Origin of the sequence: Hallella mizrahii, assembly GCF_009695775.1 — a bacterium.
Lineage (GTDB): Bacteria > Bacteroidota > Bacteroidia > Bacteroidales > Bacteroidaceae > Prevotella > Prevotella mizrahii.
Map to the genome: position 1 here is coordinate 1 of NZ_VUNG01000002.1, position 57,671 is coordinate 57,671.

Below are 57,671 nucleotides of genomic sequence, written 5' to 3' on the forward strand. Positions count from 1 at the left end.
ACGTTCGTCGATCATCATAGTTGGGACGCATATAACGAAAGCTCCGACTTGGAACTCCACACTCGTATGTTTGAGCAGCGCTTCGGTTGCCTTCCGGCGACCATCCTCGCTGACATGATATATATGAGCAGGAATAACAGGGAATACTTGAAAGTCAATGAGATAAAGACTTACAGCAAGCCTCTCGGCAGGCCTCCTAAAGAGCCAAGGCCATCCGAATATTACGACAATATGGCCAAGGCCATTGGGGACAGAAACGAAGTCGAATGCTCCTTCGGCACCGGCAAGAGAATCTACAGAGCCGACAACATACGAGCCAAGCTTCCCAATACAGCAGAATGCTGGACGGGAATGTGCTATTTCGTCAAGAACGTGATGAAGTTCCTTAGGGAACTTTGTCTTTGTCTCTTTGAGAAATTCGATTTCTGGCTTCATTTTCTTCTGTGTGGGTATAAGCGGGGCTTTGAATTTTTTAGACCCGTGTGGAGCGAAATATTAATTCAGTGAACACTAATTATTATTCGCTCAAAGCAAAACATATCGTTGGGCAGGACGAAACTCCCAACTCCTAATTCCTAACTCCTAACTCCCACATACGCAACAACGCAACACGCAACAACGCAACATAAGGTCGTTTCTGACCATCAACGGCAAATGTGGCCGAAAACGAGACTATAGAGTAAAAATATATTGTAATACTATATATTATATTATTATTTAATATATTAAATATTAGTATTTTATGTTATTTGTTTGTTTATCTTTTAATTTTACAAATTCTCTTATTCCGACATGCGATAGCTATAAATGTTGCGTTGTTGCGTTGTTGCGTTTGGGGGAGGAAAAGAAAAGGGCGGAGAGTTGGAGAGTTCAGAAAAGGTTGTATATTTGCAGGCTGAAAGAATGAATGCTGATGAAACATTTTTGTGCCACACCGTAACACCGTAACACCGTAACACCGTAACAAAAGGCCGATTCCGACATGCGGCTTGGGAAATGGCTGAAAATGAGACTATAGAGTAAAAATATATTATATTATTACATATTATTATATTAATTATATTATTAATAATCAACATTTTATATAGTTCTTAACTTTTTCCGTTTCTTTTTACATTATCTTACTTTCCGACATCGGATAGCTATAAACGTTACGGTGTTACGGCGTTACGGTGTTACGTTGAGTGGCAGAAAGCCCCTACCCTTCTTTTCCCACCCTAAAGAGAAGATACAGAGAGGAAGAAGAAGATATGTTGTGCACAAATACCTACGAAATGTGCAGGTTGCAGGCTGTTTTTATGTATTTCGTTTGGTCAAGAAGTAAAAAATTAGTAATTTTGCCCCCGTTGTTTCGGAAACATTACAAATTTAGTTATAAATATGAAATTGAACATTGTAGTACTTGCCAAGCAAGTGCCAGACACAAGAAACGTGGGCAAGGATGCCATGACCGCAGAAGGAACGGTCAACCGCGCCGCCCTGCCCGCCATCTTCAATCCTGAAGACTTGAACGCCCTGGAGCAGGCTCTCCGCATCAAGGATCTTGACCCGGAGAACGTCAAGGTGGGCATCGTCACTATGGGTCCTCCACGTGCCGGAGAGATCATCCGCCAGGGACTCTACCGCGGCGCCGACTGCGGGTGGCTGCTCACTGACCGCAAGAGTGCGGGTGCCGATACTCTCGCCACCTCTTATTTCCTGTCCAAGGCCATTGAGAAGATCGACAAGGAAGTCGGACACGTCGACATCGTGCTCGGCGGTCGGCAGGCCATCGACGGCGACACAGCCCAGGTGGGTCCCCAGGTGGCCCAGAAGCTCGGCCTCAACCAGGTGACCTACGCCGAGGAAGTGCTCAAGATCGAGGACGGCAAGGCTACAATCCGCCGCCATATCGACGGTGGCGTTGAGACTGTGGTGGCTCCGCTGCCCGTGGTGATCACCGTCAACGGCTCCGCCGCCCCCGCACGCCCCTGCAACGCCAAGCGCGTGATGAAATACAAATACGCTACCTGCCCCATGGAGCGCAAGGGCGACGAGCCCTGGAGCGACCTCTACGAGACACGCCCCTACCTGACACTCGGACAGTGGAGCATCGCCGACTGCGGTGCCGACTACGAGCAGTGCGGACTCGCCGGCTCACCCACCAAGGTAAGTGCCGTGAAGAGCATCGTTTTCCAGGCTAAGGAGAGCCAGACCCTCACCAGCTCCGACGCAGACATCGAGGGACTCGTGAAAGAATTGTTGGACAAAAACATTATTGGCTAATCAGAATATGAACAACGTATTTGTATATTGCGAAGTAGAGGGCACCACCGTACAGGAGGTCTCTCAGGAACTTCTTACCAAAGGTCGTAAATTGGCCAATCAGTTAGGTGTCGACCTTGAGGCCGTCGTGGCCGGCACCGGCATCAAGGGCAAGGTCGAAGACCAGCTGCTGCCTTATGGCGTGGACAAGCTCTATGTGTTCGATGGTGAGGGACTCTTCCCCTACACCTCGGCTCCCCATACCGACATCGTGGTGAAGCTCTTCCAGGAGCAGAAGCCACAGATCGCCCTCATGGGTGCTACCGTCATCGGCCGTGACCTCGGTCCCCGTGTGTCGGCAGCCCTGACCTCCGGACTGACTGCCGACTGCACCCAGCTGGAGATCGGTGACTACGACGACAAGAAGAGCGGCAAGCACTACACCGGTATGCTCCACGCCATCCGCCCCGCTTTCGGCGGAAACATCGTGGCCACCATTGTCAACCCCGACCATCGTCCACAGATGGCTACCGTGCGCTCCGGCGTGATGCAGAAGGCGCTCTATGAGGGCAAAGCCAAGGGCGAGGTGGTCTATCCCGATCCCAAGGACTACGTCTCTCCCACCTCATACGCCGTGCAGGTCATCGACCGCCACGTAGAGGCTGCCAAGAATAATCTCAAGAGCGCTCCGATCGTCGTGGCCGGCGGCTACGGCATGGGCTCAAAGGAAGGCTTCGACATGCTCTTTGAACTCGCTAAGGAACTCCACGGAGAGGTAGGTGCCAGTCGCGCCGCCGTCGATGCCGGATGGGTAGACCACGACCGGCAGATCGGTCAGACCGGTGTCACCGTACATCCAAAGGTTTACATCGCCTGCGGCATCTCCGGTCAGATCCAGCACATCGCCGGCATGCAGGACGCCGGCATCATCATCTCGGTCAACAGCGATCCCGATGCCCCCATCAACGCCATCGCTGACTATGTCATCACCGGCACGGTGGAAGAGGTGGTTCCCAAACTCATTAAGTATTACAAGCAGAACACCAAGTAATCATGGTAGACGTAAAGAAATTAGAATATTACCTCAACAATCCTCTCATGAAGAGAATCGTTGAGCTGAAAGAAAGAAACTTCGCCGACAAAGACCAGTTCGAGGACGCTCCCGTCAACTACGACGACGCCATCGAGAACTATAAGCGCATCCTGGCCATCACCGACGACGTGGCAAAGACCATCATCGAGCCCAACTCGGAAAGCGTGGACCAGGAAGGACCACACCTCGAAAACAACCGCATGGTCTATGCCAGCAAGACTTACGAAAACCTTGACGCTACCCGCAAGGCTGGCCTGTGGGGCATCTCCATGCCGCGCCGCTTCGGTGGTCTGAACCTGCCCATCACGGTCTTCTCCATGCTCTCTGAGATGGTGTCTGCCGCAGACTCCGGCTTCCAAAACGTGTGGAGCCTGCAGAGCTGCATCGACACGCTCTATGAGTTTGGTACTCCTGAGCAGCAGGCTAAGTACATCCCACGTATCTGCCAAGGCGAGACCATGTCCATGGACCTCACCGAGCCCGACGCCGGTTCTGACCTGCAGCGTGTCATGCTCAAGGCTACACAAGATGCCGACGGCACATGGCGCCTCAACGGTGTGAAGCGCTTCATCACTAACGGCGACTCCGACATCCACTTGGTGCTGGCCCGCTCCGAAGAAGGCACACGCGACGGACGCGGCCTGTCGATGTTTATCTACGACAAACGCGACGGCGGCGTGGACGTGCGCCACATCGAGAATAAGCTCGGCATCCACGGTTCTCCTACCTGCGAGCTCGTCTACAAGAATGCCAAGGCTGAGCTCTGCGGCGACCGCAAGCTGGGTCTGATCAAATATGTGATGAGCCTGATGAACGGTGCCCGACTGGGTATTGCCGCACAGAGCGTCGGACTCGAGCAGGAAGCCTACGACCAGGCACTGGCATACGCCAAGGAGCGCGCACAGTTCGGCAAGAAGATCATCACCTTCCCCGCCGTCTACGACATGCTCTCGCGCATGAAAGCCAAAATCGACGCTTCACGCGCCGTGCTCTATCAGACAGCACGCTACGTCGACATCTACAAGACCCTTGAGGATATCTCGCGCGAGCGTAAGCTCACTCCCGAAGAGCGCAAGGAGATGAAGAAATACAGCCGCCTGGCCGATGCCTTCACACCGCTGGGCAAGGGTATGACATCGGAATATGCCAACCAAAACGCCTACGACTGCGTCAGCGTCCACGGTGGTTCCGGATTCATCATGGAGTACAAGGCTCAGCGCCTGCTGCGTGACGCCCGCATCTTCTCCATCTATGAGGGTACTACTCAGCTGCAGGTGGTCGCCGCCGTGCGCTACATCACCAACGGCACCTATCTCGGCATCATGCGCGAGATGCTCGCCGAGGATGTCTGCAACTGCATGAAACCGCTCCGTGACCGTGTGGCCAAGCTCGTGGACCTCTACGAAGAGGCTGTCGAGAAGGTCAAGGCCGACGAGAACCAGGATGAGCACGACTTCCTCGCACGCCGCATGTACAACATGACCGGCGACATCATCCTCTCGCTGCTGCTCCTGCGCGACGCCACCAACGTGCCCGAGGAGTTTGCCAAGAGTGCCAACGTCTACGTACGCATGGCCGAAGAGGAGTGCGTGGGCAGCCATGCCTACATCATGAACTTCAAAGCTGATGACCTGAGCAACTTCGTGGCTGAGTAATCAGCATGAACCAAGCAGTTTTGTGGTTGAGTCTTTTTCGTATGGCTTGAGCAACTATAAGGTTGAGCCATTGGCCCGACCACAAATCTATATAATCATGTCCGCCGCATGGCCGCTGCATCCAGTGCACAGCCATGCGGCGGTTTTGTTTTTGTGGATTCACAGATAACTTTGCCCGCCTTTACCCAAACATGATACTACTTTTATCTGATAAAACATCGAAAAGTCGCTCTCTTTCAAATATTATGTGTAACTTTGCGGCATATTTATGAGCTTATGAAATCACTACGAGAGATATACCGCATCGGCAAAGGACCCTCTTCGAGCCACACCATGGGTCCGCAGAAAGCAGCACAACTCTATCTGAAACAGCACCCTGAGGCAGAGGCCTTCCGAGTGACGCTCTTCGGCTCGCTCGCCGCCACAGGCAAAGGCCACATGACCGACGTAGCCATCAAGGAGGTGCTCGAAGCGCAGGGCGTGGTGGAGATCATCTGGAAGCCCGACGTCTTCCTCCCCTTTCATCCCAATGCCATGAAATTTGAAGTGCTCGACACTCAGGAGCCGCAAAAGTCATCTGACGACGGCCGTGCCTCATCGCCTTGGATCGTCTATTCCATCGGCGGCGGAGCACTGTCAGAGGGCGACCACCCCACCGGCATCCTTCCCGACTCACCGAATATCTATCCACTCACCCATCTGGTCGACATCCAGCACTGGTGCGACGACACGGGACGCGCCTACTGGGAATATGTCAAAGAGTGGGAAGACGACAGCATCTGGGACTATCTCCATGAAGTATGGGAGGCCATGAAAGCAGCCGTGGAGCGCGGCATCAAACACGACGGACGACTGCCCGGACCACTGAACCTGCAACGCAAGGCTCCTACCTATTATGTCAAGGCACAGGGCTATAAGCAGAGCTTGCAGACGCGGGCGCTGGTCTACGCCTACGCACTGGCCGCCAGCGAGGAAAACGCCAGCGGCGGCACCATTGTCACAGCTCCCACCTGCGGCGCCTGCGGCGTCATCCCCGGCGTGCTCTACCATCTGTGGCAAGGCCACGACTTTTCCGAGAACCGCATCCTCCACGCCCTCGCCACAGCCGGACTGGTGGGAAACATCGTCAAGGAAAATGCAAGCATCTCCGGTGCCGACGTGGGCTGCCAGGGCGAGGTCGGCGTAGCCTGCGCCATGGCCTCGGCAGCTGCCTGCCAGCTCTTTGGCGGCAGTCCCGCACAAATAGAGTATGCCGCCGAAATGGGATTGGAACATCACCTGGGCATGACCTGCGATCCCGTTTGCGGACTGGTGCAGATCCCCTGCATCGAGCGCAACGCCTTCGCCGCCACACGCGCCCTCGACGCCAACCTCTACGCCTCGTTCAGCGACGGCAAGCACCGCGTCAGCTTCGACAAGGTGGTGGAAGCCATGCGGCAAACCGGACACGACCTGCCCTCCCTCTACAAAGAGACCTCGGAAGGAGGACTGGCTAAACTCAGTATCAACAACAATTCCGACAAAGCCCTATGAGAAAGACCGTTTACTTGATCATCCCCCTCTTCGCACTGCCGCTGATGACCGTCTCCTGCCGCATGGCTCCCAAGGAAGAACTCGGCGACACCGTGGCTGCTAAGGTCTTCGAGCCCATCGACACCGCCGCGCTACACCGCAAACAAGCCGCAGAAATGAAAAACATAAAAGACAGTGCCGACATCTTCTATGTCGGACCTGCCACAGATCGGGGAAAACTGCAGCTCATCAGCTATCCCAGCCGACGAGACACCATCTCGATAGGACGCACACGACACATCAAGAGATCCGGGACAACAGATCAGGGACACGTTGTACGTATCGCGCTGTGGACAAAGGGAAAAGATACGCTCGTGTCGAAAATTGAAGAATATTACCCCACAGTGAAAAACAAAAATAGCAACAAAAAATAACAACAAAAAAAACTAAGCGGACCACGCCCTGACGACCACCGCAAATGCTCAGATTTCGAAAAATCAGGCCTCAAAAACAAAAAAATTGACCTTTTTCTTTTGAGTCTCACAATTATTGCTTATATTTGTAGACTAAAAAAGTAAATGGATGACGTGGCTTGTATTTTTCTTTGAGCTTCTGACCGTATGCCTGTTCTCAGCGGGAGGCCTCCTGCTCGTTCACTTCTTGGAACACAGAAGTGAAAGGGGCAGGCTGAAACCCGACCATGCGCAGGAGCAAAACAAGAAACGCCTCGACAAAGCACTCAAAGCACTCAACACACAAGCCGTGTGGGAGAAAGACCACGACGACATCGTTGCCCACTTCGACTACCAGAGCGGACACTTCCGAGTGAGATTGGAAAAAAACTCGTTCTACACCCGCCTCTTCTACTTCTACTTCTTTGACGCGCCGATCAGCTATCTCGAAACCGTGCGCAGCCTGTGCAATCAATGCAACCTCAACGCTGAAAGTTGCCGCATCGTCTATACCATCAACGAAAAAACGGGGAAAACAGACCTGCATATCGTCGATACGCTCACCCTACACGATGACGACGCCACCTACAACCTGCGCAAAGAACTTAGCAGCATGTTCTATTGGCAGGCACTATTTATACAGCATTTCAGTGAACTCAAACCCTCCGCCAAACATACCAACAACCACGACGTGGAAAAGCAGGCCACAGAATGGCATCATGAGCTCTTTCTCATACGAGAGCAGGAGATGATGCACCAAAGCGAAGGACCTAACTGGCACGAGCATAAAAACGACCTCTTCAGCCTCAGACACCTGCTCTCCACACTGCTCGGACTCTACGACCTGAAACCCCTCAGACTGGAAATCTGCCGCGGCGACAACGTAGAGCACCACGACAATGCCGACGAGATCCTCGACTACCCCATCCAGCAGACTATCATCAAAGAGGATAAAGTCGTATGCCACACCGCTATGATGCGCCTCAACTTCATCAACCCCACAGAACCCGACATACCCCAGCAGATGATCATCGACGTGGAGGATGAAGGAATGTCGGCCGACACCATCTACTATCGCGCCACACTATGCCGCATCCCCAACGCATTGAGACCCGAGCTCACCATGAGCAGCAACGATCACACAAAAAACGTGACAAGCCTTCTCTTGGGCTATGATCTCCATGAGAAAAGCAATGTACAGGAAAAATTCAACTATATCTGGAAAGAGGCAATGGCCAAACAGCAGAAAGGCAGCACCGACAAACTCAGCAACGACGAGAAACTGCTCCTTTCCCTGCAAACCCCACAACTCCGACAGCTCTACTTCGAAAGCAAAGACCTCATCAATGAGAAACGATACTACGAAGCCATCCGGAAAATACAGCCCGTCTACAATGCCATGGCAGAAGATTATGTAAATATGGCCAATGAGCAAATTGAAAACTTCTACGAAGTCTGCTATACCCTCGGATGTTGCTATACGTGTCTGGGACGATACAAAGAGGCGATGTACTATCTGCAGCCACTGCTCAAAACACGCCGCATCACCTACACCGAGATGTATGTCAACTGCTTGGTCAACGCTCATGACTACCGTGCTCTGGGCTATATCGACGAGCTGCTGCAGGCACTTGTCTCTCCTTTGAACTATCAGGACGAAGATGACGAGCAAGAGCAAGAGGAAAGTCAAGTGGAACTGCAACCCGAAAAAAGCTTCATCAACTTCCTCAATCGACGGAAAGCTTACATTCTTGTGGAGATGAAAGACTATGCCAACGCCGAAAGACTCCTCAAAAAGATGCTCGACGAACCCGACAGCAGCGACTTCGCTCTGCAAGAACTCGCATACATTCAGAAAAACAAAAGTAAATAAACAAAACATACAACAACACACAGCAAGAACTGTCCTGCTGACTCACAACTTCATCAAGAGAAAAATGTACTACATACAGAAAAGCTTCGAAATTTCAGCCAGCCATCACCTCAAACTCAACTACAGCAGTAAATGCACACAGGTGCATGGTCACAACTGGCACGTCACCGTCTACTGCAAAGCAAGAAAACTCAACGAAAACGGCATGGTGGCTGACTTTGGACACATCAAACAACTCATCCACGGACGGCTCGACCACCAGGACATCAACCAAGTGCTGCCCTTTAATCCCACAGCCGAGAACATCGCACGGTGGATCGTCGACGAAGTTCCCAACTGCTATAAAGCTGTCGTACAGGAAAGCGACAACAACATCGCATGGTATGAAAAAGACGATGACGAAAGCAAATAAAATATAAGAAGAAAAAAAATAACGATTATCATCACATGAAGGAGTATCGAATCAACGAGATCTTCTACAGCCTGCAAGGCGAAGGACGCAACACGGGACAGGCAGCTGTCTTCATCCGGTTCAGTGGATGCAATCTCCACTGCACGTTCTGCGACACCGACTTCACCGAATATACCCTCATGACCCTCGACGACATCATGCGCCAATTAGAAGACTTCCCCACACCACAGTCCACGGGAGTGGCGATCTGGTGTATCCTCACAGGAGGAGAACCCTCACTGCAAGCCGACGACCAACTTGTCGAACTCCTCCACCAGCGAGGATATCGGGTAGCAATGGAGAGCAATGGTACACACCGCCCACCCAACGGACTGGATTGGCTCACGGTATCACCCAAAATTCAGCCCACGGTAAACCAATGCGATGAACTGAAGGTAATCTTCGACGGGAAACAGTTGCCCAACGACTTCGGCATCAAGGCACATTATTATTATCTGCAGCCCTGCGATACCGGCAACAGCAAACTCAACCAGCGTATCATGCATCAGTGCATTGAATATATCAAGCAGCACCCTAAATGGCAGCTCTCTCTGCAAACACATAAAATGGTGGGAATCGCCTAATTGCATCCCCAAACTGACTCTATTCAATATACTACACTACCGCATTCGACATAATCATTCAACATTCAACATTCGGATATGCTTATTCTTCACTGGTTAGGAGTAGGTGTTTACACCTTGATCGTGTTGATCGTCATGCTCAAGGTGTTGATGGACAACCGGCAGCCGTCCAAGACCATGGCATGGCTGTTGGTGCTTTGGTTCATCCCTCTGCTGGGCATCATCCTCTATTTCTTCTTCGGACAAAACACACGCAAAGAAAAGATGATCAGCCAGCGGTCGCTCGACCAGTTAACCAAAAGAGCCATGCTCGAGTTTGCCGAGCAACGAGGACTGCGCATCCCCGAAAACTATCGCCCACTGATGGCACTCTTTAAAAACCAGAGCATGGCTCTGCCTTTTAAAGACAATGAGGTGGAGATCTATACCAGCGGTTATGAGTTCTTCCCTTCCCTGCTCCACGAGATCAGCAAGGCCCGCGACCACATACATATCGACATTTTTATCTTTGCCGACGATGCACTGGGCAACCTCATCGCTGATGCTCTCATCGACAAAGCTAAGGAAGGCGTGGAAGTGAGGGTCATCTACGACGACGTGGCATGCTGGAAGGTGAAAGGACGCTTTTATGAGCGCATGCGCGATGCCGGCATCGACGTCCATGCTTTCATGCCCGTGAAGTTCCCCGCTTTCACCTCTAAAGTCAACTACCGCAACCACCGGAAACTGGTGATCATCGATGGTAAGGTAGGATTCATCGGTGGCATGAACTTCGCCACACGCTATGTCAAAGGCACCGGCAAACTCGCTTGGCGAGACACACACCTCAAGGTGACCGGCGGTGCCGTCTATGCCATTCAGCGCGCTTTCCTCGTCGACTGGTATTTTGTCGACAGAACGCTGGTCACGGACCGTAAATACTATCCCGAACTCGACATGCGTATCTCCAACGATTGCCTCGCACAAGTGGTCACCAGCAGTCCCATCTCTCCCTGGCCCGACATCATGCAGGGCTACGTGCGCGTGCTGCTTGAAGCCAAGCACTACGTCTATATGGAGAGCCCTTACTTCCTCCCCACAGAGCCCATTCTCTTTGCCATGCGCACCGCGGCACTCGCCGGCGTCGACGTCAGACTGATGATCCCCTTGAAAAGCGACTCACGCATCGTCGACCGATCATCCATCTCCTATGTCATGGAGACGCTGGAAGCCGGTGTGAAAGTCTATCTCTACAAAGCCGGATTCAACCACTCCAAACTCATGGTCTGCGACGACAACCTCTGCACATGCGGCAGCACCAACGTGGACTTCCGAAGCTTTGAGCATGACTTCGAGTCGAACATCTTCTTCTATGACCGCGGGATGGCACTGCGCATGAAAGAGGTCTTCCTCAACGACCAGGCCAACAGCCTACTGATCGATGAGGTACGGGAAGTGGAGCATCAGAGCTTTCTCAGCCGTCTCTGGGAAAGCATTCTCCGTGTCGTCAGTCCACTGATGTAGCCCACCCAATTAGTTCTGACTGCTGTGGTGATTATCCGATTGTGATTACATACTCGCTCATGAAACTTGATCCCGGCAACAACTGGTTGACGAGATATTTGTCGCGTAATTCTCCATCAAAACCGTCGACATCGGTCACGCCATACCACGGCTCAATACAGATAAAGGGCGCATCTTTACCGCTCGGACTCCAAATGCCAAGTGCCGGAGCCTTGGTCTGAACCGTCACCACAGCTTTTCCCTTAGCATCCAACAACTCAATCCGTCGGATCTGACTATGATCAAACACCAGAGCGTCATTGTCGAAGCTGTGCGTGTCAAAGCTCCACACACCCTTGTCGGTTCTCACCTCTTCATGACGAGACCGATCCAGACAGCCCTGCTCTGCCAGGAAGCGACGAATCGGCTCCGAATTGTCGAAGCGCAGACGGCCGTGAAGAGGCTCTCCCTGCTTCATGTCAGGAACTCTGAAGGCCGGATGTCCTCCTACCTGAAACCAAATGGTCTTGTCGTCGGGATTCTCCACATGCCACACCACATGCAACTCATTGTCCTTCAGCCGGTAGCTCACAGCAAGATTGAAATGAAAAGGATACTTCTTCAGCGTCTCTGCCGAGTCGTGCAGGGCAAAGACCACTTGCTCGTCACCTTTGGCAATCAAATGGAAATCCATGTCACGCGCAAAGCCATGGCGAGATAAAGGATAGTCCTTGCCGCACACATGATAGACACCATTCCACAAGCTGCCCACAATGGGGAAGAGTATCGGCGAATGACGACCCCAGTATTTGGGATCGGCCTGCCACAGATATTCCTTACCTTGCGCATCCTTCACGCTGACCAGTTCTGCGCCGTGATCAGCAATTTCCACAGTGAGTTGTGAATTCTTAATCTGCTCCATTATTCTCAATGATTGGTTTACTTTATAGCAAAGTTATGAAAAAGTACGTTGACGAACAAGAGAAAATGATAATATCTCATAAAAAATGAGTAACTTTGCACTCGATATTACATTTTTGTTTAGTCAATAGGTTACCAATCATTTATTAAGACAGTATTCATGGAAGGGAACACTACAGAAAACAGTACGTCGACAAAGGAGTTAACCCGCAAGCTCGACTTGCTGTTGCGTACCGGTGAGATTTTGATGGACAGCAGTGCCGACACCAGCCGTGTCAAGCGCAACATGGAGCGCACGGCGGCTTTTCTCGGATTGCCAAAGGAGAACCTGCATGTCGAGATGGACTACTACATGCTGCAGGTGAACCTCAGCGACGAGACACACTCTTACTCCAAGATGCGCCGATGCGACAAGCATGCCATCAACTTCTATGCCATCCAAGAGATCAGCAAACTCTCGTGGCGCGCGATCAAAGAGGACTACTCGCTCGACAAATATAGTGAGGAACTGGAAAAAATTGCACACGGTCCACACTACTACAGTGAATGGATGATCGCTATCTGCGCTGGTTTTGCCTGCGGCGGCTTCTGTGTGCAGTTCGGATGTGACTGGACCGCTTTCTTCTACGCTTCCATTGCTGCCATCCTCGGCAACCGACTGCGTATGTGGCTCAACAAAAAAGGCTCCAACAGCTATTTCAACATCGGCGTAGCCGCCTTCGTCTCCACGCTCATCGCCTGGCTCACCACATTCCTCTCAACACCGGCCTTTGCCGCGCATCTGCCTGAGTGGCTCGCCACGGTGCTACACTCCGATACACCCTACCATCCCTTTATGGCCTGTGCACTGTATATCGTGCCGGGAGTGCCACTGATCAACTTTGTCAACGACATGCTCGACAACCATATCGAGAACGGCCTTATCCGAGCCACCAACACCATGCTCATGGTCATGGCGATGAGCTTCGGTATTGCGTTGGCTATTAAAGTCTGCGGTCAGGACAACTTTGTCAAGGATCTGAGTATGATTCCGCACAACAGCTTCCTCTCCTACGCTATCGCCGCCGCTATATCCGGTATGGGCTTCGCTACCATCTACAACACCCCTAAACGTCTCATGCCCTGGATAGCCTGCGGAGCTATCATCGCTGTCTGCTCGCGCAACTTCGTCAACCTCGGTCCTGCCAACAACAACATAGGTTTGGGACAAGGTCTGATGATTGGTTCGCTTGTGGGCTCTGCACTCATCTCGATCATCAACATCAAGATGGTACACAAGCTCCACACGCCTCACCAGATCATCACTATCCCTGCTGTCATTCCTATGATCCCCGGTGTGCTGATGTATCGCGGACTCTACGGGCTCATTGATATGCAGGGTATCGTGGGTGAGGTGACCTTTGCCACACACAACGCCATCAACGGGTCGCTCGTCATCATCGTCATCGCCATGGGCGTGGCCTTTCCCAACATCTTCGCCCGCAAGTGGATTGCACCCAACCGCAAGCGCAAGCTCCATCAACTCATCGAGGAGCGCAAGGCAAAGGGCAAGTTCGTCGATCTCTGCGAATGCGAGACGAAATAACCATCAACACCATCATGCTGAAAATAGAAGATATTCGTGATAAGCGCATCGCCGTGCTGCTCTCCGGGGGAGTAGACAGTTCTGTCGTCGTCTACGAACTCGCCCGGATGGGCCTGCACCCCGATTGCTTCTACATCAAAATCGGACCCGAGGAAAAGGAAGAGTGGGACTGCAACTCCGAGGAGGACTTGGAGATGGCTACTGCCGTGGCCACCCGCTTTCACTGCCGTCTGCAAGTAGTGGACTGTCATAAGGAATACTGGAGCCAGGTGACACGCTACACAATGGAAAAGGTTAAGGCTGGTTTCACCCCTAACCCCGACGTGATGTGCAACCGACTCATCAAGTTCGGTGCCTTCGACGAGAAGATGGGACACGACTATGACCTCATCGCCACAGGCCACTATGCGCAAACCGAGTGGATCGACGGACGGAAATGGCTCACCACCAGTCCCGACCCCGTAAAAGATCAGACCGACTTCCTGGCACAGATCTACAACTGGCAACTGCAAAAAGCTATTTTCCCCATCGGGCACTTCGTTAAGGACGAGGTGCGCAAAATTGCTGAGCGGGAGCATCTCATCAATGCCAAGCGCAAGGACTCGCAGGGCATCTGCTTCTTAGGAAATATCGACTACAACGAATATGTCAGACGATACCTCGGTGAGCAGCCCGGAGACATCATAGAATGGGAAACCGGTAAGCGCATCGGAGAGCACCGAGGTCTCTGGTTCCACACCATCGGACAGCGCAAAGGACTCGGACTCGGCGGAGGGCCGTGGTTTGTCGTCAAGAAAGACGTGGAAAAAAATATTCTCTATGTCAGCCACGGTTATGACCCACAGACAGCCTATAAACAGGACTTTACGATCCACGATTTCCATTTCCTCACTACCGAAGTGGACCAACCACGCGTGACATTCAAAATCCGTCACACACCGGAATATCTCACCGGATCTGTAGAGCACGCCGGAGAAGGCCGTTACATCATTCATGCCGACAAAAAAATCCATGGCGTGGCTCCCGGACAATTCTGTGTGGTCTACGACGAACAACATCACCGGTGCTTCGGATCGGGAGAGATTGAAATGGAATAATGATAAAAGAATAGAGATAAAAAGAGAATAGAGATAAAAAGCAATGGCTTAGAATTGCTACTGCCACCATAAATACTTACATCGATGAAAAGGCAACGATCCTTAAATCTGCTTTTTTGCTTGTTACTTAGTATTTCCTCCATGTATGCTGAAACGATTGCCGGACGATGGTCGATAGAAAAAGCCAACAAGTGGTATGCCCAATACCCTTGGATGGCAGGTTGCGATTATATCCCCGCCAACGCCGATAATCAGATTGAAATGTGGAGCAAGGCCACCTATGACCATGCCACCATTGACAAGGAATTGGGATGGGCTGAACAGTTGGGCTTCAAGACCCTGCGCGTGTTTCTAAGTAGTCTGGTCTATGCCCACGATACGAATGGTCTGAAAACGCGGATGGATGACTTTCTCTCCATTTGTGCCTCTCATGACATCAAGCCAATGTTTGTCTTCTTTGACGACTGTTGGAATGCGATCTCTGCCTATGGTCCACAGCCTCAGCCTCTCACAGGCGTTCACAACAGCCAGTGGGTACAGGATCCCTCATGCGATCTACGGTTAGACACAGCAATACTCTATCCACAGCTGAAACGCTATGTTCAGGATATTCTCACTACATTTGGTAAGGATCGCCGTATACTGATGTGGGATCTCTACAACGAGCCGGGCAACAGCAGTCATGGCACTACGTCGCTACCCCTGCTGCGCAATGTGTTCATCTGGGCCCGCCACTGCCACCCCCAGCAACCGCTGACAGCCGGCATTTGGCGTGATACTAATGATTTCAAGCCGCTCAACGACTTTCAGTTGAGTAACTCCGACATCATCTCGTATCATGATTACCACGATTCCATCCGCCATGAGCAGGAGATCAAGAAACTTCAAGCCCTTGGTCGTCCTTTGGCTTGCACCGAATATATGGCACGCACCCGGGGCAGTTTCTTCCGCACCATCATGCCACTGCTCAAACGTCACCGTGTGATAGCTATCAACTGGGGACTGGTCACCGGCAAAACTAACACACGCTATGCCTGGGATGACCCACACCCCGACGGCAGCGAACCTAATGTTTGGTTCCACGATATTCTGCGTCCCGATGGCTCGCCTTATATCCCCCAAGAAGTGGAATTCATAAAGAAACTGACACACTAAATGGGGAGAGGAAAAATAACTATATCTTTTATATCATATTTATAATATTTGTTTAACCTCCTGAAGGTCTGGAATCTTCTTCAGCCGCCCCATGACCACCTTCACCTCTTCACGATCATGGACCCGAATCTCGATAGTACCTTTGAAGATGCCCTCGTCAGCGGTAAAGGCAACCTTATGGATATTGACATTCATCTTGTTGGAGATCACCTCCGAAACATCGCGCAGCATACCCTTGCGGTCGATGCCGTTGACCTCGATGGTAGCATCGAAGAAGAGCTGCTTGTGCATGTCCCACTTGGCATCGAGGATGCGGGGTCCGAAACTCGTTTTGAGTTTACTAGCCACAGGACATGAACGCTTGTGGATCTCGATACGGTTCTTGCCATCGATGAACCCTAAGATATCATCACCAGGTATCGGGTGACAACAGTCGGGGAAGATATACATGCCGATGGTCTCTTCGGTGATGATGCAAGGCTTCTTCTTGTTAAAGTCCTTACCAACAACCAACAGTTGTGGCGTATCATCCTCCTTTTTCTTCTTTCCTTTGTTTAGGAAAGGCACGAACTTGCGCCATCCGGCAGAACCATTCTCTTTTTTCTTTCCGTGGAGCACGTCAAGGTCTTTGTCACCGAGGATGATGGTTCGTTCACCCAAAGCCTCAAAAAAGTCTTCGTGCTTAGCGATGTCATGAAAGTCTGAGAGTTTGTCTACAACAGCTGTAGAAAGTTCCATATCATTTTTTGCGAGCCAGTCATTAAGCGTCTTCTCACCCTTTTTCTGTATCTCTCTGCTTTCTCGCCTAAGCACAGCCTGAATCTTGCTTTTCGCCTTTGCCGTGGACACGAAATTGATCCATGAAGGTTGCACATGCTGGGAGTTGGAAGTAAGAATCTCTACCTGGTCACCACTTTGGAGCTTATGACTCAGCGGCACAAGCTTATGGTTGACCTTAGCACCTATACAATGGCTGCCCAAGAAAGTATGGATTTGAAAAGCAAAGTCAAGCACCGTACACCCTGCAGGCAACGTCTTTACTTCTCCCTTAGGAGTAAAGACAAAGATCTCGGAAGAAAACAGGTTGAGCTTCACCGAGTCGAGGAAATCCATGGCATCGGGCTGTGGATCGTCAAGGATTTCCTTGATGGTGCTCAACCAGTTGTTGAGTTCATCATCATCATGAGAATATTCTCCCTCCTTGTATTTCCAATGAGCGGCAAAGCCCTGCTCTGCAATCTCATCCATACGCTGGGAACGTATCTGCACCTCTATCCACTGTCCCTGACGCGACATCATCGTAGCGTGGAGAGCCTGATAGCCGTTGGCCTTGGGATGGTTGACCCAGTCGCGAAGACGGTCGGGATGACTCTTATAGATCTGATTGAGGGCAACATAGATGCGGAAGCATTCGTTGATTTCGTCCTTAGGATCAGATGGTTTGAAGATGATGCGCACGGCAAGGATGTCGTAGATCTCGTCGAAGGTGACATGCTTGTTCTGCATCTTCGACCAAATAGAATAAGGACTCTTGACCCTGGCCTTGATAGTATATTCAATGCCCATGTCGTCGAGAGCTTTACGGATGGGTGCCGTGAAGTCGTCAAAGACCCTGTTGCGCTGTTCCTCTGTGAATGACAGCTTATTGACAATGGAGGCATATTCCTCGGGATGCTCGTAGCGGAAACTCAGGTCCTCGAGTTCTGTTTTGATCTTGTTCAGTCCCAATCGATTGGCAATAGGCGCATAGATATAGAGCGTCTCACCCGCTATCTTATATTGCTTATTGGCAGGTTGGGAGGCAAGTGTACGCATGTTGTGGAGGCGGTCACAGATCTTAATGAGAATCACGCGGATGTCATCACTCATCGTGAGCAACAGTTTCTTGAAGTTCTCGGCCTGTGCCGAGGCATGATCCCCGAAGATACCACCACTGATCTTAGTGAGTCCATCTACGATCTTGGCAATCTTCTCTCCAAAGATATTCTCAATGTCCTCAGTGGTATAGTCTGTATCTTCCACGACATCATGGAGCAAAGCTGCGCAGATGCTCGTAGAACCCAGTCCCATCTCCTCGCAGGCAATCTGTGCCACGGCGATAGGATGCATGATATAGGGCTCACCAGACAACCGTCGCACGCCTTTATGAGCCTGGCGGGCGAAGTTAAACGCTTTGGTGATGATGTCCACCTTTTTCCGATGGGGCGAAGCGAGATAAGTGTCCAACAGATGCTGAAAAGCATCATTGATCATTTTGTTGTCAGCGGCTTCGCGCTCCTTGTTTTTCTGCTCTAATTCGTCCATACGCCACAAGGTTATTTGACTTTTATCTTCTTTCCTTTCTGAATTGTGCTTCCCGAGATACCATTCAGCTTACGGAGTTTCTTCACCGTGGTATGGTTTCGTTCTGCAATCTCACTGAGGGTATCCCCGCTCTTGACGGTTACGCTCTTGGACTGCTGTCCCTCGTTTTTCTTCGATTTACTCTTCTTGCTGTTCCGGCTTCTTGAGCTACTTGAGTTTTTAGAACTACGGCTTTGGCTCTTCCGTGAGCGATAGCTGCGCTTACTCGAAGAGCGCTCTGTTTGCTCGCTGTCATTGTCATCATCGCTGTCATTTGCGCTGACCGTCTTTTGCTCATTGCCAGCCGGTGTCTTGTCGTCCTTCTGCGTTACCGGCGTCGTCCCAGTATTGTCAGCCTTGTCGTCATCGGCTTTTTTCTTACTTGAAGATCTCGACACGAGTGTTACTTGATTCTTGTTGACCACATAGTGCCCGCCTTCAGCCTCCACTTCTGTGCGCTTAGGCTGATAGTCTGCCGGTGTATAGGCATAGACAGAGTCCTCATTGTCGATAAACTTATTGATCATCGCTTCCGGCAGTCTGAGCGAAGCCTGTCCACTGTTGCCGTTGACAATGTCGCGGCGGTACTGAGGGTTGAGATCACGTATCTCGTCGATGTCCATCCCGAGTACATGGGCGATCTGCTCGAAATGCACGTCACGGTCAACCATCACGGTGTCTGTCTTATCCGGGAGTGTTGTCTTCAACGGGCAGATATTGTGATCGCAATAATAATTCATAATATAGTTGGCGGCAATAAATGCCGGCACATAGCCACGCGTTTCCTTAGGCAGACGCGGGTAAATTTTCCAGTAGTCACGCTCACCATGAGAGCGGCGGATGGCCTTATTGATCTTGTCAGCACCACAATTATAAGCGGCGATGACAAGATTCCAGTCTCCAAACTTCTTATAAAGGTCACTCAAATATCGAGCTGCGGCATAGGAAGCCTTATACAAGTCGCGACGCTCATCGACGAGCGAGTTGACAGTAAGGTCGTAGCGCTTTGCCGTTGAAATCATAAACTGCCAAAGCCCCACAGCACCTACACGGGAGACCGCCTGTGGATTGAGTGCCGACTCGATGACAGGAAGATACTTCAACTCAAGCGGCAGATCGTAAGCCTCCAAAGCTTCTTCAAAAACGGGAATATAGAAGTTTTGCGCTCCCAGCATATAGCCCACGGAATGACGCAACTCACCTGTGTAGCGGTCAATGAATTTCTGCACGATATCGTTGTAAGGCATCTCAATGATAGTCGGCAACTTGCTCAACCGTTGTTTGTAGACATCGGCCGAATAAGTACGGTTGACATCCGGCATATTACAGTTGGGATCGCGGGTCAGGTAATTCTTGGCCTTATAGATTTGAGTAGTACTGTCGAGTTCTTCCGTCATGGACGTAGGTAGGTCTATTTGCTCTTCCTTGCCATTGGCGTTGGTGACAGTCACAGTCTTCTCCTGGTTGACCTGCGCCCAAGCAGAGGGGACGAAAGCCAACAGCAGCAGCATGACAATGATATATGTTTTTCTCATAATGATATACTAAAAGTTTATGCTACACTGCAAGCCTATACCACTTTGGCGCAAGGCAAGCAGCGAATGGTCTGTGTCATTGGTGATGACGGTCGGCGAAACACGCAGGCTCAGGTTGGGTGAGATGTCGAACTGCGAGAGAGATGCATCGACATAAGCGTCAACCACAGAAAGTCCATAGATGCCGATCATCACAAACACGCTCATGTCGCGCCAACGGCGATAGCGGTCCTTGCGCTTACGGAACACCTCTTTCCATTTATCGGCATTCTCACTTGTAATCGTCGATCCCAAATGCAGGAACTTATTGTAACTCTCGGTTGTCGGGTCGTTGTCCATAATGTCGAGATAAGCTTGGCTGTAGTCGCGATACATCATGTTGTTCCACCTCAATGCGTATGCGCAACCGACAAATCCTCCATAGAAGATCGGCAGCTTCCAGTATTTGCGATTATAGATCTGTCCCGCTCCCGGCAGCACGAGTGCCAACCACAGAGCACGTTTCGGATCAGGCTTCCATGTAGCCCAGTCGCGGTGCCTGCGTTGATGAGCACTGTCACTTTGCACCGTGAAAGGCTGCCCGTCCTTTGTCAAGCCCATGACACGTGCGCTGTCGATGAGCATCGTGTCGGGCACAGCTTCCCGTTTTTGCTTCGCCTTCGCTTGATGCTGGGCTGTTGCCGGCAGCATCACCATCAGCAGTAAGGCTGAAAGCCCTGCCTTCATCATTATATGTCTCAGTGTATTCACACGTCTATTTATTGTTCTTGCTTGAGTTGATCTAATATTTCCATCAGCTTTTCAAAATCCTGCTCATTATTAAATGGGATACTGATCTTGCCTTTGCCTTTGCTGGTGCATGTCACAGCCACTTTGGTATGTAGCACACCTGCGAGGCGGTCGCGTGCCTGGGAGTAGGTCTCAGGCAATTGGGCCTTGGCAGCGATCTTCTTCTTTCCGCTTTCAATGTCCTCTCCGTTTTTTAGGTGCTGCACCATTTCCTCCACCTTTCTGACCGACCATCCGTTTTTTAGTATCTCTTTAAATACTTTCAACTGCAAAGAAGGACTGTCGAGAGCCAGCAGTGCACGGGCGTGCCCCATGTCGATCTCTTTCTTTTGCAGAGACATCTGTACTTGTGCCGGCAGTTTCAACAGTCTCAGATAGTTGGTGATGGCGGTACGACTCTTCCCGACTCTCTCCGACACCTTCTCCTGCGTCATACCGGTGTTCTCCAGCAGATGTTCATAGGCCAGGGCAATTTCAATGGCATTGAGATCCTCACGCTGGATGTTCTCCACAAGAGCCATCTCCATGACATTCTCGTCCTTGATGGTACGGATATATGCCGGGATTGTCGTCTTTCCCGCCAACTGCGATGCACGCCAACGACGCTCGCCGGCAATGATCTGAAAGCGGTTCTCGGCAATCTGCCGGAGTGTGATGGGCTGTATGATGCCAATCTCACGGATGCTGTTTGCCAACTCCTGCAAAGCCTCACTGTCGAAAAGGCTTCGCGGCTGATCGGCATTGGGCTCTATCTGATCGAGAGGTATTTCGCTGATGGTCGACGAGCCTTGCGTGCGCACCGACTCGGTAGAGATCAGCGCGTCAAGGCCACGGCCCAAAGCATTATATTTTTTGTGTACTGCCATATTGCAATGTTGAAAGTTGAGAGTTGAAAGTTGAAAGTTGAAAGTTGAAAGTTGAAAGTTGAAAGTTGAAAGTTGAAAGTTGAAAGTTGAGAGTTGAGAGTTGAAAGTTGAATGATGCGAGTGTAGAATTCAACTCTCAACTTTCAACTCTCAACTCTCATTCGTTTTTCTCAATGATTTCCTTAGCGAGGGAAAGATGGTTCTTCGCTCCCGTGGAGTCAGCATCATAAAGGATGACAGGCAGACCATGGCTTGGGCTTTCCGAAAGCTTCACGTTGCGCTGAATCACTGTTTTGAAAACCAGTTCCTGGAAATGACGCTTCACCTCATCATAGATTTGGTTGGCAAGTCTCAATCGGCTGTCATACATAGTCAGCAGGAAGCCCTCGATCTCGAGTTTCGGATTGAGCTTGCTCTTGACGATTTTAATGGTATTGAGCAGTTTGCTGATACCCTCCAGGGCAAAATACTCGCATTGCACCGGAATGATCACCGAGTTGGCTGCCGTCAGAGCATTGACAGTGATCAGGCCCAATGAAGGTGAGCAGTCGATGAGGATATAGTCATACTCGTCACGCAGAGGATCCAGTATGCCTTTGATTACCTTCTCGCGGTTCTTAAGGTTGATCATCTCTATCTCCGCTCCTACCAAGTCGATATGGCTGGGAATGATGTCGAGCTTCTCAATGTCTGTCGTATAAATGGCATCCCTCACATCAGCATGATCGATGATGCATTCATAGAGCGAACAGTCCACTTCACTAAGGTCTACACCGAGACCGCTGGATGCATTTGCCTGCGGGTCCGCATCCACTACGAGCACCGATTTCTCCAATGTAGCAAGAGAGGCCGCCAAATTGATAGTTGTCGTGGTTTTGCCCACGCCGCCCTTTTGATTGGCCAAAGCTATTATTTTTGCCATTTCTATTCGTCTTTAATGTCTGCCCTGATGGATGTCGTTACCCTTTCCTCCTCACGGGCAGACATGGAATTATGATTGCAAAGATACATATTTTAGACGAAAATGCCAATTATTATAGGTTTTTTCGTATTTTTGCAAGACAATTAATAGTAAACAGATGAAAAGCAACCGACCTCTGATATTGATTTCCAATGATGACGGCTATCATGCACCCGGCATCAAGAAGCTTGTAGACATCGTCAGACCTCTGGCCGATGTCCTCGTCGTGGCACCCGAAAGTGCACGTTCCGGATATTCCTGTGCCTTCTCCGCGACTGATTATCTACGACTCAAGCCGCGCCACAACATGGGCGACACCACAGTGTGGTCATGTACCGGCACGCCTGTCGACTGCGTGAAGATCGCCATCGACCAGTTTTGTAAGGAGCGTAAGCCCGACCTAATCCTCGGCGGCATCAATCACGGTGATAATTCTTCTGTGAATAATCATTACAGTGGCACAATGGGTGTCGCCAAGGAAGGGTGCCTCAAGGGCATTCCTTCTATCGCCTTCTCCAGTTGTTTCTACAACGAGGACGCCAACCTTGAGCCGCTGCGACCCTATGTGGAGCAGATTGTCAGCAAAGTACTGAAAGAAGGGCTGCCTAAAGGCATTTGTCTCAATGTCAACTTCCCCGCTACAGAAAGCTTTCAAGGTGTGAAGGTCTGCCGGATGACACGAGGCAGCTGGATCAGCGAGATCGTCAAAGAGCACCATCCGAGAGGCTATGACTATTTCTGGGTAGTTGGGAAATATCGCAACGATGAGCCACAAGCTGAAGACAGCGACCAATGGGCTCTCAACCACGGCTACGTAGCTATCACGCCGACCACCATCGATGTCACCGCCTATAACTTTATGGACACCGTTCGCGGCTGGGACATCAAGTAAAAAGCAGACGCGATTCAAGAAGTTAAAAGATTATGAACCTGGACAGACAAAACACATGAAATACTATCTCATAGCAGGCGAGGCTTCCGGCGACCTGCATGCCAGCCGGCTGATGCACAGCCTCAAAGAGCAGGACACGGCGGCCACCTTCCGCTTTATCGGTGGAGACATGATGGCGGCCGAAGGCGGTAAGCCTTTCCGGCACTACAAAGACTTGGCCTACATGGGCTTCATCCCCGTACTGCTCCATGCCCACACCATACTGCGCAACATGGCGCAATGTAAGGAGGACATCACCAGATGGGCGCCCGACGTGGTGATACTCGTCGACTATCCGGGATTCAACCTGAATATCGCCAAGTTTGTGCGTGCCAAGATGGGCATACCAGTGTTCTACTATATCTCGCCGAAAATATGGGCTTGGAAAGAGTGGCGCATCAAGGCAATCCGCCGCGATATCAGTGAACTGTTCTCCATCCTTCCTTTTGAAGTGGACTTTTTCGAGCACAAGCACCACTACCCAATCCACTACGTCGGCAACCCTACCGCGGAAGAAATAAAGACATTCCGCGACAGCTACCATGAATCAAAAGAAGCCTTCTGCCAACGTCATGGATTGGATCCCCACCGCCCAATTCTGGCATTGCTCGCCGGCAGCCGCAGACAAGAGATCAAAGACAACCTGCCCACGATGATCTCTTCCGCCCTGCCCTATTGTCAAGGCGAGAATGGCTACCAAATGGTATTGGCAGGAGCACCGTCCATCGACGATGACTATTATACCCGCATTCTCAAAGATCAGCCCGTCGCCAAGGTGAGCGAGGAAACTTACCAGTTGCTCTCCCATGCTACAGCTGCACTGGTCACCAGTGGCACGGCAACCCTTGAGACGGCCTTGCTCGGTGTCCCGCAAGTGGTTTGCTACAAGACACCCTTAGGTACATTGATCCGTTGGGCTTTCAACCACATCATCCACTGCCGCTTTATCAGTCTCGTCAATCTTATCGCCGACAAAGAGATCGTCAAAGAGCTCTTTGCCGACCGCTTCAGCGTGAAGAATATCCGCCACGAACTAAACCGCATTCTGCCCGGACAGCCAGACAGAGCCACCATGCTTAAAGGCTATCAGCTCGTAGCTGAGCGATTGGGCAAGCAAAGCGCGCCCGACACTGCCGCCAAGGAGATGATAGAGATTCTCAAACAGAGAGACCGATAACAAGCATAACCACTCTTACTCTTTTACGAGACAGATACTCACACCTTCGCGAAAAGACTGCTCTGGAAACCTTACACCAGGGTATCGAGACTGCTCTTGAGTCGCTGCAATTCATCACGCACAGTGATGAGCGTTGCCAACAGCTCTTGCGAGCGGTCGGCACCGTCTTTGTTCTCACGAAGATATTTCCGCGCATTGGCAATCTTGAAGCCACGCACTTTGATGAGGTTATAGATGACCTTTACTTCTTTAATGTCATCCTCGCTGTACTGTCGCACTTTGGTTCCAGGCACCGTCTTAGGATGAAGATTGGGAAACTCCTTTTCCCAATAGCGTAGCGTACTTTCCGCTACACCGACCATCTCCGCCACCTCCTTGATCGAGTAATAAAGCCGCTTGGGCTTGTCTGTTTTCAGCACCATAGCCTGATATTTTTACTATTTTGGGGCAAAGATAACAAAAAAGAATCATTTCTGCAATCTTTTTAGTACCTTTGCACCTGTATGTCAAAAGAATAAAGGAAACAAATAAAACATATATCATCATGATGACAGCAAATGAAATCCGCGACTCATTTAAAAAGTTCTTTGAGTCGAAAGGACACGTCATCGTTCCGTCTGCCCCAATGGTTATTAAGGACGACCCGACGTTGATGTTTACGAATGCAGGTATGAACCAGTGGAAAGACATCATCCTTGGCACCAAGGATCCTAATCCACGCCGTCGCTGCGACTCGCAGAAGTGTCTGCGCGTCAGCGGTAAGCACAACGACCTCGAAGAGGTGGGACACGATACTTACCACCACACGATGTTCGAGATGCTCGGCAACTGGAGTTTCGGCGACTACTTCAAAGAGGGAGCCATCGACTATGCATGGGAATATCTTGTCGACGTGCTGCACCTCAACCCCGCTGACCTCTATGTCACCGTTTTCGAAGGCGACCCTTCGGAAGGTCTGGAGCGCGACGACGAGGCTGCCAAGTATTGGAGCAAGCACGTGCCTGCCGACCACATCATCAACGGCAACAAGCACGACAACTTCTGGGAGATGGGTGAGACCGGTCCTTGTGGTCCCTGCTCTGAGATTCATGTAGACTCACGCCCTGAGAGCGAGAAAGCGAAGGTGCCCGGACGCGAACTCGTCAACAAAGACGACCCGCAGGTCATCGAGATTTGGAATATCGTCTTCATGCAGTTCAACCGCAAGGCCGACGGCAGTCTGGAACCACTGCCTATGCACGTCATCGATACCGGTATGGGCTTTGAGCGCCTCGTGCGTATGCTGCAAGACAAGAACTCCAACTACGACACGGATATCTTCCAGCCCATCATCAAGGAGATTGAGAACCTCTCAGGAAAGAAATATGGCTTCACCACGCCGACTGGAGAGAATGGTGAGGGTGCCAACGAGCAGGAAAAGATCGACATCGCCATGCGTGTGGTTGCCGACCACCTGCGTGCCGTGGCCTTCTCCATCGCCGACGGCCAGTTGCCCAGCAACGCCAAGGCTGGATATGTCATCCGCCGTATCCTGCGCCGTGCCGTCCGCTACGCATATACCTTCCTCGACCAGAAGAGTGCTTTCCTCTATAAGCTCATACCCGTACTCGTACAGGAGATGGGCGAGGCTTATCCCGAGCTGCCCGCCCAGCAGGAACTCATCAGCCGCGTGATGAAAGAAGAGGAGGACAGCTTCCTGCGTACCCTCGACAAGGGTATCCAGCTGCTCAGCGGCGACATGGACGAGCTGCGTGCTCACGGAAAGACCGAACTCGACGGTGAGAGTGCCTTCCGTCTCTTCGACACCTATGGCTTCCCACTCGACCTCACGGAACTCATCTGCCGCGAGAACGGCTACACTGTCGACGAAAAAGGCTTCGACGTGGAGATGGAGAAGCAGAAGGCTCGCGCCCGCAACGCTGCCGTCGTGGAGAACGGTGACTGGGTGGAGCTGCGCCAAGGCGAGCAGGAATTTGTCGGCTACGACTACTCTGAATACGAGTGCCACATCCTCCGCTACCGCAAGGTTACTCAGAAAAAGAACACTTTCTACGAGGTCGTTCTCGACCACACGCCGTTCTACGGCGAGATGGGCGGTCAGGTCGGCGATCAGGGCGTGCTCGTCTCTGAGGATGAGACCGTCAACGTCATCGACACCAAGCGCGAGAACAACCAAAGCATACATATCGTGAAGCAGATGCCAAAAAATCCGGAGGCTGACTTCATGGCTTGCGTAGATATTGACAAGCGCAACGGCTCTGCTGCCAACCACTCTGCCACTCACCTGCTCGACTATGCCCTCAAGCAGGTGCTCGGTGATCATGTGGAGCAAAAGGGATCTTATGTCGACGCCGACACACTGCGTTTCGACTTCTCCCACTTCCAGAAGGTCTCTCCCGAGGAACTGCGCAAGGTGGAGCGTATCGTCAACGAAATGATTCGTCAGGACATCCCGTTGGAGGAGCACCGCAACATGCCATTGGCTGAGGCTAAGGAACTGGGTGCTGTAGCCCTCTTCGGTGAGAAGTACGGCGACAAAGTGCGTGTAGTTCGTTTCGGGCCGAGTTGCGAGTTCTGCGGTGGCATCCACGTAAAGAGCACCGGCCACATCGGCTTCTTCAAGATCATCTCTGAGAGCAGCGTGGCTGCTGGCGTTCGCCGTATTGAGGCCCTCACAGGTAAGGCTTGCGAGGACGCTATCTATGAGGTAGAAGATATGATGAAAGACATCCAGGCTTTGTTCAACAATGCCAAGGATCTCAAGGCCACCATCGAGAAGAGCATCTCTGAGAACGCAGCACTGAAGAAGCAGGTGGAAGGCTTCCGCCAGCAGACCGTAGACCGCACGGCAAAGACTCTCGCCGAGCATGCTCAGGAGGTGAACGGGGTGAAGGTTGTCAAGGCTGTATTGCCCGTTGACCCAGCCTCTGCCAAGGACATTGTCTTCAAAGTACGCGAGCAGATTCCCGAGAATCTCGTCTGTGTGCTGGGATCGCACCACGACAACCGTCCATTGCTCTCTGTGATGTTCTCCGATGATATCGTCAAGGATCATAATCTCAATGCCGGCAAGATCATCCGCGAGGCTGCCAAGCTCATCCAGGGCGGTGGTGGTGGTCAACCCCACTATGCTCAAGCTGGTGGCAAGAACGCTGACGGTCTCTCTGCTGCCGTGGACAAGATCATCGAGCTCATCGAACTGTAAGAATCATAAGGGATAAGTCTTATTTCATAAAGCACGGTCATCTTCCATGCTATATATATAATAAGGTGTAACCCACATCGCAGATATCCGCTGCCTTCCAAATTTATTTTGGAAGGCAGCGTTTTTTGTTTCCCCCATAAGTCCACAGCCGTGATGCCTGCGAAGGTGTACATTCGTTCTGAAATAGGGGAAGAAAAGTTATCAGAAAAAAGAAGCGGAATCTAAAAACCTTCACTCTCAACTATTTCTTTTATTTTTGCAGCAGCGATAAAAAGAGAATCATTTAACCATTTTATACTAAACCAACTATTACGTATGAACAGTAAACCATTACTAACCATCGCTGCCTTAGGTCTTTGTGCCACCACATGGGCACAGGCTCCGGCATTTCCCGGCGCAGAGGGCAACGGTCGCTATGTCACCGGCGGACGTGGAGGCAAGGTCGTGCATGTAACCAATCTCAACGACTCCGGAACCGGATCACTGCGGGCCGCCGTAAAAGGTACCGACAAGAAAATCGTCGTCTTCGATGTGGGCGGTGTCATCCCATTGTCATCTGAACTGAAGATTGGTGCCAACACCACCATTCTCGGACAGACAGCCCCCTACCCCGGCATCACGCTCCGGTACTATACCGTCAGACCCGGCGACAACAACATCATCCGGTTCATACGTGTCAGACGCGGACAGGAAAAGGAATGCGACGACGGTGCTGACGCCTGCTGGGGCAAGAACCTCAACGGGCTCATCCTCGACCACTGCTCACTGTCGTGGAGCATCGACGAGGTGGGATCTTTCTACGACAACAACAACTTCACCATGCAGTGGTGTACACTCGGCGAAAGCCTCAACAATGCCGGACACGACAAAGGGGCTCACGGCTATGGCGGCATCTGGGGCGGCAAACTCGCCAGCTTCCACCACAACATGATCGCCCACGTGGCCAACCGCGCCCCACGCTTCAATGGCGCACGCTACAACTGGACGGGATACACCGCCAACAGCCTCTTCTCCACCTACAAATGGCCCAATGCCGTGCAAGCCGAGAATGTCGACTTCCGCAACTGCCTCATCTTCGACTGGGGCACGGGAGGATGCTATGGCGGCCCCGGGGGCGGCTACATCAATATGGTGAACAACTACTATAAGGCTACGCCCGAGGTGAAAAACAAAAACCGTATCACCACTGTGTCCATCGCCAACAGCACGACATCTGCCGACGAGAAAACCTATCTCGACATGACCAGCCGATACTATATCAGCGGCAACTATGTCGACGCTAAGGACAGCAAGGGCAAAGTATATGGAGCCGACTACGACTGGAAGGGCGTGAAGTATGACGAGGGTGTGCAGACCATCAATGGTGAGGAATACACCAAAGACTCACTCTACGCCTATGGTAAGGATGTGGAGCACGTCAACAATGCCCAAGGCATCCCCTGCGTGCGCATCAAACTCGACAAGGCCGTGGCTCCTACCGGCGAGGTGACAACCCACTCCGCCGAGAATGCCTACAGCAAGATCATGGCCTATGGCGGTGCCTCGCTCTTCCGCGACGATGTGGACAACCGCTATATGACAGAGGCCAAGAATGGTGCATCGACCTATACAGGCTCTGTGACAGGCATCAAGGGTCTCATTGACAAGGTCAGCGATGTAGATGGTTATACTGAGGCCAACTTCCCCACCGGCAAACGGGCTGCTGACTTCGACAGCGACGGCGACGGCATGCCAAACGTCTGGGAGAAAGCCAACGGCCTCAATCCCGACGATGCCAGCGATGCCAACACATACACATTGGACGCGAAAGGCTATTATACCAATCTGGAAGTCTATGCCAACTCACTCGTAGAGTATATCATGAAGGCTGAAAACAAGGATGCCATCACCAATGTCGATGAATATTATCCCACTTGCACGAAGGCCGACGGATTAGACTATTACTCCGGGAAAATCGTGGAGCGGGTATCACCATCAGATACCAATACGTCTTCCGACACCAAAACCGAGAAAGCCCTCTACTCTACGACTTTCACCGACTGGACAGATGCCAAGGCCAGCACGACAGAAACGACGGTGACGCAATCAACGAAGTATAGCCATGAGACGCTCACCTTTTCCATCTTCGACACACAGATCTGTTCCACCAACCAAAACACAAATAAGTTCCCCAACTGGACGGGCGGCTATCTGATGTGTAGCAAAAGCGCTGATCCATATGTCATCACCTCTCCACTGGCCAGCATCACCCGTGTGCACTTTCGCCATGGAGCCACGGGCAGCAATCGTGGTTGGAAATTGGAGGCTAAAGGCGACGGCGACACAGACTGGACAGTGCTGAGCAATGCCGTAGCTGCTACGCAACAAGGCACAGATGTCGAAGTGGATGTCAACCGCACCAACTGTCAACTGCGCTTCACCAATCTCAACGCTTCACAAAATGCTTATCTCTTCCAACTCGACATCTACGGCAATGTGAGCACGGGCAATCAGCCTTCTCTCGCCTCCTTTTCCGCCTACGGCAAGGAGTACACCGCAGAGGACTTTTTTACCGAAAATGCCAATGGCAACTATGAGGGCACTGTAGAGGTGAGCAAAAGGTCTGATATGGTCAGTGCCTCTAATGCCATCACCACTACTGTGGGTAATGGTACTATTGGCACCATCACTTATAAAGAGGTATCCAGCGATGTCAACAGCAGCAAGCCAGCCTGCGATGTCACCATTCCCGTGACACTCGCCACGACTGGAACTGTCAAGACCTATATCGTTCACTTCGTTTGGAAACCTGACTATACTGTCCTCTACCACGACACCGATGACAAGGTGATCGCCAAGCAGGCTGTCGAGAAAGGCGACCCAATCAACAAACTCAACGACGGCGCAGCTGTCACCGTGCCTTCGGGCAGCAAATTCCGTGGCTGGCTCTTCAAAGCCGATGGTGAGGAAAAGGCCAACGCCGCCACCACAGTAGACGAGAAAGCGCTCAACCTCTATGCCCTGGTCACGGACATCGAGAACGATGAGCCCAACGAGCGGCATGCTTATAACTTGAAAGATAAGTATTTCTATGCCGAGGATCACGAGGGCTTTCTGCCTCTGTCAGCCTACAGCTACAATGGCGCTCAGCATGGTCTTTATTTCAAGCCGGGCTCCATCACATTGCCCGTCATGGGCAACGCCATCGTCATCGTGGAAGCCTGCAAATATAGCAAGACGGCCTTGACACTCTCCGACTCCAAAGGCAACACTCTCGGAACCATAGCCATCCCCACTACCGACGGCACCCGCACTGCCATCCGCTATACCGGTAAGGCTGATCATCTGTCGCTGTCTTTTCCCGACGGTGAGGTGTATCTCCATGCCCTTACCGTCATCAACATGGGCAGCGGCGATATTGCCAAGAACCATGAGGATTACTATGTGGCAGATGCAGGCAGTGCCAGCAGTCTGCTCAACATCTTCGACATGATCGCTGCCTACGGTGACGCCTCCTCACGCACAAAAGTATTCCTGCCCAACGGTGTCTACAACTTAGGCAAGGCCACCGAGCAAGAGTTGCCCATCGACAAACTCTCACTCATCGGACAGAGCACTGACAGCACGATCATCGTCACCGCTCCGGATGCTTCCGTCGAAGGGCTCGGCAAAGCTGACCTGTTCCTCAACACCAAAAAGGATCTCTACCTGCAGGATCTCACACTGAAAAACGCGCTCGACTACTATGGTGCAGGTGCTGCCGGACGTGCCGCCGTATGGCAGGACCGTGGCGACCGCACCATCTTCCGCAATGTCAAGATGCTCTCTTATCAGGATACCTACTACAGTCAGAACAATGCTATGCAGAGCTACTTCGAGGATTGCGACATCCACGGCACCGTAGACTTCATCTGCGGTGGCGGTGACGTACGCTTCCAGCACACCACGCTTTCACTCGAACCGCGTAATGCCAAAGGTGAAGGCGGACGCACCATCACAGCCCCCACAACCACAACCAACTACGGATATGTCTTTGACGACTGCTCCATCGTGGATTTGGCCAAGGGCAAGGGTGACTGGAACTATGGCCGCACATGGCAAGGCAAACCCATTTGCGTGTTCCTCAACACCACCCTTGACGACAATGCCGCTGCCACCATCGTCTCTTCACGGTGGACACAGAAAGGTATGAACAACACCGACCCGAAGGTCTTTGGCGAATACGGCACAAAGAATGCTGCCGGGCAGGACATCACTCCCGCCAGCAACGTCATCGCATCTTATGGTGGCAACATAGAGACCATCCTCTCTGCCACGCAAGCCGCTGCCTATGACTACGACAAGATGTTCACCAACTGGGACCCCAAGGCTCTCGCCACACAGTTGACCGTTACAGGTGTCAACCTCTCCGCTGGCATTCTCTCATGGGACGCAAGCCAAGGTGCCACCGCCTACGCTGTTTTTGCCGACGGCAAGTTGCTGGACTTCACTACTGCCACCAGTCTCTCTGTCGATGGCAAAGCCAAGACCTACTCTGTCCGAGCTGCCAATGCTATGGGCGGACTGGGACCTCAAGCAACAGTAAACATCACGAATAGCATCGCGGACAACCTCATCGAAAAGCCTTCCCAAACATATTACTATGCTCTCCAAGGCACTCGTCTGTCATCTCCCCGCCAAGGTCTCAACATCCGCGTCCGCAACTACCAAGGAGCCGGACACAAGGCACAGAAGATCATCGTGAAAAGGTGAAAAAGCAAAAGGATAAAAAACAATAGATAAGCAAAGGGCATAAGATGAGAATCCGATATTGAGTCGAATCATGATTTGGATATATATAGGTTGGTCAGGATAATAAGGAGGTGACCACATACCTCCCTTCACAATTAGGCGAGCCCTGGGGCTCGCCTATGCTATTTTAGGTTAAGATGCAAAGAACAGATTGGCAGCCTACAACGACTTACCCAAAGACTATGCATTGAAAGAATTCTCAATACCATCTTCAACAACACAACTAATTATCAATAGAAGATTTGCATAATACAATGATTTTTCCTATTTTTGCATAAAACAATTATTGATATGGGAAATACTACAACTATAAGGCGTCCGACTTCTTTCCGTTTTGACAATGAGCTGATAGAGACTCTAAAGAAACGAGCCAAAGAGGCTCACAGCAGTCTTAACAATTATGTTGAGAGTTTGCTCAAGGAAGCTGTGGAAGCACCTAATGAAGAAACAAAAGCAGCAATGGATGAAGCCCGCCATCATGCGGACGTGATTGAAAAGGGCATCTCTGATGACAATGACTACGTGGACCTTACCAGTGTAGAAGCTATGCTAAAGTCAGCAGGGATATAAAGAAGCTACATCAGACAATTGTTGGGAATGCCATGTACAAAGTGATATTTTACTCATATGGATAGAAGGGGATATAATAGGACTTCTCCGACTGGGTTCCCATTCTGATTTGTTTGGTAGCGGACGGAAACGTTAGAAACCACCGCCACAGCATCTCCGGACTCCTATCATTTTCGAAGAATAATCATCAGCACGGAAGAATTCATCGAACTGACCATCATAAAATACAAAGATACTGATTTCCCGAGACCAACAGAAGCCTTTCGATATTTTTATGTACTTATATGTCTCTAATTATTCACTTGAGAAAGTTAAGTATAAACAACCGTAAGGCTGTTGCTGTCTCTGCAAAGGTAATCAATTTTTTTCTAATCACAACTCGTCGCCGGCATCCTTTCATGGGATCCAAGCCAAGGTGCCACCGCCTATGCGGTCTTTGCCGACGGCAAGTTGCTGGACTTCACCACCGCCACCAGTCTCTCTGTCGACGGCAAAGCCAAGACCTACTCTGTCCGAGCTGCCAACGCCATGGGAGAATTAGGTCCGGAAGCTACTGTGGTCATCCCCAACAGCATCGCTGGCGACCTCATCGAAAAGCCTTCTAAGACTTCTTATTATGTTCTCCAAGGCACTCGCCTGTCATCTTCCCGTCAAGGCCTCAATATCCGTGTCCGCAAAAATAGAAGGTCAGAGAAAAAGACGAAATGGAAGAGAGTAAAAAAATGGGCGACTTGCGCCGCCCTCAAATGTTTTCACAACGGAATCATCCTTATTGTGATTAGCAAAAAATTATGTGGCAAAGATAATAAAAAAAAAGATTCAATGCAAGTCCTTTAATATATTTTTTGTATTTTTGCCTCCGAAACACAATCATATTCTAACATGAACAAGAAGATTATTGGACTTGACCTTGGAACAAATAGCATCGGCTGGGCTTTAGTCGAAAAGGATACAGAGCAAAACGATGGTAAAATCATTGATGTCGGTAGCCGTATCATACCAATGCCCCAAGATGCCATCAGCAAGTATGAAACCGGCAACTTACAGTCGGCAGCTTCTGTGCGCACCGATTATCGTGGCATGCGCCGTCTTTATGAGCGAGCCGAGCTGCGCCGCTCACGTTTGTTACGCGTATTGAACATCTTAGGCTTTCTTCCAGAACATTATAGGGAAGCCATTGACTTTACCAACCACTTAGGTCAATTTAAAGACCACGGAGAGCCCTTGCTACCCTACAAGAGAAACGAGGAAGGAAAAAATGAATTTATCTTCAAAGACGCATTTCATGAGATGCTGGAAGATATGCGCACCCATCACCCAGAACTTGTTGCCAACGGCAAAAAGATACCTTACGACTGGACTATCTATTATCTGCGTAAGAAAGCTCTATCGCAATCCATCAGCAAAGAAGAATTGGCTTGGATCATTCTCAACTTCAATACGAAACGCGGTTATTACCAACTACGTGGGAAAGAAGAAGAGACCGCTACCAACGACAATCAAGTCTACGACGTGTTGGAAGTGTCTAATGTAGAAGAAACAGGGCCAAATAATAAGAAGAAAGGCTATAACTGGTATTTAATACATTTTACTAATGGGAAAGTACAAAACCGTACTTGGAAAGAAGCACCCTGTCACATCGGCGATAAAGTAGAGTGCATCATCACCTATCAGGTAAAGAAAGACGGTTCACCCAAACTTGACGAGAATGGTGAGCAACTCTACAAAATTACAGCTCCCGACCCCAATGACTGGACACTGAGGAAAAAGCGCACAGAATCCATCATCAACAATGAACATGTCACAGTAGGAGCATACATCTATGATCATTTGATGGAACATCCCGAAGACAAGATACGGGGAAAGTATGTGCATACCATTGAACGCAAATATTATAAAGAGGAGCTGCGGATCATTCTTGACAAACAGAAAGAGTATATACCCGAGTTGCGTGACAAGGATCTACTGTCACAATGTATTTCTGAACTCTACCAAAATAACGAAGCGCACCGCAAGGCCTTGAATGACCAGGACTTCACACGCCTCTTCGTCGATGATATTATTTTCTATCAGCGCCCTCTGAAGAGCAAGAAGAGTCTCATTGCCGACTGTCCTTTAGAGTTCTACCCTTATAGAGACAAAGATGGAGTTTGGAAGCATCGCCCCATCAAATGTACGCCACGCTCCAATCCTCTCTTTCAAGAATTTCGACTCTGGCAGTTTATACAAAATCTGAGAATCTTTCTTCGTGAGCAAAAGGAGGAGGATGGGAAGTTGAAGTTAGATGTTGATGTCACCAACCAGTTCCTTTCAACCCCCGAGGACTATTGCGACCTCTTCGACTGGATGAAACAGAAGAGCGACATCACACAGAAACAGTTACTGGCATATCCTGCCTTCCATCTTGGGAAGAAGACAAAGGACTATCGATGGAATTATGTCGATGACGACAAGCACACCTATCCCCTTTGCAGTACTCATCACGATATTTGTCAGGCACTGAAGAATGTTGATGGAGCGCCATCGCTCTCAACTGGGCAAGAGGAGAACCTCTGGCACATTCTCTACTCTGTCGACGACCGATATGAATTGGAAAAAGCTCTTTGTCACTTTGCAGAAAAGTACAGTCTGGATAGCGAAAGCTTTGTCAACGCCTTCATGACGTTCAAACCATTTGATAACTCCTACGCCAGTTACTCCGAGAAAGCTATTAAAAAGATGTTACCCTTGATGCGTACCGGACGCTACTGGAACGTAGAAGGAATTGATTCACGCACTTTACAGAGGATCGAACATCTGATCACAGGTGAAGCCGATGACAACATCAGCAATAGTGTACGTGAGAAATGTCAGGGATTAGACCAGATAGAAAAATATCAGTTCCTGCCTGTATGGAAAGTCTGTTATGTGGTTTACAATCGCCACTCTGAAGCCATAGACACAGGACGTTGGTCATCACCCGAAGACATTGACAACTATCTGAAGAGTGAACTACGTCAAGGTTCTCTCCGCAACCCAGTTGTGGAAAGTGTCTTGACAGAGTCTCTGCGTGTCGTACGAGATGTTTGGAAACAATATGGTAAGCCTGAAGAGGTACATATAGAGATGGGGCGTGACCTGAAACAGAATAAAGCCCAACGCCAAAAGGCCAACAGTGCCATGCTTACCAACCAGCAAACCAACCTGCGTATCCGGTGCATGCTCCAGGAGTTTGCTGATCCAGAATTTCATATCGACAACGTCAGACCACAATCACCCAGTCAGCAGGAGTTGCTAAAGATCTACGAGCAAGGAGTGCTTGACAGCACCGACAACATTCCCGACGACATCCAGACCATCATTGACCACATTGGAGACAAGAACAAAGGCGCAAGCAGAAGCGACATGCTGCGTTATAAACTTTGGCTGGAACAAAAGTATCAATCCCCCTACACAGGCCAGCCCATCTCTCTATCCCGGCTCTTTACATCGGAATACGAGATTGAGCATGTCATCCCCCAAGCACGATATTTCGATGATTCACTAAACAATAAAGTCATCTGCGAAACGGAGGTAAATCGCGAAAAAGGCAGTATGCTCGCTTACGAATTCATCAAGTCCAAAGGCGGAATGATTGTAAAAGGTACTGGTGGGCGTCAATACAAGATCCTCGATACTGTACAGTATGAGGAATTTGTCAAAAGCCACTATTCCTCCAACAAGCGCAAGATGCGCAACCTGCTGCTTGATGACATTCCTGACAGTTTCATCAGCAAGCAGCTTAACGACACTCGTTATATGGCTCGTAAGGCTTTGGATATATTCTCACATCTTGTGAGAGAGGAGCACAAAGACGATAGTGCCGTATCTAAGAATGTCATTGCATGCAATGGGGCTATCACAGACCGGTTAAAGAAAGACTGGGGCTTAAATGATGTTTGGAACGACATCGTAGCTCCACGCTTTGAGCGCATGAATGCCATTACTCACTCCACAGACTATGGCCAGTGGGTATGCAAAGAGGGTAAGCGCTATTTCCAAATCAACATCCCATTGGCTCTCTCCAAGGGATTCAGCAAGAAACGCATAGACCATCGCCATCATGCCATGGATGCTATCGTCATTGCATGCACCACTCGCAACATCGTCAACTATCTCAACAATGCTTCAGGTGCAGACACAGAGGCACGCCATGATTTAAGAAACGCTGTATGCTTCAAGAATAAGAACGCTGATGGCAGTGGCAACTACCAATGGACAATAAAAAAGCCCTGGTGTACATTCACACAGGATGCACACACTACTCTCGACCATACTGTCGTGAGTTTCAAGCAGAATAACAGAATCATCACACAGACCTCCAACCGCTATTGGCACTATAGCAACGGCAAAAAGGTTCTAGACCGACAAACGAAAGGCGACCATTGGGCTATAAGGAAGTCACTACACAAGGCAACCGTTTCTGGTGCTCTTTACATGCCAGAGAAGAAAAAAGTAAAACTTAAACTAGCACTGGAAGACATCAATGCCATTTGCAATGCAAAAGCCAGAAAAGTAATCCGACACATCATCAACGAAACGTATCATGGTCATGTGGACAACGCCACGCTTCTGAAATACTTCAAAGCGAGAGACTATCTGATCAATGGCATCAACTTCAACACGCTAGAAATGAGAATCGTTCCTGCTCAGCCCAACTATACCGCATCAAGAGTGGCCCTTGACAGTACTTTCACCGAAAAAGATATTGAGAAGGTAACTGATACGGGCATACAGTCTATTCTCAAACGCCATCTGGAACACTATATCGATGACAAGGGTAGATACGATTGTGCTGCCGCTTTCTCTCCGGAAGGAATTGACGAGATGAACGAACATCTGACAGAGCTCAATGGCGGGAAGTCCCATAAGCCCATCTATAAGGTAAGGGAAAAAGAGACCATCGGATTAAAATTCAACATAGGGACAGCCGGCTTTAAGAATAAAAAGTTCGTGGAAGCAGACAAGGGTACGAACCTCTTCTATGCCGTTTATGCCGACAATGAAGGCAAGCGCTCTTTTGAGAGTATTCCACTCAACATGGCAATTGAGAGAAAGAAAAACAAGATGGATGTTGCCCCAGCTATGAATGCCAAGGGCGACAAGTTGCTGTTTGTTCTCTCACCGGGCGATCTCGTCTACTTGCCCCAAGAAGGCGAACATGTTGCCCTGCCTTTGGATGAGAACCGTATCTATAAGATGGTGTCATGCTCAGTGGCACGCAGCTATTTTGTTCCATATTGTTCTGCATGTATGATTAGTGACAAAATAGAATATGGTCCACTCAACAAGATGGAACGTTCCTTGGATGGCATCATGATAAAGACCACATGTATCAAGCTGAAAGTTGATCGTCTCGGACACATCAGTATCTGAGAAAAAAAATAACAGCCTATGATTAAGAAAACCCTTTATTTTGGAAATCCTGCTTATTTATCTCTCGCCAACGGGCAACTTGTCATCAAGTTGCCCGAGGTGGAGAAACAAAGCAATCTGCCGACTGTCTTGAAGAATAGCTCTATAACTACTCTCCCGATAGAGGACTTGGGAATCATCGTACTTGACAACCGGCAGATCACGCTGACACATGGACTCGTAACGGCCTTGATGGCTAATTGCACAGTCATCATCTCTTGTGATGAACATCATCTTCCCTTTGGACTAATGTTGCCAATGATGAGTAACACAACATTCAATGAGCGAGTTCGTTATCAACTGGAGGCTACTCTCCCTCTAAAAAAGCAGTTATGGCAGCAAACCGTCAAAAGAAAGATCGAAAATCAGGCTTATCTCATCGGCACGCGTACTTCCAAGTCCATAGCATATATGCATGTGTGTGCCGATCGGGTTAAGAGTGGTGACAGCGACAACCAAGAAGCTTTGGCCGCAGCCTATTACTGGAAGAATATCTTCCCCGACATTCCTGACTTCATCAGAGGGCAGGATGGTCTTCCACCCAACAATCTGCTCAACTATGGCTACTCTATCCTACGTGCTGTCGTCGCACGCTCTTTAGTCATTAGCGGATTATTGCCAGTGATGGGCATCCATCATCACAACAAATACGACGCTTATTGCCTTGCCGACGACATCATGGAACCCTATCGTCCCTTCGTCGACCAAACAGTCCTCGACATCATGGCAAAGAATGAACAAATAGAAGAGCTAAAAAAAGAAATTAAACGTGATCTTCTCTCAATACCAACAGTAGACGTGAAGATTGGTGGCAAAAGAAGTCCTCTCATGGTGGCCGTGGCCCAAACGACTGCGAGCCTAGCCAAATGCTTTAGTGGAGAATCGAGAAAAATCGCTTATCCTTCGTTTCCATGAAAACCCGACTTAACGAATATCGTGTCATGTGGGTATTAGTACTTTACGACTTGCCTACAGAAACCGTCCAACAACGCAAAGATGCCGCCCTTTTCAGAAAGCACATCATGGGTGATGGTTTCACCATGTTTCAGTTCTCTATCTACCTGCGTCACTGCCCTAGCATGGACAATGCACTGGTACATATTCGCCGTGTGAAGTCCATCTTACCTAAGTACGGCAATGTAGGCATTCTTTGCATCACCGACAAACAGTTCGGCGACATTCAGCTATTCATATGTAAACAAGAGAAAAATACGGCTCAACCCTACCAGCAGCTTGAGCTCTTTTAGAAATACAAAAGGGATTCCCACCCACAAGCGAGAATCCCTTCCTTCATCAACTCCGCTTTTTCTTTTCTACTCTTTGTATTAACTCTTTATTGTTCAACGCATTAAAACATTTGAGCTGTTGATGTCTCTGCAAAGGTAATCAATTTTTTGCTAATCACAACAAAAAGCACCTCCCAAGCTTAGAAGTGCACGCTGTTGATGTCTCTGCAAAGGTAATCAATTTTTTGCTAATCACAACAGGATGCCGTGCGCAACTTCTCGATGCGCTGCTGTTGATGTCTCTGCAAAGGTAATCAATTTTTTGCTAATCACAACAGCTCGCCTTGATCACTTCCACCCACGATAGCTGTTGATGTCTCTGCAAAGGTAATCAATTTTTTGCTAATCACAACGAAGGAAAGCCTTACATGCTGGTAGGCGGAGCTGTTGATGTCTCTGCAAAGGTAATCAATTTTTTGCTAATCACAACCCCTTTTTCCCTTGGAATTGCTGTATCACAGCTGTTGATGTCTCTGCAAAGGTAATCAATTTTTTGCTAATCACAACTAACTCGCCGTGTCCTGTAAATTTCATAGCTGTTGATGTCTCTGCAAAGGTAATCAATTTTTTGCTAATCACAACCGGGAGCGGTCTTTGTTGCCGCCCCCGCTTGCTGTTGATGTCTCTGCAAAGGTAATCAATTTTTTGCTAATCACAACAATGACCGGCGCGGTGATCAGTTCCTTTGGCTGTTGATGTCTCTGCAAAGGTAATCAATTTTTTGCTAATCACAACGCTCTCAATGAGTCTGAAGGTCGTAAATTGGCTGTTGATGTCTCTGCAAAGGTAATCAATTTTTTGCTAATCACAACGGTGTTGACCTTGCGTCCCTGGTCGGTGCTGCTGTTGATGTCTCTGCAAAGGTAATCAATTTTTTGCTAATCACAACATGGTGGGGGCGGTTGTTGGATTCCGTTTGCTGTTGATGTCTCTGCAAAGGTAATCAATTTTTTGCTAATCACAACCTACCTACCACGCAGCGCAAACGGAATCCAGCTGTTGATGTCTCTGCAAAGGTAATCAATTTTTTGCTAATCACAACCAGGGATGATGACCAGCTTCTCAATTTTCCGCTGTTGATGTCTCTGCAAAGGTAATCAATTTTTTGCTAATCACAACGCCTCTATATGTTGGATGCGTGCGCAAATAGCTGTTGATGTCTCTGCAAAGGTAATCAATTTTTTGCTAATCACAACGAATTGCTTGCTGCTCTTAAGGCCTCTGGGGCTGTTGATGTCTCTGCAAAGGTAATCAATTTTTTGCTAATCACAACATATTCTTGCACTACACAATTTAAGAGAGTGCTGTTGATGTCTCTGCAAAGGTAATCAATTTTTTGCTAATCACAACGTGTTCTCGCAACACATCCAGACGACCGCCAGCTGTTGATGTCTCTGCAAAGGTAATCAATTTTTTGCTAATCACAACGGAATCATGCGTTTGGTTAATCCTGCCGCAGCTGTTGATGTCTCTGCAAAGGTAATCAATTTTTTGCTAATCACAACGTGCCAGGCGGGTCAATGGTGGTGTTCTTAGCTGTTGATGTCTCTGCAAAGGTAATCAATTTTTTGCTAATCACAACAAGCCCGACTTGTGAAAGCCGGGCTTTTTTGCTGTTGATGTCTCTGCAAAGGTAATCAATTTTTTGCTAATCACAACGTCTTGGACTCCAAGAAATTGCTTCAGAAAGCTGTTGATGTCTCTGCAAAGGTAATCAATTTTTTGCTAATCACAACTAAGTAGTTGATTTTTCATAACAGTATTTAGCTGTTGATGTCTCTGCAAAGGTAATCAATTTTTTGCTAATCACAACTGGAGAGAGTGGAGAAAAATTAGAATGGAGGCTGTTGATGTCTCTGCAAAGGTAATCAATTTTTTGCTAATCACAACTGAATTAAAGGTTATGTGAAAGTATGGTTGGCTGTTGATGTCTCTGCAAAGGTAATCAATTTTTTGCTAATCACAACACAGAAAATAAAATAGTAAAAAAATGAAATGCTGTTGATGTCTCTGCAAAGGTAATCAATTTTTTGCTAATCACAACGCTTTGTTATCTGCTCTGCCGTGTCTTCATGCTGTTGATGTCTCTGCAAAGGTAATCAATTTTTTGCTAATCACAACCAATATCCTTTGGCAATGTCGGCAGAGGTCGCTGTTGATGTCTCTGCAAAGGTAATCAATTTTTTGCTAATCACAACCTGCCGCAAGAATGTCCTCTGCGCTACGACGCTGTTGATGTCTCTGCAAAGGTAATCAATTTTTTGCTAATCACAACGCCTGAGAAAGACGGTGAGCAAGGACAAGTGTTGTTGATGTCTCTGCAAAGGTAATCAATTTTTTGCTAATCACAACGCAATCTTTATTGCCATATTATTTGATGTGTTGTTGATGTCTCTGCAAAGGTAATCAATTTTTTGCTAATCAAAACGCAAGCTGCACTTGAATACTGGTCAAGTGCGTTGTTGATGTCTCTGCAAAGGTAATCAATTTTTTGCTAATCACAACGTGTCTACTGGTACTCCTCAATCTCCTAGGTTGTTGATGTCTCTGCAAAGGTAATCAATTTTTTGCTAATCACAACAGGCAAGTGAGGAAACCATAATGATCATTTGTTGTTGATGTCTCTGCAAAGGTAATCAATTTTTTGCTAATCACAACAGTTTTCTGTAGCGGTTCATGCAGTGATGCGTTGTTGATGTCTCTGCAAAGGTAATCAATTTTTTGCTAATCACAACGTATAGCGTTTATACTCCGTGCTGCGCGTCGTTGTTGATGTCTCTGCAAAGGTAATCAATTTTTTGCTAATCACAACGACGTTGAAACAGGACCGAGAGACGGCAAGTTGTTGATGTCTCTGCAAAGGTAATCAATTTTTTGCTAATCACAACAAAACAACGTAACTATCACTAAGATTGTAAGCTGTTGATGTCTCTGCAAGAGGTAATCAATTCTTTCCTAATCACAACCGGAGGGGATGCAGGGAGTTATGTTATAAGTAAAAGTAAAAGCATAAAAAGCCCTGGCACGGCTCAGTGTCGGGGCTTTTCTTTCTTATGCGACTAAAAGTCTGTATGTCCTTTATCAGCGGCAGATGACTTTCTTTCCGTTGTGGATGTATATACCACGTGAAGGCTTAGCCACCCGCTGTCCTTGCAGGTTGAACCAGACATCCTGCTTCTCGCCACTCTCAACAGCGTTATTGATAGCTGTCGTCGTGCCGTCGTTGATGCCGATGGCCATGCTCTTGGCACTGGCAGATCCCTGCTGTATCTTGATATGTCCAAAGACAACCTCCAGCCAAGTACCACTGTTACCATAAGCATCTGCCACGGGGGTCCAGCGGAAATGGTAATAACCGGTGTGGTTAGCATAGAAGTTGACGACTCCATAGCTGGCACCATAGGTGTTCGTGTTCAGGCTCTTGCCGACATTGTTGTTGCATCGTATGATTTGCGAACCCAGGCAATTATTGTTCTCGTCAAACACCTCGCACTTCACATAGGGATTTCCTGCCCATCCGATGGCGTAATAGCTGAGGTTGTAGCTTCCCTTTTTGAGTGAAAGTCCGTAGCCGTTGACTGTGCCCACCTCGGCATAAGCGGTCTTCGAAGCGTCGCTCTGACGGATGTAGAGGCCGGTGGGCAGATAACCACCTTGGCTGAACTGGAAGATGCGCGGCCCTGACGCAGCAGAACCTGCAGCAACCTTTTGCCCGGCATCAAGAATATTCCAGCCCTCTGGTACAGTGTTGGCATTTTGGAAGGCCAGTGGATTTCCCTTAAAATAGAGTCCGACATTGCCGACGAGCGCTTCTTCCCAATTACCGCCATTGCCCTTAGCGTCGGCAACCGGCGTGAAGCGCAGTTTGTAGTTGCCTTTGATCATGGAATAGAACGAAAGGTTGATTCGGGTGCTGCCCTTGATGGCTGTACTCTTGGTGCCATTGACGCAGCCGTTGGCTTTGACGATAGTTGAGGCCACCACAGTGTTGGTGGGATCAAACACCTCCACCTTCACGTAAGGATTTCCCTTCCATGCAGTTACGTTGCAATTGAGTTGATACTCACCATAGACGAGTGGCAGCGTATATCCGCTCTGTCCGCCATATTCGATATATCCCGCTTTGTCGGGGCTGATCTCGCGCACATAGAAGGCGGTGACCATGTCTCCACCCTGATAGAACTGCATCACTCTCGGGCCACGGCTCTGACTGCCCACTTGCCGTTGGCTTCCGTTGTCTACGGCTGTCCATCCGGCGGGGATGACATCATTGACGTTGCCCCAGCCCTTGACAAGATTGTCACCGGTAGTAGTAGAGGAAGAACTTGAGGTGTTGCCTGCCGATGACGAGGAAGAGGAAGACTCGCTCTTATGGGCATAGTTCTTCTTGGAATACTCATAATACCAATAGAAGCATGCCTTGGCACAGCACTCTACGTTTTCGTTGAAGTTAGCCTTGATGGTACCATCCTTCAAGAAAGCGTCGATGTCGACATAGTCCTCATTGGAACTCAGCGTCATGCTGATATTGCCAAAGTGATCCATCACAGCCTTCCAAGCATTTCCCCATTTGCTGGTCGACGCGGTGCCCCAGGTGCCATAGTTGCTGGCCACCCACTGTCCGAACTCATTGTATTTTCCTGCTCCTGCTTTCTCCGGACTCCAGTCTATCTCTGAGACGAGGATAGGCTTGGAAGTGACTACCGGCACCTGCTTTTGGAAGTTGCGGATGAAGGTATTGTGATCATAGCTCTTGTCGCTTGCCCCATACCATCCCGGATAGACATGGACAGCATAGCCAAAGTTGCCGTCGGTGATGGGATGCGAGGCATAGTCTTGATATTGGCTTTGATAGCCGGTACCAGGGATCCATATCACGCCCTTAAATCCGTTTTGTCGGATGATATTGACAATCGGCTGGAAATAGTCGTGCAGGGCAGATGATGAAGCTTGACCATATTGATTATAGACATGCACAGGCTCGTTGGCGAGTTCCAAAGATACGACTCCTGAATTGTTCTTGAAGTTGGCATTGCTTGACACAATCCCCCATACCGTTTTGAGGTATTGCTGATAAGCATCGCCTACCTTCAGATCTTTCGGGCATACCCCCGGTGGGCGCACGACGACGTAAAGTCCATGGTTCAACGCCTTCTGAGCAATAGGCCAATAGAGCGTCTGCAGGTACTTACGCAGGCGGTCGGCACTGAACTTCGAGATGTCAGCTTCTCCGCTTGCGTGCCCATTGTTGGTCCAGCAAGGGTCGAGATGCAGTCGGAAGATGTTGCAGTACGTACCCTTGGCAGGGTTTTGAATGGCCCCGAAGACCTTGTCGAAATAGTTGATACAAGCGGCTACCGTGCCGTCGTTGCAGGCTGATCCCCACCGGTAACGGTTGAAATAGGGATTAGGGGTGTCCATCACGCCATGAAGCACAACGGTGTGTCCTCCTTGGTCGACCAATTGCTTGCCACTGACGTGGAGTGGCGCTACCACACCAAACTGGGCAAACGCTCCCATCGGCATCACTGCCATGGTCAGGGATAATAGAAAGTGTTTCATAAAAACAGTTGAATAAAAAATGGTATTAAGATTTTGATTTGCATCGCTTGCAAAATTATGTTTTTTGCTTATTGCTTGCTTTTCAACACGTACCAAAAACTTTATCACCAGTATTTTACCCTAAAATTCTGATTTTAAACATTGTAAACGTCTCACAACCCATAAAAATATGAGAAGAATCACTGTTATTGAAAAAATAGAATGCGCAGTTCTTTACTCATACAATGCGTTATGATATGTCTCGTTCATCTTGATTCTTGGTAAAGTCATTTCTTTCTAACAAAAGATCTTTCGCTACGTAGATTTTAATCATTTTCTACTCAGCGAAAGACCTTTTTCTATAGCATTACAACATTAAGAACATAGCTTTGAGTCCACAAGAACACTGCTTCGAGTCCACAAGAACACTGCTTCGAGTCCACAAGAACACTGCTTCGAGTCCACAAGAACACTGCTTCGAGTCCACGAGAACATAGCTTCGAGTCCACGAGAACATAGCTTCCCAAATTCTTGGCAACAGTTCACTAGTGCCGAGAGAAATATCAAAGCTACTATCTCTTGTTTTCGTCATTGTAACACCCAAATTCCAAGACTGATGACTATATCGACCCAATCATATAGTGCGTGGTTAGGGCAGGGATAAGCCCTGCCCCTATGGTGATACCATCGTCGTCTCCCGATGGGTTCGTAGGGGCGGGTTCATCCCCGCCCTAACTACGACCTCACCGCATGCGGCACCGCTAACAGCGGTAATACTGCCAAAACGAAGTGGATGCCAACTGCCGAAATGAATTTGCTTCTATATAACTAACCCTGTTATATCAACAACTTGTTATCGCCAAAGGGCGATATGGCAGCTGAATAGTTACCCCCGAAAAAATAACGAAAATAGGATAATGTCACGTCAGCACTATAAGACAAAAGATGCCACAAACTCTTCACAAGAATTTGCGGCATCTTCTTCAAATGTGGAGCTGGTGGGATTCGAACCCACGTCCAAACAGGGAAACCATACGCTTTCTACACGTTTATTCCAGCCTTTGGTTTTCGTGCGACGGCAAGACCTGGACCACCAACCGGCGCCTTAGCCTCTAAATTTTCATCCTGCCGTCGAGGCCCGACAAGACTATTTCCGATTTATCTGCACCGCTTGATCCTCAGATTCGGAACAACATCCTTGGAGCGATGTCTCGTCCCATCATCTGATGACGGGATTGAGCCAGTAATCTACTGTACTTCGATTAGGCAGCGAGAGCGTAATTGTTTTCGCCAATTAAATTTTTGTTCACTCAGATTAAAGAGCTAGCCAACGAGGCTCTGCGTGCTTACGTACCATCTCAGCCTGCTGTCAAATCCAGTCAACCCCAAATGATATTCTTTGCAAAGTTAAGAATTTATTTCCATACCACAAAATATTATTAACTATAATTATTGATTTCGCTGGCATCAGTAACAGTTTAGCAAAGAGCACTCACACAGCGTCTCCATGTGAACTAGGCCATATATTACGTTTCTCCCCCGAATAATTGTCGCTATAGACTTTTTGTTGTACCTTTGCATTCGAAAAGAAACCAAGTTTAGTAAAACTTTCTTTTAAACATGCAATATTCTTGCCGAAAGCGAGTTTATAAACATAAAAAGTCAGAATACAAAACAATGAAGAAAATACTCTTGGGACTTGCCCTGTTGCTGATGATTCCATTGTCGATGACAGCTCAGTCGTCTATGACAGACTCACAGGTGGCAGATTATGTGCAGCGCGAGTCTGCCCGAGGCACTTCTCAGGCGCAAATCGTCACTCATCTGATGCAGAGCGGTGTCGACATCTCACAGATCAGAAGGGTAAGACGCGCTTATGAGCAACAAGCTAAAGGCAAAGGACTTGGAAACGTCTCTGAAACCGCGACAACGGGAAACCGGCTGAGAAAGAGCAACGGAAAAACCAAACTGACAAAGGCGCAAACCGAGCAGTACGACAAGCAACGCAACACTGCCACCTCAGGACGCATTCAAGGCAACACACAATGGCAGGATTCCTACGACGAGAACGATCAGGACTTCCTCCAGATGCAACAAGAGGTCAGCGACATCATGCCCACCGACACAGCTACCCTGCTCAAGCAATTACTCTACCAACAGCGCAAGGACAAGCATAAGGTATTCGGACGAGACATTTTCTCGAACAAAAACCTGAGCTTTGAGCCCATCATGAACATCGCCACACCACAAAACTATCGGCTCGGACCGGGCGACGCGGTGAACATCGATGTCTACGGCGCTTCCCAGCGAAGTATCACGGCTACGGTAAGCCCCGACGGCGACATCGTCATCGAGAACTTCGGACCCATCCATGTCGGCGGTCTCTCTGTAGCACAGGCCACCGCACGCATCCGCTCGCAGCTCGGTGCCCGCTACCAAAGCAGTCGCATCAAGCTCTCTTTGGGACAGACACGCACCGTGACCGTCAACGTCATGGGCGAAGTCGTCACACCAGGCACCTACACCCTCTCGGCCTTTGCCAGTGTGTTCAACGCACTGTATATGGCAGGCGGCACCAACGACCTTGGTACACTGCGCAACATCAAGATCTACCGCCACAACCGCCTCATCAGCGTCTGCGACATCTACGACTATATCCTCAACGGCAAGATGACGGGCAACGTACGCCTCAACGACGGCGATGTCATCATCGTGGGTCCCTACGACTGCCTCGTCAACATCACCGGCAAGGTCAAGAGACCGATGTACTACGAGATGAAGCGCAACGAGAGCATCGAGACCTTACTACGCTATGCCGGTGGCTTCACGGGCGATGCCTATAAGAAGGCGGTGCGCGTCAACCGCAAGACAGGACGCGAGTATGCCGTATATAATGTCGAAGAGTTTGACATGAGCTCGTTCCGCGTGGCCGATGGTGACAGCGTCAGCGTGGACTCTATCCTACCCCGTTACCAAAACACGGTAGAGGTCAAAGGAGCCGTCTTCCGTCCGGGCTTGTATCAGCTTGGAGCCGGCATCAACAGCGTGCGCACACTCATCCAGCATGCCGAGGGCCTCACCGAGCAGGCTTTCACCACCCGTGCCGTCATGCACCGCATGAATGCCGACCGCACGCTGCGTGTCATCGCCGTAGATGTGGACGGCATCATGAATGGACGCGTGGCCGACATCCCGCTGAAAGAAAACGACGTGCTCTTCATCCCCTCCAAGGAAGAAGCCATGACCGAGCGTACCATCACCATCAACGGCGAGGTGCACTATCCCGGAATCTATAAATATGCCGACAACGAGACCCTCGAGGACTTTGTGCTTCAGGCCGGAGGACTCAAGGAGACAGCCTCCACAGTAAAGGTGGACGTAGCCCGTCGCATCTCTGATCCCAAGGCACTGACCACAGACAGCGTCATCGCCCGCACCTACAGTTTTGCACTGAAAGACGGCTTCGTCATCGACGGGCAACAGGGCTTTGTGCTCCAGCCCTTCGACGAAGTCTATGTACGCCGTAGCCCCGCCTACAGCATACAGCAGAATGTCACTGTCGACGGCAAGGTGATGTTCCCGGGATCCTATACCATGGCCTACCGCGACATGCGGTTGACCGATCTGGTGAAGATGGCAGGCGGCGTAGCACCCGACGCATATATCAAAGGTGCCCGCATCATGCGTGTACCCACCGAGGCAGAACGCACACGCATGGAGGCCGCCTTCAAGATGCAACAGGAGCAGTTGCGCCAGCAACTCATGCAGTTGGCCGTCAACAGCAATAACAACAGCATCATGCAAAACTCTAACGAGACGCTGCAAAAGCAACTTGAGAAGTTCCAGGTGCCCAATACCTACCCCGTTGGCATAGAACTGGACAAAGCTCTGAAAGATCCCAAGAGCGATGCCAACATCATCCTGCGTGCCGGTGACCGTCTCTTGATTCCGTCATACACAGCGACGGTGAAGATCAATGGTGCCGTGATGTATCCCAACACGGTCAGCTATCAGCGTGGAGAGAGCGTCCGCCACTATCTCGATGCCGCAGGCGGCTTCGCGCAGAACGCACGTAAGAGTGGCGTATACATTATATATATGAATGGCATGGTCGGCAAGGTCAGCCGTGGTGCCAAGGTAGAGCCAGGCTGTGAGATCGTCGTGCCCTCGAAGCTCACCCGAAAGATGAGCGTGGCAGAGACGATGAGTCTCGGCTCCAGCTTGTCGAGCATCGCAGCTATGATCGCTACCATCGCCAACCTGTCGAAATAAATATTAGATTCAGACATACCGGGCACGTGCCCAGCCAAGCAGACGACTCTGCGACCTCACCCCCTCTGAAGTCAGATGTGGACTCTTCTCCTTCGCTCCGCCTCCGGCGGCAGTCACCCTCACCACAATGATGAGGGGAGGAGAAGAAGTATCCCGTCATCAAACCGCACAGGCACCTGCAAGCTCATACATGCCCCGACAACTCTTCGCCACACGATGAGCGACACCTACATTCTGAATGTACGCATCATCCATTCAAAAGATGATGAAAAAAATTACACTTCCTAAGATTGACCATAATTTCAAATATCAGAGAAAGTAATAAAAGTAGTTATTGGGGCCTTGCCAAAAGATGTGGACTTTGATAAGGAGACTGAGAATATGTGGGAGGACTTAGCCAAATGAATATCTTACTTGAGTAAAATGGTCAACAACACAAGTCGGGAGCATTGGATAGACCTGCTCCGCGGATGCTGTATGCTGGCCATCCTGCTTTTTCATACGGAGAGCTATATGGCAGGAGAGGCACTCATCCCTTACTATATCTATGTTGGCGATGCGCTGGTGATTTTCTTCTATCTTTCAGGCTACCTGATATACCGTCCGGAAGGATTCTCGCTGCGCCACAAAATGCGATCCATTTTGCAGCGGCTTGTCATTCCTTACCTGGCATTCACTACGCTGATGGCGGTACCCAAAGCACTCGCTCATGGAATGACTCTATCCGGAAGAACGGTGGGACTTCTCTTAGAGAGCATCGTCCTCGGCCAAGTCTCATGGTTTGTTGCTGCACTCATCGTAGCAGAACTTGTCTTCTCACTCATCCTTCATGTAAGCAGAGAGAACATTTGGGCGGTAGTTCTGATAGCTGTTCTCGGACTCCCAACCAGTCTTTTCGCCTCACATCATGTAGGTGAATGCTGTGTGTGGCAACTGAATCAGGCGCTATTGGCCCTCAGTTACCTCGCCTTGGGCTACGGCATCCACAGGATGAAGAATAATCTTTCTATCCAGAGAGAATGGAATTGTACAAATCAGGGGAGAGATTTTCTCTTCCCATTTCGCTTCTACTCTCTACCAAACGGAGTGAGGAAACAGCTCTGTTCATCCCTCAAGGCAACGATGCTTATAGCGGCACTGGCAGCGTTGATGATAATAAAAGGACTGGAGAGAAAATCCGGAGGCAACTTCATACTATGCCCGCTTCAGATCAGTCATGGAGTGCTATTTGCTGCAGACAGTCTCCTCGCCGTCTTTTTGACCACTGAAGTATGCCAGAGTTTGGAGCAACTCTGTCTTCACACGTCCAAAGCCATGAACTCTTTGGAAGCCACGACAAGAAGACTTCTGTGGCTTCTCGAACACACTGGACGGCAATCGCTCGTATACTATTTCTTCTGTGGCGGCATTCCCCTCCTTGTGAGTCGCGTACTGCCACATATCGGGCTAACATATCATGACAACTATGGCATCATCCTGTTAGCATTTGCTTTGGTATATCTCGTCACAGGCATTCTGGCCGACCTATGCTATCGCTTTTGCCCTCAGCTCGCGGGCAGCAGGAGCCAGAAAGACAAAACATAAAAAAATGAAATCTCAAGATAAATCCAACTTCTATGCCCTAAAGGACACAATAGAGATGACCCGGATTGGGGAAACTGATAAATGGGGGGATGAGGACAACATAGCCATAATAAAACAATAGTTATTTGCTCTAATGAATATATACGACATACACCAGAAATGGACAGAATGGAGGAGAAAAAAGAAGAAGTCAATGACTGAACAAAACATAAACAGACAGAACGACCCTACTATGCAGAACTCTGTAGAAGAACAGCAGAACACTTCACAAGACCCCTCTCTCAACTCAGATGTTATCGACCTGAGAGTTATCTTCAAAAGAATATGGGCAAAAAAAATATGGTACGCCATCGCTATTCCGATCGTGGCAGTCGTCTCTGCCATTATCATTTGTGATGTTCCACGCTACTATACTTCAGAAACGACTATGGCTCCAGAGATAGAAATACCATCCAACTCCGGAAGTACCCTAAGTAATTTAGCCTCATCCATGGGATTTGACATTAATCAGGTTCAAACCACAGATGCTATACAGCCAACGCTCTATCCAGATTTGATGAACGATAATGGCTTCGTCACATCGTTATTCAACATTAAAATTAAAACTGTTGATGATAGTCTGAAAACAACATTTTATAACTACCTTCGCTATCACCAAAAGCATTCATGGTTAAGTAAGCAGGGCAATAAACTCAAAAAAATATTTGCGTCAAAGAAAGACTCAGAGACAAAAGCCGCAAAAAATACATTTGATCCTTATCACCTTTCAAAGACAGACAATAATGTAGTTGAAGCTATCCGAAGCAGCGTAACCATTGATTTAGACAAAAAGACCGGGGTTATCTCTATCTCTACGCAAGCACAGGATCCCGTTGTATGCCAGATTATTGCTGATTCGGTTAGAAACCGTCTGCAAGCTTTCATTACTAACTACAGAACCAGCAAGTGCCGGCGCGATGTCGAATACTATCAGAAGCTTGCCAACGATGCTCGAGTCACCTATGAGAAGACACGCCACCAGTATGCCACCATCTCCGATGAGAATATGGATCTGTTATTGGAAACAGAAAAGTCGAAGGTGGAAGATCTTGAAAACACCATGCAGTTGCAATACAATAACTACACCACAACCATGACCCAGCTCGACGCTGCACGCGCCAAGCTCCGCCAATACACCCCCGTATTCACTACCATTGAGGGTGCCGCCGTGCCCCTGAAACCAGCCGGACCGAAAAGGATGATTTTTGTGGCTGCCATGATGATAATAACTTTTATGATCATTTCTCTCATTTGCCTGAAAGACCTCATCCTTTCAGAGTAACGCTCCCCAGATGCAAGAAGAAAGAAAGACCAAAAAGATAGCCTCCAACACCATCATTCTGTTTATAAGAATGATGGCGATAATGGTTATCAACCTTTACGCCGTCAGAGTGGTGCTGAATGGACTGGGACAAGAAGACTACGGCATCTTCAACGCCATCGCTGGCGTTGTGCTCACCAGCACATTCATCAGCAGCAGTCTTGCCATCGCCATTCAGCGATTCTACTCCTTTGCTCTCGGCCAGCACCAAAGCGACAGACTCCAGAGTATATTTTCGGCAAGCATCAATATAGTTGTCGTCTTGGCTGTCATCATCATCGTCGTCTTTGAAACCGCAGGCATATGGTTTATAGAACACAGGATGACCATTCCCCTATACCGTATGGACGCTGTCCACTGGCTATTTCAAATGGCACTCTTTACCTTTACCCTCTCTTTCCTGCAAATACCATTTACGGCTTCCATCTTTGCCAATGAAGACATGGGCTACTACGCCGGCATCTCGTTTCTGGAATGTATCGGAAGGCTCTTAGTTGCTCTACTCATTGCCTCTGCACCTTTGGATAGACTGATGTTCTATAGCAGTGGACTGTTATTGGTGGCCTTGCTCACCTTCTCTTCCTATGGAGCACTAGCTATCTACAAATATGGCTACTGCCGTTACAATAAAATAAAAGACAAAGGCATATACAAGCAACTACTGTCTTTCTCCGGCTGGACCATCTATGGCACCTTTACCGGAGTAGGCCTCATACAGGGACATGCCATTCTTCTCAACATGTTTTTCGGTCCCTTGGCCAATGCTGCCTTCAGTATTGCCAACCAAGCGTACAATGCTTTCAACACACTGTCAAACAGCATTGTACTGGCATTCAGACCCGCCATGATAAAAGCATATTCGGGAGAAGACAAAAGCTATCTTGACACACTCTTTCAAATAAGCAACAAATTTATTCTGTATCTGCTCATTGCGGTGAGTATCCCCTTCATCTGTGAAACTCGTGAAATTCTCTATCTATGGCTTGGAAGGCACAACACCACGGAGCTCACAGTACTGATGACTCGGTTGTTCGCTGTTTACTGTGTTTGTCAGACCATCCATAACCCCATCACCATCATCATTCAGGCTACGGGAAAAATAAAATATTACTATTCCTGCGTAGAGAGTGTCACGGTGTTGGCCATCCCCGTCTCATGGCTGTTGTTTCACCTGAGATTTCCCGTCTTTTTCGGTTTTGTCAGCATCATAGCGTTCTGCATCTTCGCTCACGGACTCAGACTGGCTTTTTTAAAACACTACTATTCCTCTTTCAACTTGTGCCATTATATAATGCAATTCATTTTGCCTGCCACTATCGTTGCTGCTGCCGTCCTGTTCATCACCCGATATGCCAGAGAGCTCTTCCACGCCGAATCCGCAGGTTATCTGCTGCAAATCTTCCTTGTCTTTGCTACGTCTGTGCCCAGTACCCTTGTCCTGACCTATCTCCTGGGGTTAACCCACACCGAGAAACAGGAATTGCGCAATTACGTCAAAGGCATTGCAAGAAAATATTTGTAACATGGGAATAACTATCCTCATCACTTTCGGCTTTGTTACCCTACTGGCTCTGTTAGAGGAATACCTCCATGAATATAGGAGGGTCATATATCTTGTCCTTACTATATTTCTCATACTGTTGGCAGGGGGGCGGAAGGTTGGTATAGACCCTGACTCCATCAACTATGAGCAAAGCTATCTCCACTACGACGACATCAACGCTCTGAAAATGGTGGAGTACTCTTTCGTACTGCTCTCGGAGATCTTCAACCATTTCACACATGACGTTCACATCCTATTTCTCTTCTATGCGATTATTGGCGTAGGAATAAAGATGTATGCTTTCACGAAGCTGTCGAAGAGATGGTTCCTGCCCGTCATGGTGTATCTCAGCTATTACTACACCATGCACGACTGTATGCAGATGAGAACCGGCATCCTATCGGCAATGTTGTTGATGGCCTTATACGAAATAGGGCAAAAAAGAAAATGGAGAGCCCTCGCCTTCATCGTCATAGGATCTGTTTTCCATATGTCGGGATTGATTGCATTGCCACTTCTATTCCTCTCTAACCATCAAATTACCAAAAGACAAACATATGCTTGGATTGCATTGGTAGTCACTGGGTATCTCATCTTCCTAAGTGGTTTCTCCTTCAATGTAGGAGGTGTGAATGTACCATATATCAGCTCAAAAATAGGATCTTATCAGGCCGCCACAGAAAGCGGAAGAGGCGACGCTTTTGCGTCGGTCAACGTCTTCAGCCCACTACGGCTCTTCATCCTCCTTCTGTTTTTGTATCTTAGCTTTTTTCGACAGACAATCATACTGCACTACCCATGCTTTCCTATCCTCTTCAAAGTGTTCGCTTTGGGCATCTTCAGTTACACAGCCTTTGCATTCTTCCCCGTAATTGCACAGCGCTTTGCAATGCTTTTCGAGATTGTCACCACCATTCTCTATGCCGGCATATTCTACACCATCAAACCAAGATGGGCATCTCTGAGCATTCTGTCGTTGGTCTGTCTGCTCCTCATGAATTATAGCCTATGTAACTTGGGCTTAATCTTATTCTGGAAAGTATAAGAAAATTACTGATGATCACCGGGCACTTGCTTGCGACGTCCACCTAGGCTCCCTCAACGGAACTGGGGGAAGTCAAAAGATATGTCTATAAGGATTCCTCTGCAAGAGATTCCGGGGGTTAGATGCTTTTCCACCATCACCTATCCGGCAGATCAACTCTCTGGTGAAAAGTTTGTCTCCATTGGCAGCATACAATCCTGAAAAAGCACATCAGGCTCATGGCGATATCGGATATTAAATCGCTCCAATGCCGTTCTCACCCATGACGTGCCACCCTATTGCGTGGCTGCAGGGATCCCATCTAAAATTGTTAAAGTAATCATGTATGAATCATGAAAGCAAGAGTTATAGCTTACTACCTTCCACAATACCACCCTATCCCAGAAAATGACAAGGCTTGGGGACCCGGATTCACGGAATGGACAAATGTAGCCCAGGCAAAGCCTCTGTTCCGAGGACATCACCAGCCTAAGATTCCAGCAGACCTTGGATTTTACGACTTGCGCCTTCCCGAAACGCGAGAGCAACAGGCTCTCATGGCAAAGGAGTGTGGTATAGAAGGCTTCTGCTACTATCATTATTGGATGGGGAATGGCAAACTACTGCTACAGCGTCCTTTCGAAGAGGTACTGGCATCTGGCAAGCCCGACTTTCCCTTCTGTCTTTGCTGGGCCAACCACGAATGGACCACTCGCACTTGGAAAAAAGACGGAAAGCCCATGGTTATAGCTCCCATGCTCTATCCCGGAACAGAGGACTACATAGCCCACTTCAAATATGTGTTACCAGCATTCAAAGACCATAGATATATTACCGTGGAGAGCAAACCGCTATTCTGCATCTACGATCCCTATCATTTCAAGGATGTCTCATTCTTTATTAGCACATGGCGAGAGCTAGCTATTAACAACGGACTGCCGGGAATCTATTTCACCGCTTTAATCAATAACACATCCACCATAAAACGCCGCGACGACGGAACACTGGAACGGGTGGTACCCGACTTGAGAGAAAGTAAAGACGTCTTCGACAACATTCTCAAACTTGGATTCGACGGAATTAATTCCTTTGGTAAGTCACGGGGAGAAATGCTCTATCAGGGGATGATGGGAAGAACCTTCAGAAAAGTGCTCCACAAAAAACTGCCTTTTTTACCCGCAATGACACTTAACTACCCTCATGTAGTGAAAAACTTCTTTGCGCCCGAGGATTCCTGGGAGAATGTGTTCCCCACCATCATGCCAAACTGGGATCGCACACCACGAGCTGGAAAAGCTGAGGGCGTTTACATCAATGCAACTCCAGAGCACTTCAAATCTCACCTGCTGAATGCGCTGAAGGTTATTGCCAACAAAGACGACGAGCACAGAATTCTTTTCCTCAAATCGTGGAACGAATGGGGTGAGGGAAACTACGTGGAACCAGACACTAAGTATGGGCACGGATATCTCAATGCTTTGAAAGAATGCCTCCTATGAAACTCTGCATCATGAAACAAGACATTCTCTACATTGATCCACAGTCTTATGGCAACCTAGCGGCATACGACTACAATCTCCTGACTAACACGCAAAAGGATATCCTTTATATCCACAGTCAGAAATATGATTACAAAGCAATGAACTTACCCGGGAAACCGTGGTTTAAATACAACAAGCTGCATTCTTCCCTTGCCAAAGTTCTCAGCTATGCTCTGACTTATGCCAAGATATTCTGTCTGATTATGTGCTGGAGACCACGTATCATCCATGTACAATGGTTTAAAATGCCAACCTTCGACTACTATTTCTATAAATGGACAAAAAGGCTCTTTCGCTTCAGACTCGTCTTCACTGCACATAACGTTCTCCCCCACAATTCCGGTAAACGCTATCAGAGTATCTACGGAAAGCTATATGCCATTTGCGATGCCATCGTCGTGCACACATCTTGCACCAAAAAGGAAATACATCAAATGTTCCATATCGGCAAAGAAAAAATACATGTCATAGAACACGGAATACTGAAGATACCCGTTGATATACAACGATATGAACAGAGCCTTCAACTGTATCGACAGAAATATCATCTCCAGGGAAAGATCGTTTTTGTTTCCTTGGGAGAACAAAGTCCTTATAAAGGCATTGACCTACTAGCAAAAATATGGACACAAAACAAAGAACTCTATGACAACGATGACATCTGCCTCCTCCTTGTAGGAAAACAGAAAGAAATCAACCTTCGCCAAGTGGCAAACTGCAAAAATGTAATCGTGGAAAACCGGCACATACCCAACGACGAGTTTCTGTATCTGCTAAGGGCAGCAGACGTGTACCTCCTCCCGTATCGGCAAATCTCTCAAAGCGGAGCCTTACTG

The 57,671-nt window shown here is 49.1% G+C and carries 37 protein-coding genes, 1 other RNA gene, 1 pseudogene and 1 CRISPR repeat array (1 of these 40 running past the window's edge); of the genes and pseudogenes, 30 read left to right on the top strand and 9 right to left on the bottom strand.

Annotated features, from left to right (window positions below; translation table 11 throughout):
* The first annotated feature begins 123 nt into the window (after positions 1–123).
* The 10 genes from FYJ73_RS00945 (at position 124) to cls (ending at position 11,367) form a co-directional block, all read left to right on the top strand.
* Positions 124–507, top strand: coding sequence for a transposase (locus tag FYJ73_RS00945; protein WP_235899185.1), 384 nt, complete (start codon positions 124–126; stop codon positions 505–507).
* Between the two features lie 873 nt (positions 508–1,380).
* The gene (locus FYJ73_RS00950) at positions 1,381–2,265 is read left to right on the top strand and encodes an electron transfer flavoprotein subunit beta/FixA family protein (RefSeq protein WP_154532721.1); all 885 of its coding nucleotides are present in this window, start codon (positions 1,381–1,383) and stop codon (positions 2,263–2,265) included.
* Positions 2,266–2,272: 7 nt separating this feature from the next.
* Positions 2,273–3,295, top strand: coding sequence for an electron transfer flavoprotein subunit alpha/FixB family protein (locus FYJ73_RS00955; RefSeq protein ID WP_154532723.1), 1,023 nt, complete (start codon positions 2,273–2,275; stop codon positions 3,293–3,295).
* A 2-nt stretch (positions 3,296–3,297) separates the two neighbouring features.
* Positions 3,298–4,992, top strand: a complete 1,695-nt coding sequence (locus FYJ73_RS00960; RefSeq protein ID WP_154532725.1) for an acyl-CoA dehydrogenase family protein — start codon at positions 3,298–3,300, stop codon at positions 4,990–4,992.
* Between the two features lie 276 nt (positions 4,993–5,268).
* Entirely contained in the window at positions 5,269–6,525 is a 1,257-nt protein-coding gene (locus tag FYJ73_RS00965) for an L-serine ammonia-lyase, iron-sulfur-dependent, subunit alpha (RefSeq protein ID WP_154532727.1), read from the top strand.
* Positions 6,522–6,938: a hypothetical protein gene (locus tag FYJ73_RS00970; protein WP_154532729.1), complete on the top strand. Its 417-nt coding sequence runs from the start codon at positions 6,522–6,524 to the stop codon at positions 6,936–6,938. Before FYJ73_RS00965 ends, FYJ73_RS00970 begins: the two co-directional genes overlap by 4 nt.
* A gap of 148 nt (positions 6,939–7,086) precedes the next feature.
* On the top strand, positions 7,087–8,829 hold the full coding sequence (locus FYJ73_RS00975; protein ID WP_154532731.1) for a hypothetical protein: 1,743 nt from the start codon (positions 7,087–7,089) through the stop codon (positions 8,827–8,829).
* Between the two features lie 64 nt (positions 8,830–8,893).
* A complete protein-coding gene (gene queD / locus FYJ73_RS00980; RefSeq protein ID WP_154532733.1) occupies positions 8,894–9,241 on the top strand; it encodes a 6-carboxytetrahydropterin synthase QueD in 348 nt (115 codons plus the stop codon).
* Between the two features lie 35 nt (positions 9,242–9,276).
* Positions 9,277–9,864, top strand: a complete 588-nt coding sequence (locus FYJ73_RS00985; RefSeq protein WP_154532735.1) for a 7-carboxy-7-deazaguanine synthase QueE — start codon at positions 9,277–9,279, stop codon at positions 9,862–9,864.
* Between the two features lie 78 nt (positions 9,865–9,942).
* Positions 9,943–11,367, top strand: coding sequence for a cardiolipin synthase (cls, locus tag FYJ73_RS00990; RefSeq protein ID WP_154532737.1), 1,425 nt, complete (start codon positions 9,943–9,945; stop codon positions 11,365–11,367).
* A 31-nt stretch (positions 11,368–11,398) separates the two neighbouring features.
* On the opposite strand, the gene FYJ73_RS00995 is transcribed toward cls, so the two are convergent.
* Entirely contained in the window at positions 11,399–12,268 is an 870-nt protein-coding gene (locus tag FYJ73_RS00995; protein WP_154532739.1) for an aldose 1-epimerase family protein, read from the bottom strand.
* Positions 12,269–12,427: 159 nt separating this feature from the next.
* Between FYJ73_RS00995 and FYJ73_RS01000 the strand changes: the two genes are divergently transcribed.
* From FYJ73_RS01000 to FYJ73_RS01010, 3 genes are all read left to right on the top strand, one after another.
* Positions 12,428–13,852: a threonine/serine exporter family protein gene (locus tag FYJ73_RS01000; RefSeq protein WP_154532741.1), complete on the top strand. Its 1,425-nt coding sequence runs from the start codon at positions 12,428–12,430 to the stop codon at positions 13,850–13,852.
* A 14-nt stretch (positions 13,853–13,866) separates the two neighbouring features.
* The gene (mnmA, locus tag FYJ73_RS01005) at positions 13,867–14,949 is read left to right on the top strand and encodes a tRNA 2-thiouridine(34) synthase MnmA (RefSeq protein ID WP_419471121.1); all 1,083 of its coding nucleotides are present in this window, start codon (positions 13,867–13,869) and stop codon (positions 14,947–14,949) included.
* A 141-nt stretch (positions 14,950–15,090) separates the two neighbouring features.
* Positions 15,091–16,104 (top strand): glycoside hydrolase 5 family protein, encoded by a 1,014-nt coding sequence (locus FYJ73_RS01010; protein WP_235899168.1) that lies wholly within the window; start codon positions 15,091–15,093, stop codon positions 16,102–16,104.
* 39 nt (positions 16,105–16,143) lie between these two features.
* On the opposite strand, the gene FYJ73_RS01015 is transcribed toward FYJ73_RS01010, so the two are convergent.
* From FYJ73_RS01015 to FYJ73_RS01035, 5 genes are all read right to left on the bottom strand, one after another.
* A complete protein-coding gene (locus tag FYJ73_RS01015; RefSeq protein ID WP_154532745.1) occupies positions 16,144–18,408 on the bottom strand; it encodes a RelA/SpoT family protein in 2,265 nt (754 codons plus the stop codon).
* Between the two features lie 11 nt (positions 18,409–18,419).
* Positions 18,420–19,982: a lytic transglycosylase domain-containing protein gene (locus FYJ73_RS01020; protein ID WP_154532747.1), complete on the bottom strand. Its 1,563-nt coding sequence runs from the start codon at positions 19,980–19,982 to the stop codon at positions 18,420–18,422.
* 9 nt (positions 19,983–19,991) lie between these two features.
* Entirely contained in the window at positions 19,992–20,708 is a 717-nt protein-coding gene (locus FYJ73_RS01025) for a DUF5683 domain-containing protein (RefSeq protein WP_154533008.1), read from the bottom strand.
* Between the two features lie 32 nt (positions 20,709–20,740).
* Positions 20,741–21,637, bottom strand: coding sequence for a ParB/RepB/Spo0J family partition protein (locus tag FYJ73_RS01030; protein WP_154532749.1), 897 nt, complete (start codon positions 21,635–21,637; stop codon positions 20,741–20,743).
* A 157-nt stretch (positions 21,638–21,794) separates the two neighbouring features.
* A complete protein-coding gene (locus FYJ73_RS01035; protein ID WP_154532751.1) occupies positions 21,795–22,559 on the bottom strand; it encodes a ParA family protein in 765 nt (254 codons plus the stop codon).
* A gap of 157 nt (positions 22,560–22,716) precedes the next feature.
* On the opposite strand from FYJ73_RS01035, the gene surE reads away from it, so the two are divergent.
* Both surE and lpxB read left to right on the top strand, forming a co-directional pair.
* Positions 22,717–23,490 carry a 5'/3'-nucleotidase SurE gene (gene surE, locus FYJ73_RS01040; RefSeq protein WP_154532753.1) on the top strand — a complete coding sequence of 258 codons (774 nt, stop codon included), beginning with the start codon at positions 22,717–22,719 and terminating at the stop codon, positions 23,488–23,490.
* A gap of 55 nt (positions 23,491–23,545) precedes the next feature.
* Positions 23,546–24,706, top strand: coding sequence for a lipid-A-disaccharide synthase (lpxB, locus tag FYJ73_RS01045; protein WP_154532755.1), 1,161 nt, complete (start codon positions 23,546–23,548; stop codon positions 24,704–24,706).
* A gap of 71 nt (positions 24,707–24,777) precedes the next feature.
* On the opposite strand, the gene FYJ73_RS01050 is transcribed toward lpxB, so the two are convergent.
* Complete coding sequence (locus tag FYJ73_RS01050; protein ID WP_154532757.1) at positions 24,778–25,128, bottom strand: MerR family transcriptional regulator; 351 nt, start codon at positions 25,126–25,128, stop codon at positions 24,778–24,780.
* A 122-nt stretch (positions 25,129–25,250) separates the two neighbouring features.
* Here FYJ73_RS01050 and alaS point away from each other — a divergent pair, with 122 nt between their 5' ends.
* The 8 genes and pseudogenes from alaS to cas2 all read left to right on the top strand — a co-directional run bounded on the left by alaS (position 25,251) and on the right by cas2 (position 39,931).
* Positions 25,251–27,911 carry an alanine--tRNA ligase gene (alaS, locus tag FYJ73_RS01055; protein WP_154532759.1) on the top strand — a complete coding sequence of 887 codons (2,661 nt, stop codon included), beginning with the start codon at positions 25,251–25,253 and terminating at the stop codon, positions 27,909–27,911.
* 315 nt (positions 27,912–28,226) lie between these two features.
* The gene (locus FYJ73_RS01060) at positions 28,227–32,642 is read left to right on the top strand and encodes a pectinesterase family protein (RefSeq protein ID WP_154532761.1); all 4,416 of its coding nucleotides are present in this window, start codon (positions 28,227–28,229) and stop codon (positions 32,640–32,642) included.
* A 330-nt stretch (positions 32,643–32,972) separates the two neighbouring features.
* Complete coding sequence (locus FYJ73_RS01065; RefSeq protein ID WP_206081657.1) at positions 32,973–33,251, top strand: toxin-antitoxin system protein; 279 nt, start codon at positions 32,973–32,975, stop codon at positions 33,249–33,251.
* 25 nt (positions 33,252–33,276) lie between these two features.
* Positions 33,277–33,387 (top strand): annotated as a pseudogene (locus FYJ73_RS01070) (type II toxin-antitoxin system YafQ family toxin); the annotation flags it as partial.
* Between the two features lie 392 nt (positions 33,388–33,779).
* Positions 33,780–34,088 carry a hypothetical protein gene (locus tag FYJ73_RS01075; protein ID WP_206081658.1) on the top strand — a complete coding sequence of 103 codons (309 nt, stop codon included), beginning with the start codon at positions 33,780–33,782 and terminating at the stop codon, positions 34,086–34,088.
* A gap of 45 nt (positions 34,089–34,133) precedes the next feature.
* A complete protein-coding gene (cas9, locus tag FYJ73_RS01080; RefSeq protein WP_154532765.1) occupies positions 34,134–38,645 on the top strand; it encodes a type II CRISPR RNA-guided endonuclease Cas9 in 4,512 nt (1,503 codons plus the stop codon).
* An 18-nt stretch (positions 38,646–38,663) separates the two neighbouring features.
* Positions 38,664–39,599 carry a type II CRISPR-associated endonuclease Cas1 gene (gene cas1 / locus FYJ73_RS01085; RefSeq protein WP_154532767.1) on the top strand — a complete coding sequence of 312 codons (936 nt, stop codon included), beginning with the start codon at positions 38,664–38,666 and terminating at the stop codon, positions 39,597–39,599.
* On the top strand, positions 39,596–39,931 hold the full coding sequence (cas2, locus tag FYJ73_RS01090) for a CRISPR-associated endonuclease Cas2 (protein WP_154532769.1): 336 nt from the start codon (positions 39,596–39,598) through the stop codon (positions 39,929–39,931). Before cas1 ends, cas2 begins: the two co-directional genes overlap by 4 nt.
* A gap of 114 nt (positions 39,932–40,045) precedes the next feature.
* A CRISPR array of direct repeats spans positions 40,046–42,858; the repeat unit is 47 nt; unit sequence GCTGTTGATGTCTCTGCAAAGGTAATCAATTTTTTGCTAATCACAAC.
* A gap of 193 nt (positions 42,859–43,051) precedes the next feature.
* Here cas2 and FYJ73_RS01095 read toward each other — a convergent pair.
* Both FYJ73_RS01095 and ssrA read right to left on the bottom strand, forming a co-directional pair.
* Complete coding sequence (locus FYJ73_RS01095; RefSeq protein WP_154532771.1) at positions 43,052–45,532, bottom strand: cellulase family glycosylhydrolase; 2,481 nt, start codon at positions 45,530–45,532, stop codon at positions 43,052–43,054.
* 966 nt (positions 45,533–46,498) lie between these two features.
* Positions 46,499–46,898, bottom strand: a transfer-messenger RNA (tmRNA) gene (gene ssrA / locus FYJ73_RS01100).
* A 290-nt stretch (positions 46,899–47,188) separates the two neighbouring features.
* On the opposite strand from ssrA, the gene FYJ73_RS01105 reads away from it, so the two are divergent.
* The 7 genes from FYJ73_RS01105 to FYJ73_RS01135 form a co-directional block, all read left to right on the top strand.
* The gene (locus tag FYJ73_RS01105) at positions 47,189–49,783 is read left to right on the top strand and encodes an SLBB domain-containing protein (protein ID WP_154532773.1); all 2,595 of its coding nucleotides are present in this window, start codon (positions 47,189–47,191) and stop codon (positions 49,781–49,783) included.
* A 423-nt stretch (positions 49,784–50,206) separates the two neighbouring features.
* A complete protein-coding gene (locus FYJ73_RS01110; RefSeq protein ID WP_154532775.1) occupies positions 50,207–51,367 on the top strand; it encodes an acyltransferase family protein in 1,161 nt (386 codons plus the stop codon).
* A gap of 232 nt (positions 51,368–51,599) precedes the next feature.
* Complete coding sequence (locus FYJ73_RS01115; RefSeq protein ID WP_154532777.1) at positions 51,600–52,688, top strand: Wzz/FepE/Etk N-terminal domain-containing protein; 1,089 nt, start codon at positions 51,600–51,602, stop codon at positions 52,686–52,688.
* 10 nt (positions 52,689–52,698) lie between these two features.
* Positions 52,699–54,249: a lipopolysaccharide biosynthesis protein gene (locus FYJ73_RS01120; protein WP_206081659.1), complete on the top strand. Its 1,551-nt coding sequence runs from the start codon at positions 52,699–52,701 to the stop codon at positions 54,247–54,249.
* 1 nt (position 54,250) lies between these two features.
* On the top strand, positions 54,251–55,315 hold the full coding sequence (locus tag FYJ73_RS01125) for an EpsG family protein (RefSeq protein ID WP_154532779.1): 1,065 nt from the start codon (positions 54,251–54,253) through the stop codon (positions 55,313–55,315).
* Positions 55,316–55,647: 332 nt separating this feature from the next.
* Positions 55,648–56,793, top strand: coding sequence for a glycosyltransferase WbsX family protein (locus FYJ73_RS01130; protein WP_154532781.1), 1,146 nt, complete (start codon positions 55,648–55,650; stop codon positions 56,791–56,793).
* A gap of 11 nt (positions 56,794–56,804) precedes the next feature.
* On the top strand, positions 56,805–57,671 hold the 5' portion of the coding sequence (locus FYJ73_RS01135) for a glycosyltransferase family 4 protein (protein WP_206081660.1). It continues 270 nt past the right edge of the window; the window shows 867 of its 1,137 coding nt (coding positions 1–867); its start codon is at positions 56,805–56,807; the stop codon falls past the right edge of the window.

Coding starts and splice junctions, on each gene's coding strand:
- FYJ73_RS00945 (WP_235899185.1), top strand. CDS start 124: ATGAGCAGGAATAACAGGGAATACTTGAAAGTCAATGAGATAAAGACT.
- FYJ73_RS00950 (WP_154532721.1), top strand. CDS start 1,381: ATGAAATTGAACATTGTAGTACTTGCCAAGCAAGTGCCAGACACAAGA.
- FYJ73_RS00955 (WP_154532723.1), top strand. CDS start 2,273: ATGAACAACGTATTTGTATATTGCGAAGTAGAGGGCACCACCGTACAG.
- FYJ73_RS00960 (WP_154532725.1), top strand. CDS start 3,298: ATGGTAGACGTAAAGAAATTAGAATATTACCTCAACAATCCTCTCATG.
- FYJ73_RS00965 (WP_154532727.1), top strand. CDS start 5,269: ATGAAATCACTACGAGAGATATACCGCATCGGCAAAGGACCCTCTTCG.
- FYJ73_RS00970 (WP_154532729.1), top strand. CDS start 6,522: ATGAGAAAGACCGTTTACTTGATCATCCCCCTCTTCGCACTGCCGCTG.
- FYJ73_RS00975 (WP_154532731.1), top strand. CDS start 7,087: ATGACGTGGCTTGTATTTTTCTTTGAGCTTCTGACCGTATGCCTGTTC.
- queD (WP_154532733.1), top strand. CDS start 8,894: ATGTACTACATACAGAAAAGCTTCGAAATTTCAGCCAGCCATCACCTC.
- FYJ73_RS00985 (WP_154532735.1), top strand. CDS start 9,277: ATGAAGGAGTATCGAATCAACGAGATCTTCTACAGCCTGCAAGGCGAA.
- cls (WP_154532737.1), top strand. CDS start 9,943: ATGCTTATTCTTCACTGGTTAGGAGTAGGTGTTTACACCTTGATCGTG.
- FYJ73_RS00995 (WP_154532739.1), bottom strand. CDS start 12,268: ATGGAGCAGATTAAGAATTCACAACTCACTGTGGAAATTGCTGATCAC.
- FYJ73_RS01000 (WP_154532741.1), top strand. CDS start 12,428: ATGGAAGGGAACACTACAGAAAACAGTACGTCGACAAAGGAGTTAACC.
- mnmA (WP_419471121.1), top strand. CDS start 13,867: ATGCTGAAAATAGAAGATATTCGTGATAAGCGCATCGCCGTGCTGCTC.
- FYJ73_RS01010 (WP_235899168.1), top strand. CDS start 15,091: ATGTATGCTGAAACGATTGCCGGACGATGGTCGATAGAAAAAGCCAAC.
- FYJ73_RS01015 (WP_154532745.1), bottom strand. CDS start 18,408: ATGGACGAATTAGAGCAGAAAAACAAGGAGCGCGAAGCCGCTGACAAC.
- FYJ73_RS01020 (WP_154532747.1), bottom strand. CDS start 19,982: ATGAGAAAAACATATATCATTGTCATGCTGCTGCTGTTGGCTTTCGTC.
- FYJ73_RS01025 (WP_154533008.1), bottom strand. CDS start 20,708: ATGAAGGCAGGGCTTTCAGCCTTACTGCTGATGGTGATGCTGCCGGCA.
- FYJ73_RS01030 (WP_154532749.1), bottom strand. CDS start 21,637: ATGGCAGTACACAAAAAATATAATGCTTTGGGCCGTGGCCTTGACGCG.
- FYJ73_RS01035 (WP_154532751.1), bottom strand. CDS start 22,559: ATGGCAAAAATAATAGCTTTGGCCAATCAAAAGGGCGGCGTGGGCAAA.
- surE (WP_154532753.1), top strand. CDS start 22,717: ATGAAAAGCAACCGACCTCTGATATTGATTTCCAATGATGACGGCTAT.
- lpxB (WP_154532755.1), top strand. CDS start 23,546: ATGAAATACTATCTCATAGCAGGCGAGGCTTCCGGCGACCTGCATGCC.
- FYJ73_RS01050 (WP_154532757.1), bottom strand. CDS start 25,128: ATGGTGCTGAAAACAGACAAGCCCAAGCGGCTTTATTACTCGATCAAG.
- alaS (WP_154532759.1), top strand. CDS start 25,251: ATGATGACAGCAAATGAAATCCGCGACTCATTTAAAAAGTTCTTTGAG.
- FYJ73_RS01060 (WP_154532761.1), top strand. CDS start 28,227: ATGAACAGTAAACCATTACTAACCATCGCTGCCTTAGGTCTTTGTGCC.
- FYJ73_RS01065 (WP_206081657.1), top strand. CDS start 32,973: ATGGGAAATACTACAACTATAAGGCGTCCGACTTCTTTCCGTTTTGAC.
- FYJ73_RS01075 (WP_206081658.1), top strand. CDS start 33,780: ATGGGAGAATTAGGTCCGGAAGCTACTGTGGTCATCCCCAACAGCATC.
- cas9 (WP_154532765.1), top strand. CDS start 34,134: ATGAACAAGAAGATTATTGGACTTGACCTTGGAACAAATAGCATCGGC.
- cas1 (WP_154532767.1), top strand. CDS start 38,664: ATGATTAAGAAAACCCTTTATTTTGGAAATCCTGCTTATTTATCTCTC.
- cas2 (WP_154532769.1), top strand. CDS start 39,596: ATGAAAACCCGACTTAACGAATATCGTGTCATGTGGGTATTAGTACTT.
- FYJ73_RS01095 (WP_154532771.1), bottom strand. CDS start 45,532: ATGAAACACTTTCTATTATCCCTGACCATGGCAGTGATGCCGATGGGA.
- FYJ73_RS01105 (WP_154532773.1), top strand. CDS start 47,189: ATGAAGAAAATACTCTTGGGACTTGCCCTGTTGCTGATGATTCCATTG.
- FYJ73_RS01110 (WP_154532775.1), top strand. CDS start 50,207: ATGGTCAACAACACAAGTCGGGAGCATTGGATAGACCTGCTCCGCGGA.
- FYJ73_RS01115 (WP_154532777.1), top strand. CDS start 51,600: ATGCAGAACTCTGTAGAAGAACAGCAGAACACTTCACAAGACCCCTCT.
- FYJ73_RS01120 (WP_206081659.1), top strand. CDS start 52,699: ATGCAAGAAGAAAGAAAGACCAAAAAGATAGCCTCCAACACCATCATT.
- FYJ73_RS01125 (WP_154532779.1), top strand. CDS start 54,251: ATGGGAATAACTATCCTCATCACTTTCGGCTTTGTTACCCTACTGGCT.
- FYJ73_RS01130 (WP_154532781.1), top strand. CDS start 55,648: ATGAAAGCAAGAGTTATAGCTTACTACCTTCCACAATACCACCCTATC.